General features: G+C 62.4%; 59 protein-coding genes and 2 pseudogenes (2 of these 61 cut by a window edge). 32 read left to right on the top strand and 29 right to left on the bottom strand.

Annotation, left to right across the window (positions count from 1 at the left end; genetic code table 11):
- On the bottom strand, positions 1-1074 hold the 5' portion of the coding sequence (gene fumC / locus ABKF58_RS01110; RefSeq protein WP_482583092.1) for a class II fumarate hydratase. 309 nt of this gene lie to the left of the window's left edge; the window shows 1074 of its 1383 coding nt (coding positions 1-1074); its start codon is at positions 1072-1074; its stop codon lies off the left edge, out of view.
- A 376-nt stretch (positions 1075-1450) separates the two neighbouring features.
- Here fumC and ABKF58_RS01105 point away from each other — a divergent pair, with 376 nt between their 5' ends.
- The 14 genes from ABKF58_RS01105 to ABKF58_RS01040 all read left to right on the top strand — a co-directional run bounded on the left by ABKF58_RS01105 (position 1451) and on the right by ABKF58_RS01040 (position 9627).
- A complete protein-coding gene (locus tag ABKF58_RS01105) occupies positions 1451-2977 on the top strand; it encodes a fumarate hydratase (protein WP_482583091.1) in 1527 nt (508 codons plus the stop codon).
- 291 nt (positions 2978-3268) lie between these two features.
- Positions 3269-3682: a GFA family protein gene (locus ABKF58_RS01100; RefSeq protein ID WP_482583090.1), complete on the top strand. Its 414-nt coding sequence runs from the start codon at positions 3269-3271 to the stop codon at positions 3680-3682.
- Between the two features lie 350 nt (positions 3683-4032).
- Positions 4033-4446, top strand: a complete 414-nt coding sequence (locus ABKF58_RS01095) for an SRPBCC family protein (protein WP_482583089.1) — start codon at positions 4033-4035, stop codon at positions 4444-4446.
- A gap of 102 nt (positions 4447-4548) precedes the next feature.
- Positions 4549-4956, top strand: a complete 408-nt coding sequence (locus ABKF58_RS01090; protein ID WP_482583088.1) for a VOC family protein — start codon at positions 4549-4551, stop codon at positions 4954-4956.
- Between the two features lie 35 nt (positions 4957-4991).
- A complete protein-coding gene (locus ABKF58_RS01085; RefSeq protein WP_482583087.1) occupies positions 4992-5408 on the top strand; it encodes a DUF1801 domain-containing protein in 417 nt (138 codons plus the stop codon).
- A 118-nt stretch (positions 5409-5526) separates the two neighbouring features.
- The gene (locus ABKF58_RS01080) at positions 5527-6138 is read left to right on the top strand and encodes a LysE family translocator (protein WP_482583086.1); all 612 of its coding nucleotides are present in this window, start codon (positions 5527-5529) and stop codon (positions 6136-6138) included.
- A 140-nt stretch (positions 6139-6278) separates the two neighbouring features.
- Positions 6279-6782 carry a VOC family protein gene (locus tag ABKF58_RS01075; protein ID WP_482583085.1) on the top strand — a complete coding sequence of 168 codons (504 nt, stop codon included), beginning with the start codon at positions 6279-6281 and terminating at the stop codon, positions 6780-6782.
- A 205-nt stretch (positions 6783-6987) separates the two neighbouring features.
- Positions 6988-7461: an OsmC family protein gene (locus tag ABKF58_RS01070; protein ID WP_014086194.1), complete on the top strand. Its 474-nt coding sequence runs from the start codon at positions 6988-6990 to the stop codon at positions 7459-7461.
- A 38-nt stretch (positions 7462-7499) separates the two neighbouring features.
- Entirely contained in the window at positions 7500-7913 is a 414-nt protein-coding gene (locus tag ABKF58_RS01065) for a VOC family protein (protein WP_482583084.1), read from the top strand.
- A 101-nt stretch (positions 7914-8014) separates the two neighbouring features.
- Complete coding sequence (locus ABKF58_RS01060) at positions 8015-8125, top strand: GFA family protein (protein WP_482583083.1); 111 nt, start codon at positions 8015-8017, stop codon at positions 8123-8125.
- Positions 8089-8361 carry a GFA family protein gene (locus ABKF58_RS01055; protein ID WP_482583082.1) on the top strand — a complete coding sequence of 91 codons (273 nt, stop codon included), beginning with the start codon at positions 8089-8091 and terminating at the stop codon, positions 8359-8361. The genes ABKF58_RS01060 and ABKF58_RS01055 overlap by 37 nt, the downstream gene beginning before the upstream one ends.
- Before the next feature lie 70 nt (positions 8362-8431).
- Positions 8432-8767 carry a YnfA family protein gene (locus ABKF58_RS01050; protein WP_008953180.1) on the top strand — a complete coding sequence of 112 codons (336 nt, stop codon included), beginning with the start codon at positions 8432-8434 and terminating at the stop codon, positions 8765-8767.
- A gap of 33 nt (positions 8768-8800) precedes the next feature.
- Complete coding sequence (locus ABKF58_RS01045) at positions 8801-9187, top strand: DUF488 domain-containing protein (protein ID WP_482583081.1); 387 nt, start codon at positions 8801-8803, stop codon at positions 9185-9187.
- 101 nt (positions 9188-9288) lie between these two features.
- A complete protein-coding gene (locus tag ABKF58_RS01040; RefSeq protein ID WP_482583080.1) occupies positions 9289-9627 on the top strand; it encodes a GlpM family protein in 339 nt (112 codons plus the stop codon).
- Positions 9628-9651: 24 nt separating this feature from the next.
- Here ABKF58_RS01040 and ABKF58_RS01035 read toward each other — a convergent pair whose 3' ends face one another.
- Positions 9652-10503, bottom strand: a complete 852-nt coding sequence (locus ABKF58_RS01035; RefSeq protein WP_482583079.1) for a LysR substrate-binding domain-containing protein — start codon at positions 10501-10503, stop codon at positions 9652-9654.
- Positions 10504-10642: 139 nt separating this feature from the next.
- Between ABKF58_RS01035 and ABKF58_RS01030 the strand changes: the two genes are divergently transcribed.
- Together ABKF58_RS01030 and ABKF58_RS01025 are read left to right on the top strand one after the other, a co-directional pair.
- Positions 10643-10924 carry a hypothetical protein gene (locus tag ABKF58_RS01030; RefSeq protein WP_482583078.1) on the top strand — a complete coding sequence of 94 codons (282 nt, stop codon included), beginning with the start codon at positions 10643-10645 and terminating at the stop codon, positions 10922-10924.
- A gap of 14 nt (positions 10925-10938) precedes the next feature.
- Positions 10939-11553 carry a glutathione S-transferase gene (locus ABKF58_RS01025; protein WP_482583077.1) on the top strand — a complete coding sequence of 205 codons (615 nt, stop codon included), beginning with the start codon at positions 10939-10941 and terminating at the stop codon, positions 11551-11553.
- Positions 11554-11734: 181 nt separating this feature from the next.
- Here ABKF58_RS01025 and ABKF58_RS01020 read toward each other — a convergent pair whose 3' ends face one another.
- Positions 11735-13840: a TonB-dependent receptor gene (locus ABKF58_RS01020; RefSeq protein ID WP_482583076.1), complete on the bottom strand. Its 2106-nt coding sequence runs from the start codon at positions 13838-13840 to the stop codon at positions 11735-11737.
- A gap of 608 nt (positions 13841-14448) precedes the next feature.
- Here ABKF58_RS01020 and ABKF58_RS01015 point away from each other — a divergent pair.
- Positions 14449-16110 carry a methyl-accepting chemotaxis protein gene (locus ABKF58_RS01015; RefSeq protein ID WP_482583075.1) on the top strand — a complete coding sequence of 554 codons (1662 nt, stop codon included), beginning with the start codon at positions 14449-14451 and terminating at the stop codon, positions 16108-16110.
- Positions 16111-16192: 82 nt separating this feature from the next.
- Here ABKF58_RS01015 and ABKF58_RS01010 read toward each other — a convergent pair whose 3' ends face one another.
- From ABKF58_RS01010 to smpB, 14 genes are all read right to left on the bottom strand, one after another.
- Entirely contained in the window at positions 16193-16603 is a 411-nt protein-coding gene (locus tag ABKF58_RS01010; protein WP_008953172.1) for a DUF2721 domain-containing protein, read from the bottom strand.
- The gene (locus ABKF58_RS01005; protein WP_482583074.1) at positions 16600-17334 is read right to left on the bottom strand and encodes a proteasome-type protease; all 735 of its coding nucleotides are present in this window, start codon (positions 17332-17334) and stop codon (positions 16600-16602) included. The genes ABKF58_RS01010 and ABKF58_RS01005 overlap by 4 nt, the downstream gene beginning before the upstream one ends.
- Before the next feature lie 60 nt (positions 17335-17394).
- Positions 17395-18186: a transglutaminase family protein gene (locus tag ABKF58_RS01000; protein ID WP_482583073.1), complete on the bottom strand. Its 792-nt coding sequence runs from the start codon at positions 18184-18186 to the stop codon at positions 17395-17397.
- Positions 18186-19112, bottom strand: coding sequence for an alpha-E domain-containing protein (locus ABKF58_RS00995; protein ID WP_482583072.1), 927 nt, complete (start codon positions 19110-19112; stop codon positions 18186-18188). The genes ABKF58_RS01000 and ABKF58_RS00995 overlap by 1 nt, the downstream gene beginning before the upstream one ends.
- Positions 19113-19115: 3 nt before the next feature.
- The gene (locus ABKF58_RS00990) at positions 19116-20546 is read right to left on the bottom strand and encodes a circularly permuted type 2 ATP-grasp protein (RefSeq protein WP_482583071.1); all 1431 of its coding nucleotides are present in this window, start codon (positions 20544-20546) and stop codon (positions 19116-19118) included.
- Between the two features lie 240 nt (positions 20547-20786).
- Positions 20787-21446, bottom strand: a complete 660-nt coding sequence (locus ABKF58_RS00985; protein ID WP_482583070.1) for a L,D-transpeptidase family protein — start codon at positions 21444-21446, stop codon at positions 20787-20789.
- Entirely contained in the window at positions 21433-21924 is a 492-nt protein-coding gene (locus tag ABKF58_RS00980) for a L,D-transpeptidase family protein (protein ID WP_482583069.1), read from the bottom strand. The genes ABKF58_RS00985 and ABKF58_RS00980 overlap by 14 nt, the downstream gene beginning before the upstream one ends.
- 8 nt (positions 21925-21932) lie before the next feature.
- Positions 21933-22667 (bottom strand): tRNA adenosine(34) deaminase TadA, encoded by a 735-nt coding sequence (gene tadA, locus ABKF58_RS00975; protein ID WP_482583068.1) that lies wholly within the window; start codon positions 22665-22667, stop codon positions 21933-21935.
- A gap of 31 nt (positions 22668-22698) precedes the next feature.
- The gene (locus tag ABKF58_RS00970; RefSeq protein WP_482583067.1) at positions 22699-22974 is read right to left on the bottom strand and encodes a hypothetical protein; all 276 of its coding nucleotides are present in this window, start codon (positions 22972-22974) and stop codon (positions 22699-22701) included.
- 3 nt (positions 22975-22977) lie between these two features.
- Entirely contained in the window at positions 22978-23361 is a 384-nt protein-coding gene (locus tag ABKF58_RS00965) for a phage holin family protein (protein WP_482583066.1), read from the bottom strand.
- Positions 23362-23377: 16 nt separating this feature from the next.
- Entirely contained in the window at positions 23378-23692 is a 315-nt protein-coding gene (locus ABKF58_RS00960) for an ElaB/YgaM/YqjD family protein (RefSeq protein ID WP_008953162.1), read from the bottom strand.
- A gap of 223 nt (positions 23693-23915) precedes the next feature.
- Positions 23916-25499, bottom strand: a complete 1584-nt coding sequence (gene guaA, locus ABKF58_RS00955) for a glutamine-hydrolyzing GMP synthase (RefSeq protein WP_482584416.1) — start codon at positions 25497-25499, stop codon at positions 23916-23918.
- Between the two features lie 60 nt (positions 25500-25559).
- Complete coding sequence (locus tag ABKF58_RS00950; protein ID WP_008953160.1) at positions 25560-25916, bottom strand: hypothetical protein; 357 nt, start codon at positions 25914-25916, stop codon at positions 25560-25562.
- Between the two features lie 3 nt (positions 25917-25919).
- Entirely contained in the window at positions 25920-26366 is a 447-nt protein-coding gene (smpB, locus tag ABKF58_RS00945; RefSeq protein ID WP_008953159.1) for an SsrA-binding protein SmpB, read from the bottom strand.
- 167 nt (positions 26367-26533) lie between these two features.
- On the opposite strand from smpB, the gene ABKF58_RS00940 reads away from it, so the two are divergent.
- Both ABKF58_RS00940 and ABKF58_RS00935 read left to right on the top strand, forming a co-directional pair.
- Positions 26534-26971 (top strand): type II toxin-antitoxin system RatA family toxin, encoded by a 438-nt coding sequence (locus ABKF58_RS00940; RefSeq protein ID WP_008953158.1) that lies wholly within the window; start codon positions 26534-26536, stop codon positions 26969-26971.
- Positions 26964-27282 (top strand): annotated as a pseudogene (locus tag ABKF58_RS00935) (RnfH family protein). The gene ABKF58_RS00940 and the pseudogene ABKF58_RS00935 overlap by 8 nt, the downstream one beginning before the upstream one ends.
- Positions 27283-27430: 148 nt before the next feature.
- Here ABKF58_RS00935 and ABKF58_RS00930 read toward each other — a convergent pair.
- The 5 genes and pseudogenes from ABKF58_RS00930 to ABKF58_RS00910 all read right to left on the bottom strand — a co-directional run.
- Positions 27431-27964, bottom strand: a pseudogene (locus tag ABKF58_RS00930) (GGDEF domain-containing protein); the annotation flags it as partial.
- Between the two features lie 1232 nt (positions 27965-29196).
- Positions 29197-29493 carry a cell division protein FtsB gene (gene ftsB, locus ABKF58_RS00925; protein WP_482583065.1) on the bottom strand — a complete coding sequence of 99 codons (297 nt, stop codon included), beginning with the start codon at positions 29491-29493 and terminating at the stop codon, positions 29197-29199.
- 4 nt (positions 29494-29497) lie between these two features.
- Positions 29498-30781, bottom strand: coding sequence for a phosphopyruvate hydratase (gene eno, locus ABKF58_RS00920; RefSeq protein ID WP_008953154.1), 1284 nt, complete (start codon positions 30779-30781; stop codon positions 29498-29500).
- Between the two features lie 83 nt (positions 30782-30864).
- Complete coding sequence (gene kdsA, locus ABKF58_RS00915) at positions 30865-31716, bottom strand: 3-deoxy-8-phosphooctulonate synthase (protein WP_294864231.1); 852 nt, start codon at positions 31714-31716, stop codon at positions 30865-30867.
- A gap of 3 nt (positions 31717-31719) precedes the next feature.
- Positions 31720-33351: a CTP synthase gene (locus ABKF58_RS00910; RefSeq protein ID WP_482583064.1), complete on the bottom strand. Its 1632-nt coding sequence runs from the start codon at positions 33349-33351 to the stop codon at positions 31720-31722.
- A 254-nt stretch (positions 33352-33605) separates the two neighbouring features.
- Here ABKF58_RS00910 and rpmB point away from each other — a divergent pair, with 254 nt between their 5' ends.
- Positions 33606-33839 carry a 50S ribosomal protein L28 gene (gene rpmB, locus ABKF58_RS00905; RefSeq protein ID WP_008953151.1) on the top strand — a complete coding sequence of 78 codons (234 nt, stop codon included), beginning with the start codon at positions 33606-33608 and terminating at the stop codon, positions 33837-33839.
- Between the two features lie 34 nt (positions 33840-33873).
- The gene (gene rpmG, locus ABKF58_RS00900; RefSeq protein WP_008953150.1) at positions 33874-34029 is read left to right on the top strand and encodes a 50S ribosomal protein L33; all 156 of its coding nucleotides are present in this window, start codon (positions 33874-33876) and stop codon (positions 34027-34029) included.
- A 114-nt stretch (positions 34030-34143) separates the two neighbouring features.
- Here the strand turns inward: rpmG and ubiG are convergent, their stop codons facing one another.
- A complete protein-coding gene (gene ubiG, locus ABKF58_RS00895; RefSeq protein ID WP_482583063.1) occupies positions 34144-34845 on the bottom strand; it encodes a bifunctional 2-polyprenyl-6-hydroxyphenol methylase/3-demethylubiquinol 3-O-methyltransferase UbiG in 702 nt (233 codons plus the stop codon).
- Positions 34846-34850: 5 nt separating this feature from the next.
- A complete protein-coding gene (locus ABKF58_RS00890; protein WP_482583062.1) occupies positions 34851-36170 on the bottom strand; it encodes a TRZ/ATZ family hydrolase in 1320 nt (439 codons plus the stop codon).
- Between the two features lie 169 nt (positions 36171-36339).
- Here ABKF58_RS00890 and ABKF58_RS00885 point away from each other — a divergent pair, with 169 nt between their 5' ends.
- Entirely contained in the window at positions 36340-39171 is a 2832-nt protein-coding gene (locus ABKF58_RS00885; protein ID WP_482583061.1) for an EAL domain-containing protein, read from the top strand.
- A gap of 210 nt (positions 39172-39381) precedes the next feature.
- On the opposite strand, the gene ABKF58_RS00880 is transcribed toward ABKF58_RS00885, so the two are convergent.
- Entirely contained in the window at positions 39382-39954 is a 573-nt protein-coding gene (locus ABKF58_RS00880) for a hypothetical protein (RefSeq protein ID WP_482583060.1), read from the bottom strand.
- A gap of 244 nt (positions 39955-40198) precedes the next feature.
- Here ABKF58_RS00880 and ABKF58_RS00875 point away from each other — a divergent pair, with 244 nt between their 5' ends.
- Complete coding sequence (locus tag ABKF58_RS00875; RefSeq protein WP_482583059.1) at positions 40199-40987, top strand: hypothetical protein; 789 nt, start codon at positions 40199-40201, stop codon at positions 40985-40987.
- A 214-nt stretch (positions 40988-41201) separates the two neighbouring features.
- Here the strand turns inward: ABKF58_RS00875 and lysS are convergent, their stop codons facing one another.
- The 3 genes from lysS to ABKF58_RS00860 form a co-directional block, all read right to left on the bottom strand.
- Positions 41202-42704 (bottom strand): lysine--tRNA ligase, encoded by a 1503-nt coding sequence (gene lysS / locus ABKF58_RS00870; protein ID WP_482583058.1) that lies wholly within the window; start codon positions 42702-42704, stop codon positions 41202-41204.
- A gap of 67 nt (positions 42705-42771) precedes the next feature.
- Positions 42772-43876, bottom strand: a protein-coding gene (prfB, locus tag ABKF58_RS00865; protein ID WP_482584415.1) for a peptide chain release factor 2 whose coding sequence is annotated in 2 segments (ribosomal slippage) — positions 42772-43794 and positions 43796-43876 — 1104 coding nt in all. Because the reading frame shifts where the segments join, the coding sequence is not laid out codon by codon here.
- A gap of 109 nt (positions 43877-43985) precedes the next feature.
- A complete protein-coding gene (locus ABKF58_RS00860) occupies positions 43986-44963 on the bottom strand; it encodes a malate dehydrogenase (protein WP_014086283.1) in 978 nt (325 codons plus the stop codon).
- 203 nt (positions 44964-45166) lie between these two features.
- Between ABKF58_RS00860 and ABKF58_RS00855 the strand changes: the two genes are divergently transcribed.
- A complete protein-coding gene (locus tag ABKF58_RS00855) occupies positions 45167-45898 on the top strand; it encodes a GntR family transcriptional regulator (protein ID WP_014086284.1) in 732 nt (243 codons plus the stop codon).
- Here ABKF58_RS00855 and ABKF58_RS00850 read toward each other — a convergent pair.
- Complete coding sequence (locus tag ABKF58_RS00850) at positions 45895-46113, bottom strand: hypothetical protein (protein ID WP_482583057.1); 219 nt, start codon at positions 46111-46113, stop codon at positions 45895-45897. The two genes, ABKF58_RS00855 and ABKF58_RS00850, sit on opposite strands and share 4 nt — an antisense overlap.
- 66 nt (positions 46114-46179) lie before the next feature.
- Between ABKF58_RS00850 and sdhC the strand changes: the two genes are divergently transcribed.
- The 8 genes from sdhC to odhB form a co-directional block, all read left to right on the top strand.
- A complete protein-coding gene (gene sdhC, locus ABKF58_RS00845; protein WP_008953142.1) occupies positions 46180-46554 on the top strand; it encodes a succinate dehydrogenase, cytochrome b556 subunit in 375 nt (124 codons plus the stop codon).
- Positions 46548-46892: a succinate dehydrogenase, hydrophobic membrane anchor protein gene (sdhD, locus tag ABKF58_RS00840; protein ID WP_008953141.1), complete on the top strand. Its 345-nt coding sequence runs from the start codon at positions 46548-46550 to the stop codon at positions 46890-46892. The genes sdhC and sdhD overlap by 7 nt, the downstream gene beginning before the upstream one ends.
- Entirely contained in the window at positions 46892-48658 is a 1767-nt protein-coding gene (gene sdhA / locus ABKF58_RS00835; protein ID WP_482583056.1) for a succinate dehydrogenase flavoprotein subunit, read from the top strand. Before sdhD ends, sdhA begins: the two co-directional genes overlap by 1 nt.
- Before the next feature lie 20 nt (positions 48659-48678).
- The gene (locus ABKF58_RS00830; protein ID WP_008953139.1) at positions 48679-49383 is read left to right on the top strand and encodes a succinate dehydrogenase iron-sulfur subunit; all 705 of its coding nucleotides are present in this window, start codon (positions 48679-48681) and stop codon (positions 49381-49383) included.
- Complete coding sequence (locus tag ABKF58_RS00825; protein ID WP_482583055.1) at positions 49380-49628, top strand: FAD assembly factor SdhE; 249 nt, start codon at positions 49380-49382, stop codon at positions 49626-49628. Before ABKF58_RS00830 ends, ABKF58_RS00825 begins: the two co-directional genes overlap by 4 nt.
- A 59-nt stretch (positions 49629-49687) precedes the next feature.
- The gene (gltA, locus tag ABKF58_RS00820; RefSeq protein ID WP_008953137.1) at positions 49688-50977 is read left to right on the top strand and encodes a citrate synthase; all 1290 of its coding nucleotides are present in this window, start codon (positions 49688-49690) and stop codon (positions 50975-50977) included.
- A 217-nt stretch (positions 50978-51194) separates the two neighbouring features.
- A complete protein-coding gene (locus ABKF58_RS00815) occupies positions 51195-54023 on the top strand; it encodes a 2-oxoglutarate dehydrogenase E1 component (RefSeq protein ID WP_482583054.1) in 2829 nt (942 codons plus the stop codon).
- Positions 54024-54078: 55 nt separating this feature from the next.
- On the top strand, positions 54079-54232 hold the beginning of the coding sequence (odhB, locus tag ABKF58_RS00810; protein ID WP_008953135.1) for a 2-oxoglutarate dehydrogenase complex dihydrolipoyllysine-residue succinyltransferase. The gene runs 1100 nt beyond the window's last position; the window shows 154 of its 1254 coding nt (coding positions 1-154); the start codon lies at positions 54079-54081; its stop codon lies beyond the right edge, outside the window.

Below are 54232 nucleotides of genomic sequence, written 5' to 3'. Positions count from 1 at the left end.
GTTCAGCTCGAAGTTGCCGCTGGCGCCGCCGATGTTCACCGCCACGTCGTTGCCCAGCACTTGGGCGCAGGCCATGGTCAGCGCCTCGCTCTGCGTCGGGTTGACCTTGCCGGGCATGATCGAACTGCCCGGCTCGTTTTCCGGGATGCTGATCTCGCCGATGCCGCAGCGCGGTCCGCTGGCCAGCCAGCGCACGTCGTTGGCGATTTTCATCAGCGCCCCGGCCAGCGTCTTCAGCGTGCCATGCGCGTGCACCAGCGCATCGTGCGCGGCCAGCGCCTCGAACTTGTTCGGCGCGGTGACGAAGGGCAGGCCGGTGTCTTCGGCCAGCCTTTGCGCCACGCGCACGGCGAATTCCGGATGCGCGTTGAGCCCGGTGCCGACGGCGGTGCCGCCGAGCGCCAACTCGCACAGGTGCGGCAGCGCGTCTTCGAGATGGCGCCGGCAGTGTGCCAGCTGCGCCACGTAGCCGGAAAACTCCTGCCCCAGCGTCAGCGGCGTGGCATCCTGCAGGTGGGTGCGGCCGATCTTGACGATGTCGGTGAACGCCAGCGACTTCTCCGCTAACGTCCTGGCCAGCGCGTCTAGCGCCGGCAGCAGACGCTGCTCCACCGCCGCCACCGCCGCCACGTGCATCGCGGTGGGGAACACGTCGTTGGACGACTGGCCGCGGTTGACGTGGTCGTTCGGGTGCACCGGGCGCGCCTCGCCGCGCTCGCCGCCCATCAGCTCGCTGGCGCGGTTGGCCAGTACCTCGTTCATGTTCATGTTGGATTGCGTGCCCGAGCCGGTCTGCCACACCGCCAGCGGAAACTCGTCCGGATGCTGCCCGGCGATCACTTCGCCGGCGGCGGCCTCGATCGCCCCCGCCAGCTTGGGAGCCAGGAGGCCGAGCTCGGCGTTGACCCCGGCCGCGGCACGCTTCACCTGGGCCAGCGCCTCGATCAGCTCGGGCGGCATTTTCTCGCTCGAGATACGGAAGTTTTCCAGCGAACGCTGGGTCTGGGCACCCCACAGCCGCTTGGCCGGGACGGCGATCTCGCCGAAGGTATCGCGTTCCATACGGACGGACATGACAGTCTCTCCTGCACGAGAAGCAATTTTCCGAACCTGCTTCACGATATGTCGAGAGCGGATCGTGGATCGAGGTAGAGCGTAGGATGGGGGAGCGTAGCGAAACCCATCGTCGATGAACGCCGGCTGGCGCTCTCCGGTCTGCGGGATCGCGCCCAGAGACGTCCAGCAAGATCGTGAACAGGTGCTTCATGAAGCCTAGCAGCCTGTCATGGGGGCGACAAGGCAGAAGCCGGGGCCGGAACGGTGTTACAATCGGCGGCTGGGCCGCTAAGACCAGCCGTATCGCGCTCCCGTCGGACGGCTGCTCTTGGCGGCTCCCGCGGCCAGCCCGCTGGCCACTCGTCATCACCCCACGTTTTTGCGAGACAGCCTCATGACCATCATCCGTCAGGAAGACTTCATCCAGAGCATCGCGGATGCCTTCCAGTACATCAGCTGCTACCACCCGAAAGACTACATCGACGCGCTGTACAAGGCGTATCAGCACGAAGAAAGCCCGGCGGCCAAGGACGCCATGGCCCAGATCCTGATCAACAGCCGCATGTGCGCCGAAGGCCGCCGCCCGATCTGCCAGGATACCGGTATTGCCGTGGTGTTCCTGAAAGTCGGCATGAAGGTGCAGTGGGACGCCGAGCTGTCGGTACAGGAGATGGTCAACGAAGGCGTGCGCCGCGCCTACAACAACCCGGACAACAAGCTGCGCGCCTCCGTGCTGCTCGACCCGGCCGGCCTGCGCAAGAATTCCAAGGACAACACCCCGGCCGTGGTGCACTTCGAGATCGTCGAAGGCGACGGCGTCGAGGTAATCTGTGCCGCCAAGGGCGGTGGCTCCGAGAACAAATCCAAGTTCTACGCGCTCAACCCATCCGACTCCATCGTCGACTGGGTCATCAAGACCGTGCCGACCATGGGCGCCGGCTGGTGTCCGCCGGGCATCCTCGGCATCGGCATCGGCGGCACCCCGGAAAAGGCAATGCTGCTGGCCAAAGAATCGCTGATGGACCACGTCGACATCCACGAGCTCAAGGCCAAGGCCGACAGCGGCGCGGAACTGACCAAGGTCGAAGCGCTGCGCCTGGAAATCTTCGAGAAGGTCAACGCGCTGGGGATCGGTGCGCAGGGTCTCGGCGGTCTCACCACCGTGCTCGACGTCAAGATTCTGGACTACCCGACCCACGCCGCGTCGCTGCCGGTCGCGATGATCCCGAACTGCGCCGCCACCCGCCACATCCATTTCCACCTGGATGGCAGCGGCCCGGCCCACCTCGAAACGCCGAAGCTGGAAGACTGGCCGGAAATCACCTACGACACCAGCAATGGCAAGCGCGTCGATCTGGACAAGATCACCAAGGAAGAAGTGGCGAGCTGGCAGCCGGGCGACGTGCTGCTGCTCAACGGCAAGATCCTCACCGGCCGCGACGCCGCGCACAAGCGCATGGTTGACATGCTGAACAAGGGCGAGAAGCTGCCGGTGGACTTCACCAACCGCTTCATCTACTACGTCGGCCCGGTCGATCCGGTACGTGACGAAGTGGTCGGCCCGGCCGGCCCCACCACAGCCACCCGCATGGACAAGTTCACCCGCCAGATGCTGGAGCAGACCGGCCTGCTGGGCATGATCGGCAAGGCCGAGCGCGGCCCGGCGGCGATCGAGGCGATCAAGGACAACAAGGCGGTGTACCTGATGGCCGTCGGCGGCTCCGCCTACCTCGTCTCCAAGGCGATCAAGGCCTCCAAGGTGGTCGGCTTCGAAGACCTCGGCATGGAAGCCATCTACGAGTTCGAAGTGAAAGACATGCCGGTCACCGTGGCGGTGGATTCCTGTGGCACCTCGGTGCACAACACCGGCCCGGCCGAATGGCGCGTCAAGATCGGCAAGATTCCGGTCGCCACCGCCTGATGGCGAGTTGTTGAACGCACGCTGAACTCTTCGGCCAACGTTGGCCGAAGGGCAAATCCACACCCCCGCTTGCGCTGCAGGCGGGGGTGTTTTGTTTGGGGTGGGGCTCAGTCTGTTGGCAGATGATGATTCTGCGGTGTGGAGGGGGAAGGGACTGCTTGGGGATGGGCTGCCTACTCTTCCGGCATAGGTGGTGATGTGGCAAGCTGTCCAGATGGTGACGTAAAAAATACGTTTTTATTGGACGTCTACTTCTAGTTATGCGCGTTACCAACCAGCATGGATTTAAGTATGAATTCAAAATACACCGGGCAGTGTCTTTGTGGCGCAATCCACTATTCAATCGATGTCGAGCCATTATTTTCTGGAAACTGTCACTGCAAAGACTGTCAAAGGGCTTCAGGTAGTGCGTTTATTCCTGCAATGCTTTTTCCCGAGAAAGACGTTGTTGTTTCCGGCGAGGCAAGCTATTTCGAGTCAACGGCCGACAGCGGAAATGTGCACAAAAGAGGGTTCTGCCCGAATTGCGGCTCACAATTATTCGCAAAGTTCAGCAGTCTTCCCGGCATGCTGGGTATCAAGGCGGGCACGTTGAACGAAGCATCGCACTACGTACCCAAGTTAGACTTCTATGTGGCAAGTGCCGCAACGTGGGATTTTATGAACCCCCAGCTCCCTAAAAAACAAGGCGCAGCTCAGGGTTAGAGAGCGTGTGCATAACAAGGCGTTCAACACGGACAGCACGGTAGGTTGGGCTTCATGAAATGAAGCCCAACGTTCGCCATATCTGTCTTGGACGATGGGCGATGCGCTATCAAAGAGGTGGATGCGGCTGCGCACTTGATCAAGCAGCTTGCGAAGAGGTGTGGATATGACGTATTTCCCGGTAGTTATTTCGCACTCCTATGCCATAAATAGTTCTGTGGCAATCATGGCCAGCATGATTGTTGCCATGCATTCTGGATGATGACGTAAAAAATACGTCTTCTAGCTTGAGTACACCTGGGCACCACATCGCCAAATCTAATTGCCCCAAACCAAGAAGGACGCTCGTCATGAAAATCACTGTTGAAACCACAGTCGCGGCCCCCATCGAGAAAGTTTGGCACGCATACACAACTCCCGAGGATATCAAGCAGTGGAACGCCGCGTCTGATGATTGGCACACCACCTCGGCCACAGTGGATTTGCGCGTCGGCGGCATCTTCTCGTCACGAATGGAAGCCAAGGATGGCAGCGTGGGGTTCGATTTTGCCGGAACCTATACCGCTGTGGTGGCACACAAACTGATCGAATATTCCTTTGGCGATCGCACCGCGCAGGTTGAATTTGCTGATAGCCCAAAAGGTGTTGTGGTTTGCGTGACTTTCGATAGTGAGCCATCGCATTCCATCGAACAGCAACGTGACGGGTGGCAGGCTATTTTGAATAATTTTACTCGTCATGTTGAAACAGCCAGGAAGCCGTAGGCGTATGTGTTGCCTAACGCCTCTTAATATGGACTCCAAGAGGCTGCGTCCATCGGCTGCCGCTCATGCCAAACGTCGGATATTCACACAAAGGGGCGCTGTATGTTCTCCCATATCTTTATCGGCGTGAGTGACATCGACCGCGCATTGGCTTTTTATGAACCGCTCATGGCGGCCCTCGGCATCAAGCTTCGCTTTTGTGATCGAAGCCGCCCTTGGGCGGGTTGGCAGCGCCCTGACGAGCCTAGGCCGCTCTTCCTGATCGGCTCTCCCTACAACCAACAGCCCCACTCGCCAGGCAACGGTCAAATGGTGGCCTTTCTCGCTGAAAGCCGGCCAATGGTTGCAGAGGCCTATAAAGCCGCGTTGGCTAACGGAGGCTTATGTGAAGGCGCTCCTGGCCTAAGGCCCGAGTACCACGAGCATTACTTTGGCGCCTACTTCCGCGATCCTGACGGCAACAAAATCGGCATTGCCTGCCACTCGCCTGAGCCGGCGTCTGCAGCCTGACAGGCTGGTGGGAGCGACAAGCTAGGGAGGAGAGCATGAAAAAATTGGATTCGACCGAGGGCCATCCCGCATCCGAGCTGATCGACCAACGAATCGCCGAACTCGGGGACTGGCGCGGGGCGGCCTTGAGCCGGATGCGCCAGCTCATCAAAGAGGCCGACCCGGACGTCGTGGAGGAGTGGAAATGGATGGGCACACCCGTATGGTCGCACGACGGGATCATCTGCACCGGCGAGTCTTACCAGTCGATCGTGAAGTTGACCTTCGCCAAGGGGGCGTCGCTGCAGGACCCAGCCAAGCTCTTCAACTCGAGCCTCGACGGAAACACAAGGCGCGCGATTGATATCCATGAGGGAGAGGAGATCGACGCGGATGCGTTCAAGGCGCTCATCCGAGCCGCGGTCGACTTCAATGTCTCCGTCGTGAAGGCAAGGCAAAGACGGGCGAAGTAGGCTAACTGTGCACCGCCATAGTGCCGTATTCGTCGCGTTGAGCCGGTAGATTCAGCCCTTTTTTCAGATGGCTCCTCGTTTCGAGCCGTCATGACCAAATACCGCCCAAGGAGTCTCCATGAAGCTTTATTCGCTTTTCCTGCTGATGGCCACCGCCACGGTGTTCAGCCCCGGCCCAGGTGTCGTGATGACGCTCAGCAATGCCCTGCGCTATGGCATGCGCGGCACCTTTGGCGGCATTCTGGGGATTGCCTGTGGGGCGCTGGCGGTCGCGGCGATTTCGGCCACCAGCCTCGGGGTGCTGCTTGCCGCTTCGGCGCTGGCTTTTACCGTCCTCAAGCTCATCGGTGCCGCTTATCTCATCTATCTCGGTATTCGGCTTTGGCGGGCTCCTCCGTTCCGGTTCGCGGAGCAGTCGGTACACGAGGCGAGTTTCGGCAAGCGCTTTCTTGAGGGGCTATCCCTGCAGCTCACCAATCCGAAGGCGATTTTCTTCTTTCTCTCGGTGTTTCCCCAGTTCATCGATCCGGCGAGGAATTACCCGATTCAGTTTGCCACGCTGGTGCTGACCTACAGCTCCCTGGTTGTCGTCATTCACTGTTCTTACGCGCTGTTTGCCAAGCGTGCCAAAGGCTGGCTGGTGTCCGAACGCGGTGGCCGCATGGTCAACAAGACGGCCGGGGTGACATTCGTGTGCTTCGGCGCCGCACTGGCCACTGCCAAGCGCTGACGTACCACTCTCCAGCCCCCGCCACTAACGAGTGTGAAGGGGAGTGTGGAGGTTTCAATGGCGTCCTACTCGCCGTAGAGGTCTAAGCTGGTAGTCACGACCATTCACCGTCGTGCTGAGACTCGGTTAGGAGACGCACCATGGCAAGCATTCAACGGATCACCCCCTGCCTGTGGTTTGACGACCAGGCCGAACAGGCGGCTGGGTATTACACCGCCATCTTCAAGAACTCACGGATCGTCAGCCTGACCCGCTACGGCGAGGCGGGGCATGAGATTCACGGCCGGCCGGCGGGGTCGGTCCTGACCGTGGAGTTCGAGCTGGATGGCCAGGCCTTCACCGCCCTCAACGGCGGCCCGGTATTCACCTTCAACGAGGCCGTGTCGTTCCAGGTCAGCTGCGAGACGCAGGATGAGGTGGACTACTACTGGGAGAGGCTGTCCGCCGGCGGGGATGAGGCGGCGCAGCAATGCGGCTGGCTCAAGGACCGGTACGGTGTGTCCTGGCAGGTGGTGCCGACGGCGCTGCCCAAGATGCTGAGCGATGCCGATTATGCAAAATCCGAGCGCGTCATGACCGTCCTGCTGCAGATGAAAAAGCTCGACATCGCCGCCTTGCAGCGCGCCTACGCCGGGGTGGCTTGATTGGAAACGCCCCCGCCGGCGGAGAGTGTGCAGCCTCGCATTTCATCCGTTGACTTCCCCGTGAAGTTGGCCGATGACGTCGCATGCGGGCACGTGCCGCTTTGACGGGCCAGAGGGGTGAACCGGCGCTAAACTGGCATGCCCATTGGCTGGTCGCTGTGTCGCTGTTGCCAGCTGCCTAACGTTCATTTCCCAGGAGCAGAGAATGGCCCAGTACACCGCCGAAGTCCTTTGGCAGCGCGGCGAGCAGGATTTCCTCGGCAACCGTTACAGCCGCCGCCATGTTTTGCGCTTCGACAGCGGCGTGGAAGTGCCCGGTTCGTCGTCCCCGCACGTTGTTCCCGTCCCGATGTCCGACGCCTCCGCCGTCGATCCGGAGGAAGCATTTGTGGCCTCGCTGTCGAGCTGCCACATGCTGTGGTTCCTGTCGATCGCCGCCAGGCGCGCGTTCTGTGTCGAGCGCTACTTCGATGCGGCCGTCGGCGTCATGGCCAAGAATGCGGCTGGCAAGATGGCCATGACGATGGTTACGTTGCGGCCGGAGGTGACGTTTTCCGGGGAGCGTCTCCCCACGCGGGAGCAGCTCGACCAGATGCATCACGAGGCGCACGAGGAGTGCTTCATCGCCAACTCGGTCAAGACCGAGGTGCGTTGCGAGCCGGTGTACGGGGAGCTGTAAGCGGGCGCGCCAGCCATCGTCAAGCCAGGGAGAAAACCATGAAACCGCGAATCAGCATGCTGACGCTGGGTGTCGGCGACCTCGACCGTGCCACCCGCTTCTACGAGCAGGGGCTGGGTCTGCCGCGCTACCCGATGGAGGCGGCCGGCGTCGCCTTCTTTGCGCTCCACGGCACCTGGCTGGCCCTGTATCCGTGGACGGCGCTGGCCGAAGACGCCACGGTGCCGGCCGAGGGTAGCGGTTTTCGCGGCTGTGCCCTGGCCCACAATGTGTCGACGCGGGAAGAGGTCGATCAGGTGCTGGAGCAGGCGGTGAATGCCGGCGCGCGATTGGTGAAGCCGGCACAAGATGCCTTCTGGGGAGGCTATAGCGGCTATTTCGCCGATCCGGATGGCCATCTCTGGGAAGTGGCATGGAATCCGTTTATGGCGATCGGTCCGCAGGATGTGTAAATCGTCAGCATCATGGTCTTGGTGCTGATAGAAGCCACGTCTGGCGAGGCCGCGCAGCGCGGCCATGAGCCTGAAGAGTTGGACATTGAAGGAGCTACATCATGATTTACCATGGAAGCTGTCATTGTGGGCGGATCGCCTTCGACGTGGAGGGCGATCTCGGCCAGGTCATGTCTTGCAACTGTTCTATCTGTCGCCGCAAGGGGCGCTGATGTGGTTCGTGCCGCGCCAGCAACTGCGCTTGCTGACGCCGGAGGCGGACATGAGCACCTACACCTTCAACAAGCACGTCATCCAGCACCATTTCTGTCCGACCTGCGGCATGCACCCGTTTGGCGAGGGACGCGACCCGGCCGGGAACGCGATGGCGGCGGTCAACGTGCGCTGCCTCGACGACGTCGATCTGGACACGCTCACGGTCAAGCACTTCGACGGTCGGGCGCTGTGAGCGCTGGCGCAGCTTGCGCCACGGGCGGGCTCGCGCCTATGCTGCCGGGTTGCCATTGATCGGGATTCGCATGGTTGTGATCGCCAAAACCCTCGCCTTGTACATCGCCACGGCGCTGGCCGAAATCATCGGCTGCTATCTGCCGTATCTCTGGCTGAAGAAGTCGGCGCCGGCCTGGTACCTGCTGCCGGCGGCGCTGAGCCTGACGGTGTTCGCCTGGCTCTTGACCCTGCATCCCCAGGCGGCGGGACGGGTTTACGCCGCCTACGGCGGGGTCTACGTCGCGGTGGCGCTGGGCTGGCTGTGGGCGGTGGACGGCATCCGTCCCTCGCTGTGGGACGTGGCGGGCAGCGCGGTGACCCTGGCCGGCATGGCGATCATCCTGTTCGCGCCGCGGCCGGGCTGAGGGCCGGGTACTTGATCGGGGAGGGAGGATACGATGCCGGTGTATATCGTCAGATTGGGTAGCGAGCGGCGGCAGGACGAAGGGTTGCGCATCGGCACGGTGCGGCGCCCGCCGCGGGGTGTGCCGAAGAGCGAGTTCGCCACGCAGAACTGGTACGACGTGTGGTACCCGAACCCGGCGCCCAGCGCGGAAACGGTGAAGTTGGCGCAGCAGGCCAAGACGGACCGCGACTGGGCGGCCTTCATCAAGCAGTACCGTGCCGAGATGGCGACGCCGGAGAACAGCCGCACGCTGGATCTGTTGGCGGCGCTGTCGCACCACAGCAGCTTCTCCGTCGGCTGCTACTGCGCCGAGGAGGCGCATTGCCACCGCTCGGTGCTGCGCCTCTTGCTCGCCGAGCGCGGCGCCGACGTGCACTGACGCGCACAGGTTGGCCGAAGACGGCGCCAAGACCGCGGGCCGGCGCTTGCCGGGCGGCGCGCCCTGGGCCACCATCACGGGTTTTCTCCGTGGAGTGGCCGATGGCCCTGTTTCTCAAAGCCCTGCTGGGCTCGGCGGCGGTGCTGCTGATCGCCGTGCTGTCGAAGAGCAAGCACTACTTCATCGCCGGGCTGGTGCCGCTGTTCCCCACCTTTGCCCTGATCGCGCATTACCTGGTCGGCTCCGAGCGCTCGGTGGGCGAGCTCAAGACCACCATCGTGTTCGGCATGTGGTCGCTTATTCCCTACTTCGTCTATCTGGCGGCGGTATACCTGCTGGCCGACCGCCTGCGCCTGGGCTGGGCATTGTTCGTGGCGGCGCTGTGCTGGGCCGTGGCGGCGTGGGGGCTGGTGCTGGCGTGGGGACGCTGGCACGGCTAGCCGGCGGCGGGACTGCCTCGGGGATCACGCCGTGGGCGGCCGTTCCGCCAGATAGCTGGCAATTTCCTCTTCGATCCAGGTGCTGAAATCCTGCTGCTTGGTCTGCGAGCTCTCGCGTTGCGGCCAGACCAGCCAGTGCGGGTAGGGATAGGGCACGCTGATGTCGGTCAGCTGCACCAAGTCCCCGCGCTGCAGGGCGCCGTGCACCAGGCTGCGCCGCTCCAGCGCTACCCCCATGCCGAGGCGCACCGCCTCCAGCACCAGGTTGGAGTCGTTGATCCACAGCGCGGCGTTGCCCGGTTCGGCCACGCCGGCGGCACTGCACCAGGGGAGCCAGGATTCCACGGTGCGTACGATGGGGCCGGAGACGACCTCCTGCACCGTTTGCGGCAGGCGGCCGTCGTTGAAGGCGGGGGAGGCCACCACCACCAGTTCGTCGTCGAACAGCCGCTTCTGCGCCAGCCCTTCCCAGCCGCCCTGGCCCATGCGCACGCCGATGTCCACCAGCCCCTGGCGCAGGTCCTGGATATCCAGGCTGGCGCGCAGGCTGACGCGGTAACGCGGGTGGCGCGCGTAAAAGCTCGGCAGGCGCGGCAACAGCCAGTGCACCCCGAACGAGGGCAATACCGCCACCACCACCTCATCCACGCGTGGCCGGGCGCGCACCAGTCGTGTGGCCTCGGTGATTTCCCCCAGCCCGATGCGGATCTGCAGGGCGTAGAGCCGACCGTCCTCACTCAGCTTGAGGCCGCGCCCCTCGCGCGTGAACAGCGCCACCCCCAGCAGCTCTTCCAGCTGCTTGATCTGCTGGCTGATGGCGGAGTGGGTGACGTGCAGTTCGTCCGCCGCCAGGGTGATGCTGCCGAGGCGGGACACGGCTTCGAAACTGCGCAGCGCGGGCAGGGGGGAAGTGTGCTCATGTAAGTAAAACTAACATGAAAGACAAATAAATATCGATTTTTTCTGCCTCTTCTGGCGCTTATAGTGAACCCAGAACGTCAACCGGAGAGCGATCATGGAACATCATCTACGTGTCGAATTGGCTAGTCAGGAACTCTTGGCGATCGAATTGCCGTCTGCAGTCGAGGTCCGCGCCGTGTCGGGCTACCATTGGCTGACGGTCGATGGACTGGACGTCTACCTCGCGCCCGGAGAGCGGGAAACGGTTCCGGCCGGGAAAATCCTGGCCGAGGGGCTGGGCCAGCTGGAGTTCTCGCCGTCCTCAGCACTGCCGGCTCGCGGCGCAGAGGACCGTGCCGCGCAGGGGACGATGCTACTGGGCAAAGTCTGCTTCTGACAGGAGAAAACACGATGCAATTGATCGGCATGCTGGATTCGCCCTATGTGCGCCGGGTGGCCGTCTCGCTGCGGCTCATGGGGGTCGGGTTCGAGCACCAGGCGGTCTCGGTGTTCCGCACCTTCGAGCAGTTTCACAGGATCAACCCGGTGGTGAAGGCCCCGACTCTGGTCTGCGACGACGGTACGGTGCTGATGGATTCGACGCTGATTCTGGACTACGTCGAAACCTGCCTGGCCCCGGCCAAGAGCCTGATGCCGGCCGGGCCTGCCGGGCGCCAGTGTGCCTTGCGCCTGATCGGGCTGGCGCTGGCGGCGTGCGAGAAAAGCGTGCAGATCGTCTACGAGCGTCAGCTGCGCCCGGCCGAGAAGCAGCACCAGCCCTGGCTGGAGCGCGTCGAGGGTCAGGTGCTGGCGGCTTACGGCGAACTGGAGCGCGAATTCGCGCGTGCGCCGTTAGCCGCCAGCGCGGAGGGGATCGACCAGGCGGGCGTCAGCGTCGCGGTGGCGTGGCGCTTTACCCAACTGATGCTGCCGGACGTGGTCAAGGCGGCCGATTTCCCGCGACTGCAGGCGTTTGCCCACCAGGCCGAGCAATTGCCCGCCTTCGTCGACACCCCGCCGCTCTAGTCCCGGTTGGGGTGCCGGCCGTGATGGACATTCCACAGTCTGTCCACTAGTCCCGGTCCCTCAGTGAGCGAAGCTCTGCGTGCCAATCGCCGATTGGCGCGAGAGCGTCGCCCGCCGTCCGCCCTGGCCCTGCAAGGGGGCTTCACCGGCTCATGACTCACAATCCACCGCACTGCCTGGATCAGAACTTCCAGCGAGCCGTGACTTCGGCCGTACGCGGGGCGCCCGGCATGTTGTAGTCGTTGGCACCGCTGTGAGCGGAGATGTAGTACTTCTTGTCGAACACGTTCTTCAGTGTGAAGTTCACCTCCAGCGACTTGCCGCTGTAGCCGGTGCCGAGGTCGAAGCGGGTGTAGCCCGGCAGCTTGACCAGGTTGTCCGGCGATGCATAGCGCTCGCCCTCGTAGCGCAGGCCGGCGTTGACGTTGAAGCCACCCGGCAGCTTGCGCTTGACGAACAGGTTGGCCGAATGGCGCGGCGTCAGCGCCGGTTTGTTGCCCTGGAACGGCGTGCCGATCTTGGTCTTCTCGGTCGACTGGGTGATCTCGCCGTCGAGGTAGGCGTAGCCCGCGATCACATCCCACAGCGGGGTGAGGGCGCCGGCCACCGCCAGTTCCAGTCCGCGTACGCGCTGCTCGCCCACCGACAACGCCTTGTTGCTGTCGCTCGGGTCAGCGGCCTGGATGTTGCTGCGCGTCATCTCGAACACCGAGGTGGTCAGGGTGAGGTTGTCGAACAAATCGATCTTGCTGCCGACCTCGTAGTTGATGGTCTCCTCCGGCTTCAGCTGGTCGCTGTTCTGCTTGAAGGTGAACGAATCGGCGATCGGCTGGAACGACTGGCTGGCCGAGGCATACAGCGACACGCGTTCGGTCGGCTGGTACACCACGCCCAGGCGTGGGCTGATCGTGTTGTCGGTGCGTGCCAGGTCCTGGTTCTTGCTGGTTTTGTCGTCGCGTGTCTGCGTCAGGTGGTCGTAGCGCGCCCCGGCGAGTGCTTTCCAGTGCTCGCTCAGGCTCACCAGGTCCTGCAGGTAGAGCGCAGCGATGTCGATGTCGGTGTCGTTGTCGTTGCCGGGCGCGGCACTGGTGTTGATCGCCGGCAGTTCGATCAGCTGGGGATTGAACAGGTCGTAGGTGGCGGCGTTCTTGCGCGTCCACAGTTTCTCGGTCTTGTGCTGCTTGCCCACTTCCAGTCCGTACAACAGCGTGTGCCCGGTCTGGGCGAGGTCGAGATCGTGGCTCAGCTCCAGCTGATTGTAGAAACCATGCTCGTCGCGCAGCCGCTTGGTGCGGTCGATGGTGACCTTGTTGGTGGTCTCGTTGACGCTGGCGATGGTGGTGTAATTGCGGTCCAGCGAGAAGTCATAGGTGCGGAACACGTTGTGCAGTTTCAAGCCGCTATCGAACTGGTGGTCGAAGGTGCCGGTGAAGCTGGTGACGTCGCTCTCGTTGGCGGTCTGGTCGCGACCGTTGGCCGAACCGTAGTAGGTCTCGATCGGCACGTCCACCGGCTTGCCCTTGTAGCCCGGCACGCCCTGGTCGGCCAGGCGCTTGTCCTGCAGATAGTCGGCTTGCAGCAACAGCGTGGTATTGGGCGAGAAATTGAACTGCAGCGACGGCGCCACCGCCTCGCGCTTCAGGAAAGACTGGTTGCGGAAGCCTTCCGAATCCTCCACAGCGCCGGTCAGGCGGAAGCGGGCGAAGTCGTCGTCGCTGTTGGCGCCGACGTCGAACGACAAGCGCTGCTTGCCCTGATCGTCCAGGCTCACCGCCAGCTCGTGTACCGGCTCGGCCAGCGGCTTCTTGCTGATGCGGTTGATCAGGCCGCCCGAGCTGCCGCGCCCGTACAGTACCGAGGACGGTCCCTTCAGTACCTCCACCCGCTCGACGTTGGACAGATCGCGGTAGTACAGCGCGTCGTCGCGCACGCCGTCGACGTACTGGTCGTTGATCGCCGAGAAGCCGCGAATGCTCACCTGGTCGCGTTGTGCATCGCCGACACTGAAGCTGACGCCGGGCACGTTGGCCAGCGCGTCCTGCATCGAGCTGGCGTTCTGGTCCTTCAGCACCGCCGCCGGCACCACGTTGACGGTCTGCGGCACGTCCTTGAGCGGGGCGGCGATCTTGGTGGCACTGGTCGAACTGGCGCGGGTGTAGCTGGTGGCCGGATCGGCGTCCTGGCTGGCTTCCACGCGCACGGCGGGCAATTCGGTATCGGCCAGCGCCGGCAGAGCGCCGAAGGTGCCGATCAGGGAAATGAGGGTGGATAGCGTCTTCTGCTTCATGATTTTGCTTTGGGTTATGGTCCGTAAACAGTGCCGGCGGGGCCGGCCGAACGATCGAACACGAGCATCCCGGAACGTCACGGCCTCCTCGTCGTACCGCGTCAGGCAACAGCAGCCCCTCCTCCCTGCCGGGGCGGGTGGAAACGGGGTGTTGCCTGGGGTTTGGATGCCTCGATTGATGCGGTGCAGGAGCCGAGGTTTTAAGGAGGCGAGACGGTTATGGCGACTCGGGTTGGTGGGTCCGTTACTCAAATATATTAATGCGAATCATTATCATTACATTTTTTTACAAAAGCAATAGGAACTTTTCGTTCGAATGGCCAACGTCGTTTTTTCCGGCATGGCAGCCGCCGTGCCGGGTTGTCGGACGAGGAGGCCTCCATGGCCCTGGTGCTCACGGTGGGTCGGCGGACATCCGGCGCAACGCTCCGGCATGACATGAGCCGTTCGCGCACCCCTTGCTCTTGTTTTTCGTTCAGCCGGGTGTCATGCTCGCCCGATAATGACGCGGGTTCGATTATCGGCTGCTGTTTTCCCTGATGGCGTCGTGCCGAAAAGGGAGGCAAGGTAAGCGAATACGGTGTCCCATACGCCGGGGGAGGAACTCGATGACGATAAGAACACGCCTGATCGTGCTGCTGCTGACCGCCTTGCTGGGCTTGGCGCTGGTAGCGGTTTTCGGCTACCGCGGCATGCTGTCCTCCGGGGCCTCGATGGCCGAAGTGGGCGAACAGCGCATGCCGGCGGTGATTGCGCTCTTGGATGCGCGCTCCAACTTCAACCGCACCCTGTTGCGCAATCTGCAGGTGTCGGTGCGCGCCACCGACAATTCGCTGGAGTCGCGCAAGCTGTTTGCCGACACCTTCAAGGGCAAGCAGCAGGCGCGTCAGTTGTTCGACGACGCGCTCAAACGCTACGCCGCCTTCCCGCGCAGCGAGGAAGAGAACAAGCTGTGGCACCAGTTCGGCCCGCTGCTGCAGGAGTGGCAGCGTACCGACAAATCGCAGGACGAGCTGCTCGACAAGCTCGCCAAGGGCGTGACGCCGGAAGAGCAGTACGCCATCTTCCGCGAATTCTACGCCAACGCCCAAGTGCAGCTGCCGGTGGTGGAGGGCATGGACGAGCTGTTGCGCAAGATGGTGGAGGTCAATGACCGCCTGGCCCAGACCAGCGTGGAGCAGGCCAATGCCGCCTCGCGCCAGAGCCTGCACTGGATGATCGCGGTCAACGTGTTCGCGCTGCTGTTGTTGCTGGTGAACGGTACCTCGGTGCTGGCGGCGGTATTGCGCCCGCTCAACCGGGCACGCCGCACCGTGCTCGCCATCGCCGAGAGCAACGATTTCACCCAGCGTATCGACGTCAAGAACAAGGACGAGGTCGGGCAGATGGTTAGCGCCCTCAATAACCTGATCGGCCGGGTGCAGGAGTCGTTCCGCGAGATTCAGCAGAGCCAGGCCGACATCCGCCTCGCGGTGAGCGGCCTGTCGGCGGCGTCGGAACAGCTCGCGGCCAGCTCGGCGCAGCAGAACAGCTCGACCGGGGCGATCGCCGGATCGGTGCAGGAGATGACCGGCAACATCCACGGCGTGGCCGAGCACGCCGACGCGGCGATGCAGCTGTCGCTGGAGGCCGGCGAGGTGTCGCGCCAGGGCTGCCAGGTGATCGCCCAGACCACCGACGGCATGGCCAGTATCGCCGACAGCGTCACGGCGGCGTCGAAGGTGATCGAGCAGCTGGGGCAGGAGTCACGCCAGATCAGCAGCGTGGTGCAGGTGATCCGCGACATTGCCGACCAGACCAACCTACTGGCGCTCAACGCCGCCATCGAGGCGGCGCGCGCCGGCGAGACCGGGCGCGGCTTCGCCGTGGTGGCGGACGAGGTACGCAAGTTGGCCGAACGCACCGCCAAGTCCACCGCCGACATCGGGGTGATGGTGACGGCGATCCAGAACGCCGCCAACGGCGCGGTCGAGGAGATGCGCCAGGTGGTGGAGCAGGTGGGCGAAGGGCGCGCCCTTGCCAGCGGCGCCGGCCAGCATATTGCCGAGATCGAGGGGCAGGCGCAGCGCGTGGCCGATGCCGTGGCCGATATCACCCGCATCCTCAAGGTGCAGGGCGAGGCGAGCGAGGCCATTGTCCATCACGTGCACACCATCTCGGACATGGCCGAGCAGAACCACGCCACCTCCAACGAGACCGCCGACAACGCGCGCCGGCTCGACCAGTTGGCGGCGCGGGTCGGCGAGACATTGCAGCGCTACAAGGTGTAGCGCATTGGCCCTGTGGTTGGCCGAAGCAAAAAGCCGGAGCGGGTGCTCCGGCTTTTTTTGCGCCAACCATGCGATTTCCGGCTCAGCCTCGGCCGTGCTGCTGTTCCAGGTCCGACAGCAGGATGTTCAGCGCGTCGGACGACTTCCTCAGCTCGACCAGCGATAGCGCCAGCGACGCCATCATCAGCAGCAGGCTGACGCCGAAGGTGTACTGCGCGCTGATCGCCATCTGCACGTAGATTTGCAGCATGGTGACCACGCACAGGAACAGGCTGCCCACGCCGAGAAACTGCATCCACTTGATCAGGTTGATGCGGCTGCGCAGGTTGCCGATCTGCTGGATGATCTTGTCCTCGGGGTTGTCTTGGTAGTCGTTGAACAGGTGGCGGATGATGCTGGCCAGGCCGAGAAAGCGGTTGGTGTACGCCAGCAACAGCAGCGAGATGGCCGGGAACAGCAGGGCCGGGGTGGTCAGGGACAACGGGGTGTTCATGCCAGCTCCTGGTTCCACGGCGTGGCCGGCAGCGCGGCGAAGGTTTCCTTGATGCCGCGTCCCCAGGCGGCGCGCAGCTCGCGGAAATAGCCGTCGTCCTCGCCGATGCGCAGCGGCGAGCGCGGCGAGAAATCGTCGTTGCGGTGCCACATCAGGTGGATCGGCAACGCTACCGACAGGTTGGAGCGCATGGTCGAGTCGAGCGAGATCAGCGCGCAGCGGATGGCTTCCTCCAGCGAGGAGCGGTAGTTCAGCACGCGATCGAGGATCGGCTTGCCGTATTTGGTCTCGCCGATCTGGAAGCAGGGCGTGTCCGCCGTCGCCTCGATGAAATTCCCCTGCGGGTAGATGTTGAACAGGCGTGGCCTCTCGCCGGCCAGCTGGCCGCCGAGCAGGAAGCTGGAACCCAGGTCGACCTGGCCGTCGCCACCGCCGTCGCGGGCGATGACCTCGCGCAGCGTCTGGCCCACCAGCACCGCCGCATCGTACAGCGAGCCGATGCTGCGCAACGAGTCCGGCCCGTCCCGGCGGCTTCTCAGATCGAGCAGGCTGGCCACGCTCTGCGAGGTGGCGAGGTTGCCGGAGGTCAGCATCACCAACCGCAGCCGGTCGGCCAGCTCGAAGGGATACATTTTCTGGAACGTGGCGATATTGTCCACGCCCGCGTTGGTGCGGGAATCGGAGGCGAAGATCAGGCCGCTCTCCAGGCGCATGGCCACACAGTACGTCATGGTCGGGAAATCCGTGAAGGCCGGGAAGTGACCCTCGGTCGGACTTCCCGGTTGCAAGCGTTAATGGTCGTGTTGTTCTACCGCCGCGTGGGCGTGCATGGTTTCGCCGGCGCCACCGCGGCGCATGCCGCGCACCGGGCAGGCGTCGAGGTAGTCGAGACCGACCGCCAGTTTAAGGTGATGATCGCCCGGCGTACACCGGTTGCTGATGTCGAACCCCAGCCAGCCGCCGTCGGCGTAGACCTCGGCCCAGGCATGGCTGGCGGCATGCTCGACCGTCCCGCTCAGCAGATAGCCGCTGACGTAGCGCGCCGGGTAGCCCAGGCGACGGCAGGCGGCGATGAACACCTGAGTGTGGTCCTGACACACCCCGGCCCCCAGGGCCAGCGCGGCGGCGGCCGTGGTGGTGGCGTCGGTCACCCCGGCGGTGTAGGGCATCCGTGCCAGCACCGTCTCCGCCAGCGCCGCGAGGCGCTTGGCGGCCTTGCCCTCGGGTCTGGCGGCCTGGCGCGCCAGTTCCTCGATCGCGGCGTCGGCGCCGGTGAGCAGGGTTGGCCGAAGAAACACGCGCGGATCGAGGCGGCAGGCATCGTCGTCCCAGCCGTCGGGGCCGGTTTCGACCACCCCTTCCGCCACCAGCTCGATGCTGTCGTGCGGCGCTTCCAGCGTCATCAGGTGGGTGATGTTGCCGAAGGCGTCGACGCTCTGGCTGGCCGGCCCCGGCAGCGTCAGGCGCCAGCTCAGCACCTGCTGATGGCGGCTGGAGCGCGGGGTGAGGCGCAGGTACTGGGTGCTGCGCGAGGCCGGCTCGGCGTACTGGTACCGCGTGCAGTGGCGGATGGAGAGCTTCATCACGCCGCCTCCAGGTAGGCCCGCTGGATCGACTCGCCCAGCCGGTTGATCTCGCCCAGCATGCGGCGCAGGAACGGGTGCATCCCCTCGTCGAACACCTCGTCCATCGCCGTGAACTCCAGCGCGGCGTTGAGTTCGGTGGCGAGGCGCCGCGCCGGCCGGCCGTTGTCGCCCTGGATCTGCGCCAGTGCCTGGCGAATTTCGTCGAAGCAGGCGCGCAGGCTTCTCGGCATGTCCTCGCGCAGCAGCAGCAGGTCGAACACGCGCTTGCCGTTGAGTGTGTCGCGGTAGGTCTCGTGGTAGGCCTCGAACGCCCCCAGCCCGCGCAGCAGCGTGCTCCAGGTGTAGTAGTCGGTGCTGTCGGCGCTCTGCTGGTCGGGCAGCAGGTGGCTCTTCACGTCGAGCAGGCGCGCGGTGTTGTCGGCGCGCTCCAGAAAGATCCCCAGGCGCAGGAAATAGAAGGCATCGCTGCGGCGCATGGTGCTGTAGGTGGCGCCGCGGAACAGGTGGGCGCGCTCCTTGACCCAGTCGAAGAACAATTGGAAATCCTCGCCCTGTTCGGCCAACTTGCGGCCCTCCAGCCAGCTGGCGTTGAGCGACATCCACATGTCCGAGCTGATCTTGCCGCGCACCGCGTGGGCGTTTTCACGCGCGCTGCGCAGCGCCGACAGGATCGAGGCCGGATTGGAGAGGTCGTAGGCCATGTAGTGCAGCACCCGGCTGGGTTCGGCCGTGCTGTGGCGGCTCTGGAAATCGTCCAGCCTCCCGGTCAGCGCCAGCGGCGCGCTGATCTCGGCGCCGCCGTTGTGCGAGCGCGGCATCAGCGAGATGGCATGGCTGACTTCGAGCAGGCGGGCGAGGTTTTCCGCCCGTTCCATGTAACGGCCCATCCAGAACAGGTGGTCGGCAGTACGCGATAGCATCATGATTCAGTCCTCCAAAACCCAGGTGTCCTTGGTGCCGCCGCCCTGCGACGAGTTGACCACCAGCGAGCCGGCCTTCAGCGCCACCCGCGTCAGGCCGCCGGGCACCATGGTGATGTCCTTGCCACTCGACAGCACGAATGGCCGCAGGTCGAGATGGCGCGGCGCGATGCCGGCCTCGACGAAGGTGGGGCACGACGACAGGCACAGCGTCGGCTGGGCGATGTAGCCGGCCGGGTCGGCCGAGAGCTTGTCGCGGAACAGCTGCTTTTCCGCTTCGCTCGCCACCGGGCCGATCAGCATGCCGTAGCCGCCGGCGCCGTGGACTTCCTTCACCACCAGCTCGTCCAGATGCTCCAGCACGTACTGCAGGTCTTCCGGCTTGCGGCACTGCCAGGTCGGCACGTTGTTGAGCAGCGGTTCTTCGCCCAGGTAGAAGCGGATCATCTCCGGCACGTAGGGATAGATCGACTTGTCGTCCGCCACGCCGGTGCCGATGGCGTTGGCCAGGATCACGTTGCCCTGGCGGTAGGCCGAGAGCAGACCGGGTACGCCGAGCATGGAGTCGGGGCGGAACGCCAGCGGGTCGAGGAAGGCGTCGTCGATGCGTCGGTAGATCACGTCCACCTGCTTGTGGCCGGCGGTGGTGCGCATGTAGACGTGGTCGTCGCGCACGAACAGGTCGCGCCCCTCCACCAGCTCCACCCCCATCTGCTGCGCAAGGAAGGCGTGCTCGAAGTAGGCGCTGTTGTAGTGGCCGGGGGTGAGTACCACCACGGTGGGGTTGTCGATCCGGCTGGCCTGGCGCAGCGTCGACAACAGCAGCGCCGGGTACTGGTCGACCACGCCCACGGCGTGGCGGGCGAACAGCTCGGGGAACAGCCGCATCATCATCTTGCGGTTTTCCAGCATGTAGGACACGCCGGACGGCACGCGCAGGTTGTCTTCCAGTACGTAGTACTGGCCGTCGGCGTGGCGGATGATGTCGACCCCGGTGATGTGGGCGTAGATCTGGTCGGGCAGATCAATGCCCTGCATTGCCGGCTGGTACTGGGCGTTGGTGAACACCTGCTCGGCCGGGATGATGCCGGCCTTGACGATGGCGTGGTCGTGGTAGATGTCGTGCAGGAAAGCGTTGAGCGCCTTCACCCGCTGACGCATGCCGGCCTCCAGCGCGCGCCATTCGGCCGCGGGCACGATGCGCGGGATGGTATCGAACGGGATCAGGCGCTCGGCGCCGGACTCGTCGCCGTACACCGAGAAGGTGATGCCGACCCGGTGAAAGCGCTGGTTGGCCTCCTCGCGCTTGCGCGACAACGCTTCCGGGGTCTGGGCCTGCAGCCATTCGGCAAAGCCCTGGTAGTGGGGGCGGACCGCGCCGCTGGAGAGCAGCATTTCATCGTAGTGGGACGAATGGGGCAGCGTTAGGGCGTGCATGGGAATCTCCCTTGTCTTGATGTTTTTCGGGCGGGCCAGCTGGAGAGATGGCATGGCCCTGAACAGGACTTAGCAAGCCACGTGCCATGACGGAGGGGAATCCGGCGGGAGCCGGCGGAGCACATGCACCAGAACAGCGTCATGCGGCACCGCGAATGGGATTCGGGTCGTTCAGCGAGCCACCGTGGTGCGGTGCGGGGAAAAGGGCTTCGGCCAACCTGGGCCGGTGGGAGCAGGGGGTCAGCCGTTTTCGTCGATCAGCACGTCGGTGCCGAGTTCGGCCTGCTGGAACAGTTCGATGACGTCGGGGTTGCGCATGCGTACGCAGCCGAGCGAAGTCGGGGTGCCGAACGCGACGTGCTCGCCGGCGCCGTGGATGTAGATGGCGCGGTCGTAACTGTCGACGTCGCCACCCTGATTCTTGCCCGGCTCCATGCCGCACAGCCACAGGATGCGCGTCAGGATCCAGTCCTTCTCGGGGTATTGCGCGTGCAGCGCCGGGGTGTACTTCCACGGCGTGACCTGGCGCCGGAAGATGATGGTGTTTTCCTCGGCGCCGTCGCCGATCTTCTCGCACACCCGGTGCCAGCCGCGCGGCGTCATGAAACTGTTGGCCAGCTCGCCGACGCCATTGCGGGCGGTGGACACGCTATAGCGGTGTTGCATCAACCCCCAGCCGTCGTAGAAGGTTAGCGACTGCGATTTCACCCCGACCACGATCCACGGCTTGCCGTACTGTTGCGGGTTGGGGTGTGTGGGCAGCAGGGGGCCGGCGCTTTGCTGCGCCAGGATGAAGCCGGCCTCGGCGGGCGGCGGCGGGGTGTTCTCACCCTCGGCCGCCTGCAGCAGGGCAGACGCCAGTGCCAGCCCGGTGGCCAGCACCAGCTTAAGCCGGTTCATGCTCGACGATCTCCACTTCGGTACCGCACGGCACCAGCTCGAACAGCTCGATGATGTCGCTGTTGCGCATGCGCACGCAGCCGTGCGAGCCGGGGTGGTCCAATTCGACCTGGTCCGGCGTGCCGTGCAGGTAGATGTAGCGGCGCATGGTGTCGACCGGGCCCAGGCGGTTGCGTCCCGGTTCGAGCCCGGACAGCCACAGGATGCGGCTCAGGATCCAGTCGCGTTCGGGCTGGGCGGCGTACGCCTCTGCACTGCAGATTTCGCCGGTCCAGCGACGCGCCTTGAACACCGCGCCGACGGGCATGCCGGCGCCGATCTTGGCGCGCACGATGTGACGCCCGCGCGGCGTCTGGTAGCTGCCGCTGCGCTCGCCCGCCCCCAACGCGGCGGTGGATACCGGGTAACGGCGCAGCACGCGGCCGTCGTCGTCCCGCAGCGTCAGCGCCTGTTCGGCGATTGAAACACGAATCTTCATCGTTCCCTTCATGCTCGGCCGGCAGCACGGCGCTGCCGGAAAAACTCGCTCAGCAGCCGGCCGCAGGCCTCTGCTTCTATCCCGCTAAACAGCGCCGTCTGGTGATTCAGGGCACGCTCTCCAAACAGGTTCAGCACGCTGCCGGCGGCACCGATCTTGGGGTCACGTGCGCCATAAATCACCCGGTCGAGCCGGCTATGCAGGATCGCCCCGCCGCACATCGGGCAGGGCTCCAGCGTCACGTACAGATCACAGCCGCTCAGGCGGTAATTCCCGAGCGTCGCGGCGGCCTCGCGCAAGGCCACCATCTCGGCGTGGGCGGACGGGTCGTGGCTCGTCACCGGGCGGTTGAAGCCACGGCCGATGACGCGGCCTTCCTTCACCACCACCGCCCCCACCGGCACTTCGCCTGCGGCCGCGGCGGCTTCGGCCAACCTCATTGCCTCGGCCATGAAATGCTGTGCTTCTTCGGCCGGCGGCGGCAGGCGCACCGGGGCGTGATGGTGCAGCGCCCATGTCAATTGGGCACGATCATTGTCGTCGAGTTCCTGCCAATGCACACCGCGCGCCGCCGCTTCCAGCGCGAACAGCAGGCGCTGCGTCACGGTATGGCCGGCCGCCTTCAACAACAGAAAGGTATGCACCACTCCCTGGGCGCGCAAGGCCTCGCGGCTGGCGATGCCCAGCGCGGCCAGGTGGTGGAGGGTATTGGGGGGAAGAGGGGGCGAGCTCAGTAGCGTCATGGCGCCGATTATAGCGTCAGCGCCGGTTTGCTCACAGGCGGGCCCAGAGCTTGCGCGCCGCTCGCCATAGCAGAAACAGCTGGGCTCCGCCCAGCAGCATCCGGCGCAGGCGCTTGCTGGGAATGACGCCGCCCAGTGGGCCCAGCACCGGGCCGAGTCGCCGCAGGTTGCCCCAGGTGCGCCAGCCTTCTCCTGCCAGGCTCATCGGCCGCTTGATGGCTTTCAGCTCCATGCGCAGCTTCAGGCGCAGCGCCTCGCCCTTCATCAGCAGCAGCTCTTTCTTGATGGCGCGTTGTTGTGGAGTCATCGCTCACTCGCGTCCGTTGAGGGCGTCCCAGTCCTTGCGCACCTCGGCCAGCGTCGTGGCGAACGGTGCGGATTGCCGGCTCAGACGCCGCTGCAACTGCAGCAAGGCGGCGGCCCCGAGAACGGCAAACAGGATGGTGAGCAGGCCGAGTAGCGTCACGCGCCACTCGGGGGTGAGCAGCACGACGAACAGCAGCGCGGCCATGAGGCCGATGAGCAGGCAGATCAGTGCCGCAACCCCGATCAGGGTATTGCGCAGCAGCTGTTCTTTCTGTTCCTCGGCCTCCAGGCCGAACAGCTCGGCCCGGGTCAGCGCCAAGGCCACGAATCCGCCCAATAGCGAGCGCAGCGAGCCCGGGCGGGGCGGTGTCGGAGTATGTTCCGGCATATCGGGACGGACCGGCTCAGCGGCGGGAAACCAGCAGGCCCAGCAGGAAGCCGAGCACGGCGGCGATGCCGATCGACTTCCACGGGTTCTCGTGCACGTACTGGTCAGTCGCCTTGGCCGCCACCTTGGCCTTCCCGACCACCACCTGCTCGGCCTCGGTCAGCTTGGCCTTGGCTTCCTTCAGCTTGTCGGCCAGGCGCTGGCGCAACTGCTGGGCCTTCTCGCCGCCTTCGTCGCCAGCGGCGGTGAGCAGATCCTCAGTGCTGGACAGAACGTGGCGGACATCCTGCAGCAATTGTTCCTTCTCGGCGGCAAATGTTTGCTCGTTCATGGTGATCCTCCTGGTGCGTGGTGAAACGGGAAGAGGAAGGACGTGGCGGTTCCGCCACTCCCTTCAGCATCGAAACATGCGATTACCCTAACAGTCTATGACATCAGGCGTCGAGTCCAAGTGGTTCGGGGGCGATAACATCACCGATGTTGTCGGCCAACGGGCAAGAAAAAGCCCTGCGCAAAGGCAGGGCCATGGTGTTCATGCTGTAAAGGGAGAGGGCTTATTCCCACTCGATGGTCGCCGGCGGCTTGCCGCTCACATCGTAGACCACGCGGTTGAGGCCGCGCACTTCGTTGATGATGCGGTTGGACACCTTGCCCAGCAGGCTGTACGGCAGTTCGGCCCAGTGCGCGGTCATGAAGTCGCTGGTGATCACCGCGCGCAGCGCCACCACGTAATCGTAGGTGCGGCCGTCGCCCATCACGCCCACCGACTTCACCGGCAGGAACACGGCGAAGGCCTGGCTGGTGAGGTCGTACCAGTTCTTGCCGGTCTTCTCGTCGATGGTGTTGCGCAGCTCTTCGATGAAGATGGCGTCGGCGCGGCGCAGCAGGTCGGCGTATTCCATTTTCACTTCACCCAGGATGCGCACGCCGAGGCCCGGGCCCGGGAACGGGTGGCGATACACCATGTCATGTGGCAGACCGAGCGCTACGCCCAACTGGCGCACTTCGTCCTTGAACAGGTCGCGTAGCGGCTCCAGCAGCTTCAGGTTCATGTCGTCCGGCAGGCCGCCCACGTTGTGGTGGCTCTTGATCGCGTGCGCCTTCTTGGTCTTGGCGCCGGCGGATTCGATCACGTCCGGGTAGATGGTGCCCTGGGCCAGCCACTTGGCGTTGGTGAGCTTGCCCGACTCGCGCTGGAACACCTCGACGAATTCGGCGCCGATGATCTTGCGCTTCTTCTCCGGGTCGGTCTCGCCGGCCAGCTTGCCCATGAACTGTTCGGTGGCGTCGACATGGATCACCTTCACGCCGAGGTTCTGCGCGAACATTTCCATCACCATCTTGCCTTCGTTCAGGCGCAGCAGGCCGTGGTCGACGAAGACGCAGGTAAGTTGTTCGCCGATGGCGCGGTGGATCAGCGCGGCTGCCACCGAGGAGTCCACGCCGCCGGACAGGCCGAGGATGACTTCTTCGTCACCCACCTGCTCGCGGATCTTCTGGATCGCCTCCTCGATGTAGTTCGGCATGGTCCAGGACGGCTTGGCGCCGGCCACGTGCAGCACGAAGCGATGCAGCATCTCGGTGCCGCGCTTGGTGTGGGTCACTTCCGGGTGGAACTGTACGGCGTAGAAGCCGCGGTCCTCGTCGGCCATGGCGGCGACCGGGCAGGACGGGGTTTCGGCGATGACCTTGAAGCCGGCAGGCAACTCCACCACCTTGTCGCCGTGGCTCATCCAGACGTCGAGGTAGCCGTTACCGGCGTCGTCGATGCGGTCTTGCAGGCCTTCGAAGACCTTGGAGTGGTGGCGTGCCTTGATCTCGGCGTAGCCGAATTCGCGCTTGTCGCCGGCTTCCACCTTGCCGCCCAGGGTCTGGGCCATGAACTGCATGCCGTAGCAGATGCCCAGCACCGGCACGCCCAGTTCGAAGACTTTCGGGTCGGCCTGGTAGTCGGACTCGTACACCGAGTTCGGACCGCCGGACAAGATAATGGCCTTCGGATTGAACGCGCGGATCTCGTCGATCGGCATGTCGAACGGATGCAGTTCGCAATACACGTGGGCCTCGCGAACGCGGCGGGCGATGAGCTGACTCACCTGGGAGCCGAAGTCGAGAATGAGGATCTTGTCCATGCCTATCCTTGATAATGGAGAACGGGCCTTGCGGCCCTCAATCGTCTAATAGATGTCAGTATCGGCTCAACGCCCGTCGCCGTTGAGCTGTCGTTCCGGTGCACGCTGGCTGCGCTCCGGGATGCGGTCGCTGCGCGCCAACAGCAGCAGGATTCCCATCAGCACCATGCCCAGCGACAGCACGTGGCTCAGACGCAGGCCGGCCGAGTCGTACAGGTAGACGGCGGCACCGCCGTACATCAGCATCGGGCTGGTGACCATCGACGACTTGTTGAAGCCGTCGATGACGAAGAGGATAACCCCGGCCGTCACCAGCAACAGGGCGAGCAGGGTCGAGGTTTCCGGCAGCAGGTAGGTGCTCTTCAGAAACCACAGCGAGCCCAGCGTGATCAGTACGATCGGTAGCGAAACACTGGTTTTCATGGCTTACCCCCGGTCCCGCAGGAAACGCTGTTTCTCGCGGTCGAGTTCGCGTTCCTTGGCGCTGTCGCGCTTGTCATGCAGTTTCTTGCCCTTGGCCAGCCCGATTTCAGCCTTGATCATGCCCTTGGTGTAGTGCAGGTCGAGGGCGACCATGGTGTAGCCGGCTCGCTCGACCTTGCCGATGAACTTATTGATCTGGGCCTGGTTCAGCAGCAACTTGCGGTTGCGTGTCGGGTCGGGCTTGACGTGGGTCGAGGCGGACTGCAGCGGCGAGATATGGCAGCCAAACAGCCAGAAGGCGCCATTCTTCCAGATGACGTAGCTCTCCTTGAGCTGCACCCGGCCGGCCCGGATCGCCTTGACTTCCCAGCCTTCCAGCACGAGGCCGGCCTCGAGCTTTTCCTCGATGAAATAATCGTGGTAGGCCTTGCGGTTGTCGATGATGCTCATGGGCATGTGAGGGTAAGAGAATCCGGTATTCTATCAGATACCGGTGCTATCGCTAAAGTCGAGTCATTTCAGCGGTTTGGCTCCGTTGGGCCTGGCAGCGTCCAACTCGGACATGGCGGGGGAGGCGCGCTTGGTGTACCTTTACTCTTTTTGCGTTTTCCCTTGCCATGCTGGTTGTCGAAAAGAATGTCCTGGTGCCCCATACGGTAGAACAGATGTTCGCCTTGGTGGACGATGTCGAGCACTATCCCCGCTTCCTGCCCTGGTGCGGAAGGGCCGAGGTTCATGAACGTGTGGGCAACCAGCTGGTGGCCAGTCTGCATATCGACTATCTGAGAATTCGGCAGCATTTCACCACCCGCAATGTCAATGTCGATGGCGAGACGATCAGCATGGAACTGGTCGAGGGGCCTTTCGAGCATCTGCAGGGACGATGGCATTTCCACCCGCTGGGCGAGATCGGCTGCAAGATCGAGTTTCGCCTCACCTACCGCTTTTCCAGTCATCTGCTGGAAAAACTGATCGGACCGGTATTTGGCCATATCTCCGGTTCGTTGGTGGATGCCTTCATCAAGGAAGCAGACCGGATTTACGGCGATGACTAATACCATCGAGATTGAAGTCACGTACGCGCGGCGCGAGCGCCAGCAGATCATCACGCAGACCGTTGCGGCAGGCACCACGGCGCGTCAAGCGGTGGAGCTCTCGGGTATTGCCGGGCAGTTCCCCGAGATCGACCTCGGCTCATCTCCAATTGGGGGTGTTCGGCAAGGCGGTGAAGGAGGATTTCGTCCTGCGTGCGCATGATCGGGTGGAGATCTACCGTCCCCTGATTGCCGACCCCAAGGAGGTGCGGCGGCGTCGCGCCGAGGCCGGCAAGGCCACGAAGAAGGGTGGCGGCCCGGTGGCAGAGTGAGCCCCCAAAGTAAAAACGGCCCGTTTGGGCCGTTTTTTGTTGGATGAACGCCGTCAGGCAGCAGGGGGGCTTCTTCCGCTTCCGCGGAGCAGACCCGGTTCTTGCCGCTGATCTTGGCCTGATACATGGCCTGGTCCGCCCGTTCGATCACGTCGGTATCACGCTCGCCCAGATGCCATTTCGCTACCCCGGCGCTGAAGGTAATCAGCAGGCGGTCGTTATTGGCGAGAAAGAAGGTCTTGGTCAGCTCGCGCTGCAAGCGCTGGATGGCCTGGATGGCCTCGGGGGGCGGCGTGTCCGGCAGCAGAATGACGAATTCTTCGCCGCCGAAGCGCGCCACGATGTCAGAAGGCCGCATGGTATGGCGGGTCACGTTGACCAGGTGCTTCAGCGCATCGTCGCCGGTCAGGTGGCCATAGTGGTCGTTGAGCTGCTTGAAGTTGTCGACATCGATCAGCGCTACCGACAACGGGCTGTTGGTGCGTTCGGCGCGGCTGATCTCGCGCTGGAAGTGCTCGGCCAGTCCGCGCCGGTTGTAGGCGCCGGTCAGCTGGTCTTCCTTCACCTTGGCGCTGGCCGCCTCCAGGGCGATTTCCAGTTCCTTGATGCGTTGCTCGGCCGACTCCACCTGTTCGCGCGAGGACAGTAGCTCGTCACGCGACCTGACCAGGTTGAGCTGCATCGTCGAGGTGTCCTCCATCAGCGAACTGATGATGGGGGTGAGTTCCTCGACGTTCTGGATCTGTCTCAGCCGCGTGCTGTGCGTGCTGATCTTGCTGTGGAACTCGTCGGTGCTGTCGGTCATGCTGGCCAGCCGCGACACGAAGCGATCCAGCAGATTGCGCAGCGAGCTGGCCGCCTCGTCGAGCGAGTTTTTCAGCGCACCCTGCTTGCGGATGACTTCCTTCAGGCTGGTTTCCAGCTGGTAGATCTGCTGCATCGACAAGGGTTCTTGCGAGAGCACTTCCTGCAGCGTGGCGATCTGACCGACCATGAAGCTGTCCGAGCGGTTGACCTCGGCGATATTGTCGAGCAGCAGTTTGAGCAGGTTCGACAGCCCGGTGACCAAGCGCCCTTCCTGCTGGGTGTAGAGCTCGACCTTGATCATGAAGGCGCGCAGCCGCGGCAGCAGGCTGTTGAGCGTGGCCTCGTCGCCGAGTTGCTCCACTTCGCCGATCATGGCTTCGAGATTCAGCACCAGCTCGGGGTAGGGCTGCAGGCGCGGCTCCAGGCCGTGCTTCAAGGCAAAGCACAGGATGCGCTGCCAAACCGTCCAGCTCGGGGGGAGGTCGGCGTCCGCCGTCGTCTCGTCTGAAGGCAGTATTTCCTCCGAGACCGGCTCGCGATCTCGCAACGGGGTATTCCAGGTCTGGATCAGCGAATGCAGTTTCTTGTTGAGCTCCTGCGGCTGTTTGCCGTAGGTGATCAGCAGCCGTTCCAGTCCGGCTTGCTTGAAGTGCTGCGGGAAATCGGTCTGGCGCAAATCCCAGCTCTTGATCAGGTTCTCGATCAGGCTGCCCCATTCCTGGGCAAGCTGCTGGGTGGTCTGGCTCTGTCGGGCAAAATCGATCACCAGTTGCGGAACCTGCTCCCAGTGGGACGCTTTGATGAGCAGTTGCAGGCGTTGCAACATCGCCTTGGCGGCAGCGTTGTCGTTGGGCAGGCTCTCCAGCGCGCGAAACAGCTGGGTAGCAAGCTTGTTTTCCCGCTCTGCCGGAGCCTTGGCGAGCTCCTGGTAGACGCGCTCGTAATTTTCCGGGGTGGGCAGTAGTTTGCGGGTGCTGAGTTGTTTCAGCGTTTCGCGGGCGACTTCGATGGGGTTGTTTGTTGTCATTGCCCAGATCCTGGAGCTTTTATCGCCAGCCATCATCGGTGTTGGTCATGAATGCGTGAGGTTGAGCCCAGCGGCCACCGTCATTGTCGGGGTGGCGATTTACCGTTCGGGTCCAATAACTGGAAAAATACCTCACCTTGGCGGATCATGCCAAGCTCATTGCGCGCGCGCTCCTCGATGGCGTCGGTGCCCCGCTTGAGGTCACCCACTTCGGCATCGAGGGCGGCATTGCGTGCGATCAGGGTCTGGTTGATCGCACGCTGTTCCTGAAGTTGTTTGTCCAGCTGCCAGACCCTGAGCCAGCTACCCTTGCCGAACCATAACGGCCATTGCAGGGTAGTGATCAGGACGACCAGGACCAGGGTCAGCCAGCGCATGCAATCACTTCAGGTGGTAGAAGGCCGAACGGCCCGGGTAGTAGGCGGCATCACCCAGCTCTTCTTCGATACGCAGCAGCTGGTTGTACTTGGCCATGCGGTCGGAGCGCGACAGCGAACCGGTCTTGATCTGCATGCAGTTGGTGGCCACGGACAGATCGGCGATGGTGCTGTCTTCAGTTTCGCCGGAGCGGTGGCTCAGCACGCTAGTGTAGCCCGAACGCTTGGCGAGATCGACGGCCTTCAGGGTTTCGCTCAGGGTGCCGATCTGGTTGACCTTGACCAGCAGCGAGTTGGCCAGCCCCTGCTGGATGCCTTCGGCCAGGATGGTCGGGTTGGTCACGAACAGGTCGTCGCCGACCAGCTGTACGCGCTTGCCCAGACGTTCGGTCAGGATCTTCCAGCCGTCCCAGTCGTGCTCGCTCATGCCGTCTTCGATCGAGATGATCGGGTAGTTGTTGGCCAGCGTTTCCAGGTAGTCGACAAACTGCTCGGAGCTGAGCGACAGGCCTTCGGCGGACAGGTGGTACTGGCCGTCCTTATAGAACTCGGACGAGGCGCAGTCGAGCGCCAGCATCACGTCCTGGCCGGCCACGTAGCCGGCGGCGTCGATGGCGTCGAGGATCAGCTTGATGGCGTCTTCGTGGGTGGCCAGGTTCGGGGCGAAGCCGCCTTCGTCGCCGACGGTGGTGGAGTAGCCCTTCTGGTCACACAGCTTCTTCAGCGAGTGGAAGATCTCGGCGCCACAGCGCAGGGCTTCGCGGAAGGTCGCGGCCCCCACCGGCATGATCATGAATTCTTGGATGTCCAGGGTATTGTTGGCGTGCGCGCCGCCGTTGATGACGTTCATCATCGGCACCGGCAGGGCCATTGGGCCGGCACCGCCGAGGTAGCGGTAGAGCGGCAGGCCGGCGTCTTCGGCGGCGGCGCGGGCCACGGCCATCGATACCGCCAGCATGGCGTTGGCGCCCAGGCGGCCCTTGTTTTCGGTGCCGTCGAGTTCGATCAGGGTCTTGTCGATGAAAGCTTGGTCGGAGGCATCGAGGCCGATGATGGCTTCGCAGATCTCGGTGTTGATGTTTTCCACGGCCTTGAGCACGCCCTTGCCCAGGTAACGGCTCTTGTCGCCGTCGCGCAGTTCCAGCGCTTCCTTGGCACCGGTGGAGGCGCCGGACGGCACGGCGGCACGGCCCATCACGCCCGATTCCAGCAGCACGTCGGCTTCAACCGTCGGATTGCCGCGCGAATCGAGAATCTCGCGGGCGATCACATCGATGATCGAACTCATGTCTGTTCCCTTTGTTCTAGGTGTGTTTAGTCAAGCAAATGCTTCGGCCAACCGTAATGGTTGGCCGAAATGTAGTCAAATGGTTACAGTGATTGTTCTGGCAGCGGGCCTGCTTTGACCAGCGCGTCGATGCCCTTGAGCGTGGCCAGCAGCTCCTGCATGCGGCCCAGCGGCCAGGCGTTGGGGCCGTCGGACAGTGCCTTGCTCGGGTCGGGGTGGGTTTCCATGAACATGCCGGCGATGCCGGCCGCGACGGCGGCTCGCGCCAGCACCGGCACGAACTCGCGCTGCCCTCCCGAGGCGGTGCCCTGACCGCCCGGCAGCTGCACCGAGTGGGTCGCGTCGTACACCACCGGGCAGCCGGTCTCGCGCATGATGGCAAGCGAGCGCATGTCGGACACCAGGTTGTTGTAGCCGAACGAGGCGCCGCGTTCGCAGGTCATGAAGCGGTCTTCGGACAGGCCCGCCTCGCGCGCGGCGTCGCGTGCCTTGTCGATGACGTTCTTCATGTCGGAAGGGGCCATGAACTGGCCCTTCTTGATGTTGACCGGCTTGCCGCTTTGCGCCACGGCACGGATGAAGTCAGTCTGGCGCGCCAGGAAGGCCGGTGTTTGCAGCACGTCGACCACGGCCGCTACGTGCGGTACCTCGGCTTCGGTGTGCACGTCGGTCAGCACCGGCACGCCGATCTGGCGCCGTACCTCCGCCAAGATGCGCAGGCCCTCGTCCATGCCGAGGCCACGGAACGACTTGCCGGACGACCGGTTGGCCTTGTCGTAGCTCGACTTGTAGATGAACGGGATACCCAGCGCGCTGGTGATTTCCTTCAACTGGCCGGCGGTATCGAGCGCCATCTGCTCGCTCTCGATCACGCAGGTGCCGGCAATCAGGAAAAACGGCTGGTCGAGGCCGACTTCAAATCCGCACAGTTGCATCGTTTACTTCCCTTGCTGGTGAGCCAGCGCCGCCTTCACGTAAGCGATGAACAGCGGGTGGCCGTCACGCGGGGTGGAGGTGAATTCCGGGTGGAACTGGCAGGCGAAGAACCACGGATGGTCCTTGATCTCAATGGTTTCCACCAGCTTTTCATGACCGGCAGAGCGGCCGCTGATGGTGAGGCCAGCTTCTTCGAGTCGCGGCACGTAGTAATTGTTCACTTCGTAGCGATGACGATGACGCTCGACGATGCTTTTGGCACCGTAGATGTGCGCCGCCAGCGAGCCCTGCTTCAGGTCGCAGGCCTGCCCGCCCAGGCGCATGGTGCCGCCCAGGTTGGAGTTCTCGTCGCGCTTCTCGATCTTGCCGTCGTGGTTGACCCATTCATCGATCAGCGCTACTACCGGGTATTCGGTTTCGAGGTCGAATTCGGTGGAGTTGGCGCCCTTCAGTCCGGCTACGTCGCGGGCGTACTCGATCAGCGCGATTTGCATGCCGAGGCAGATGCCCAGATACGGGATCTTGTTTTCACGGGCGAACTTGACCGCCTTGATCTTGCCCTCGACGCCGCGCTTGCCGAAGCCGCCCGGCACCAGGATCGCGTCCATGCCCTTCAGCGTGGCGCAGCCGTCGCGCTCGACTTCTTCCGAGTCGACGTAATGGATGTTGACCTGGCTCTTGGTGTGGATGCCGGCGTGCTTGAGCGCTTCGGACAGCGATTTGTACGATTCGGTCAGGTCGACGTACTTGCCGACCATGGCGATATTGATCTCGTGTTCCGGGTGCTCGATGGCGTCGACGATGCGGTCCCACACCGACAGGTCGGCCTTGGGCAGTTCCAGCTGCAGCTGTTCGCAGATGATGTCGTCGATGCCCTGGGCGTGCAGCATGCTCGGCACCTTGTAGATGCTGTCCGAGTCGTAGCAGCCGATCACGGCATTTTCTTCGACGTTGCAGAACAGCGCGATCTTGCGCTTCTCGTCTTCCGGCAGCTCGCGGTCCATGCGGCACAGCAGGATGTCCGGCTGGATGCCGATCTCGCGCAGCTCGCGCACCGAGTGCTGGGTCGGCTTGGTCTTGATCTCGCCGGCCGCCGCGATGAACGGCACGTAGGACAGGTGCACGTACAGCGTGTTCTTGCGCCCGAGGTTGGAGCGCAGCTGGCGGATCGCTTCAAGGAACGGCAGCGACTCGATGTCGCCCACGGTGCCCCCGATCTCGACGATGGCGACGTCGGCATCGCCAGCGCCTTCGTGGACCTTGTGCTTGATCTCGTCGGTGATGTGCGGGATCACCTGCACGGTACCACCGAGGTAGTCGCCGCGGCGTTCCTTGGTGATGACGGACTCGTATACCTGGCCGGTGGTGAAGTTGTTGCTCTTCTTCATCTTGGCGTGGATGAAGCGCTCGTAGTGGCCAAGGTCGAGGTCGGTTTCGGCGCCGTCTTCGGTCACGAACACTTCGCCGTGCTGGAACGGGCTCATGGTGCCCGGGTCCACGTTGATGTAGGGATCGAGCTTCAACATGGTGACCTTCAGGCCACGGGACTCGAGGATGGCAGCGATAGACGCCGCGGCAATGCCTTTGCCGAGGGAGGACACCACGCCGCCGGTGACGAAGATGTACTTGGTCATGGGAACACGCTTGTAACGGAATCCCGGATTTTAACCTGAAACGGACGAGAGTTGAACCGTCATGTGGCGCAAGCGGTGTTGTGCCGCCAAGGCGGCGCCGGACGATTTTTGCTGCCTGCCGCCGTGGAATGCGGGTATAATTCCAGGCAATCATTCTGGGTATGAGAGCAAGGTGCCGCGCCAACGGTTCTTCTTGCGTATCTTCCTGTTTCTATGTTATAAAGCCAGCTTTTACCGGTTTTGGGAGTTTAACCATGGCGCGAGTTTGCAAAGTCACCGGCAAGCGTCCGATGACCGGGAACAATGTTTCCCACGCCAACAACAAGACGAAACGTCGTTTCCTGCCGAACCTGCAATATCGCAAGTTCTGGGTAGAAAGCGAAAACCGCTGGGTGCGTCTGCGCGTATCCAACGCTGCACTGCGTACCATCGACAAGTTGGGCATCGAAGTTGTCCTGGCCGATCTGCGCGCACGCGGCGAGATCTGATAGCAGCTCATCAAGATAGCGACTGAGGTATACCATGCGCGATAAGATTAAACTGGAATCCACCGCCGGCACTGGCCACTTCTACACCACTACGAAGAACAAGCGCACGATGCCGGAAAAGATGGAGATCAAGAAATTTGATCCCGTTGCACGTAAACACGTGACCTACAAAGAAACCAAGCTGAAGTAATCTGCTGGTCTTCTTGATAAAGAACCCTTCGCTGGTGCACGGCGAAGGGTTTTTTGTTATCGGCTGTTTACCAAGGCCGCCGCTACCCGTGTGGGGGAGGGCGGCCTTGTCGCGTCAGGCGAGCGGACGGCGGGTGGCGATCAGGTAGTTGACGCCGGTGTCGTTGCCCAGCACGTAGGTGCGGGTCAGCGGGTTATAGCTCATGCCGGAGATGTCCTCGAGCTCGAGTCCTGCATGGCGGGCGATGCGGCCGAGCTCCGACGGCTTGATGAAGCGGCCGTATTCATGGGTGCCGCGCGGCAGCATGCCGAGCAGGTACTCGGCTGCCAGTACGGCCAGCAGGTAGGACTTGGCATTGCGGTTGAGGGTGGAGAAGAACACCCAGCCGCCCGGCTTGACCAGCTGTGCGCAGCTGCGGACCACGCTCTCCGGGTCCGGCACGTGTTCCAGCATTTCCATGCAGGTCACCACGTCGAAGTGCGACGGCAGCTCCTCGGCCAGCGTTTCCACCGCCACACAGCGGTAATCGACGCTGACGCCGGATTCGAGGCTGTGCAGTTGCGCGACCTTCAACGATTTCTTGGCCAGATCGATGCCGGTCACGCTGGCCCCTTTCTGCGCCATGCTTTCGGCCAGGATGCCGCCACCGCAGCCGACGTCGAGCACGGTCTTGCCGGCCAGTTCGGCACGGCTGTCGATGTAGTCGAGCCGCAGCGGGTTGATTTCGTGCAGCGGCTTGAATTCGCTTTCCTTGTCCCACCACTTGTGGGCCAGCTGGCTGAATTTATCCAGTTCCAGTTCGTCGACATTACTCATCTGCTTTACCTTGCTAGGATACGGTTGCGCCAGTCGGCGGCCTTGGTCATCAGCGCTGCTTCGTCCAGCGTGGTCAGAACGCGGTTGTTCAGCAGCGTCTCGCCCTTGACCCAGGTGTGTGTCACCTGTTCGCGGCCGGCGGCATAGACCACGTGCGAGATGGGGTCGAATGCCGGGGCGGTCTCGATGGCGGACAGGTCGAGGGCGATCAGATCGGCCTGCTTGCCGATCGCGATGCTGCCGACCTTGTCGTCGATGCCGAGCGCCTTGGCGCCGTTGAGGGTGGCCATGCGGATGGCGGTGGCGGCGGGGACGGCAGTCGGGTCGAGCGTGCCCACCTTGGCCAGCAGCGCGGTCAGGCGGGTGTCGGCCAGCATGTCGAGCTTGTTGTTGGAGGCTGCGCCATCGGTGCCGATGCCGACGGTCACTCCAGCATCCAGCATCTTCTTCACCGGGGCGATGCCGGAGGCGAGCTTCATGTTGGAGGCCGGGTTGTGGGCGACCGCGACGCCATGGCGCGCCACCAGCTCGATTTCCTCGTCGTTGAGGTGCACCATGTGCGCGGCGATCAAGCGCGGTGACAACAGGCCCAGTTCCTTCAGGCGCGCCAGAGGGCGTTGCTGGCGTTCCTTGACGCTGCCCTCGACTTCGTCGGCCGTTTCATGGATATGGCAGTGGATCAGCATGTCTTCCTGCTCGGCCAGCATTGCGACCTTGCGGAAGGTGTCGTCGGAAACGGTATAGGGGGCGTGCGGCGCGAGGGTGAAGGTGACCAGCTCCTCGCCCAGGAATTCGCGGCGCTCGGCCAGGCTTTTACTGATGTAATCGTCGGCGTTGGCGCCGTAATTGGTCGGGAACTCCAGGATGGAGCAACCGACGAAGGTGCGCATGCCGGACGCTAGCCCGGCGCGGGCCATGGCGGCATGATAGAAATACATGTCGTTGATGGTGGTGGTGCCGCCCCGGATCATTTCCGCCATCGCGATCAGTGCGCCGTCGAACACGAAGTCGTCGCGCACATGCTTGCCTTCGGCCGGCCAGATATGGTTGTTCAGCCAGTCCATCAGGGCTTTGTCGTCTGCCAGGCCGCGCAACAGCGTCATGGCCGAGTGGCCGTGCAGATTGATCAGGCCCGGCATCAGCACATGGTGGGGCAGATCGACGTGTTGTGTCGCAGAAATCGCCGCCAATTGGTTGGCTGGTATTATTGCCTCGATTCTGCCATTCTTGATGGCTATGACATGATTTTCAAGCACTTCGCCGTCGCGTTCGACGGTGATCATCCAGCGCGCGCTGACCGTCATGTCATACTGTGGTCGTGTCATCTTTGCTCGAACTGCCTATCCTTGGTATAAGTTCTGCGGATTGTAGGCGCGTGAAACAGGCAAGGCAATCGACGGGTAGGGGTATACTCCCTCTCGAATTAGGTAAACGTGTCGATAACTATTAAATACCGGGATCTGACCCCGCTTGAGCTTGATGGACCAGAAAAACATGACATCGTCGCGCCAGTCAGCCGTTAACCAGACCGTGGCTTCGCGCTTTTCGCTGCGGGTGGTGGTGCTTGTTGCCGTTATTCTTGGTCTGCTGATTCCTGCGTCCATCATCACCGTGCTGGGGTTCGGGCTGCAGCGCGACAACATGGTGGCGCAGCTGGAAACCGATCAGCGCCGTTTGCTCGACATCGTGGCGCTGGGCATGCAGGAGCCGCTGTGGAACCTCAGCCGGCAGGCCGGTAGTCCGCTGATCGCCTCGGTGATGGAGGACAGCCGCGTCATTTCGGTGCGGGTGACCGATACTCAGTCCAACACCGTTTTCCTCTACGCGCTGCGTAGCGAGCGCCGTATCGGCGGCGTCTCCTTCGTTCAGAAGCCGGTCATTTACCGTGGCGAGGAAATCGGCCAGGTCACCATCGAGTTCGATACCGAGCACCTGACCATCGCCCAGAGCAATCAGCTCAAGAACCTGCTGATGATCCTGTTCGCCCAGCTGGGGCTGTCCATTCTGCTGATTGTCGGCATTCTGCATTCCCGCTTCCTCAAGCCGATGCGCACCCTGACCGAGCAGGCGACGCATCTGGCCGAATTGCACCTCGACACCCCCTTTCTCTGGGAGCGCAAGGATGAGATCGGCCGGCTGGGGCGCCACCTCGAGTGGACGCGAGCCGAACTTAAGCGCCTGATCGACGAATTGCGCGCCAAGACCCTGGCGCTGGAGTCGGACATCGCCCGGCGGCGCGAGGTGGAGGATGCCTTGCGCCGTTCCGAGAACAAGTACCGCGAGCTGTTTTGGTCCAATCTAGACGGCATCGTGATCAGCTCGCTCGACGGCCAGGTGATCGATGCCAACCCGGCTTTCCTCAACCTGATGTGCTACAGCCTCGACCAACTCAAGTTGCAGAACTTCTGGTCGCTGATCGCGCCGGAGAGCGAGGGGATGGAGCGCTTCAACCTCGACAACAAGGTGCTGCGCTTCGGCTATTGCGATGAATTCGAGGCCAGCTACATCAACCGCTTCGGCAACGTGGTGCCGGTCAGCGTCAAGACCGTGGCGATGCGGGATTCCTTCGGTCGCATCAACGCGGTATGGCGCATGGTGCGCGACATCTCCGAAAAGCGCGTGGCTGAAGAGCGCATGCAGCTAGCGGCCAAGGTGTTCGAGAATACCGTCGAGGGCATCATGATCACCGACGCGGACAAGCGCATCCGCAGCGTCAACAGGGCGTTCAGCCAGATCACCGGCTTCGGCCAGCAGGAAGTGCTGGGGCAGAAGCCGGACATGCTGTCTTCCGGCCGTCACGACGAGACCTTCTACGAAGCGATGTGGAGTGCCATCAACGAGCATGGTTCCTGGCAGGGCGAGTTGTGGAATCGCCGCAAGAACGGTGAGGTCTACCCGGAGTGGCTGGCAATCAGCGCCGTGCGCAATGCGGTGGGCGAAATCACCCATTACGTGGCGATTTTCAGCGACCTGTCCGAACGCAAGGCCGCCGACGAGCGCATCCAGTTCCTGGCGCATTTCGACGTGCTGACCGGCTTGCCCAACCGCGCGCATATCCAGGATAGGGTCGAGCTGGCGATCCAGAACGCCACGCGCGACAACGAGCGGCTGGCCCTGCTGCTGCTCGACCTCGACCGTTTCAAGACCATCAACGAGTCGCTCGGCCATTCGGCGGGCGACGCCTTGCTGCAGGTGCTGGCAGAGCGTATCCGCTCGACCTTGCTGACGGGTGAAGTGGTGGCACGCCAAGGCGGCGACGAGTTCATCGTGCTGTTGCCGCTGATCGCCGATCCCGGCAGTGCGGCACTGGCCGCCGAGCGCATCCGCGAGGTGCTTGAGCCGCCGGTCGAACTGTTCAACCACTCGATCTCGATCACGCCGTCGATCGGCATCAGCGTGTTCCCGGACGATGGCCGTGACTTCGAGACCCTGGTGCGCAACGCCGATGCCGCGATGTACCACGCCAAATCGGCCGGCCGCAACAGCTACAAGTTCTACACGGCCGACCTCAATGCACGGGCTCGGGAAATCCTTGAGATCGAGAGCCAGCTGCGCTACGCGCTGGATCGAGACGAGTTCGTGCTGCACTACCAGCCGCAGGTCGACCTGAAGACCGGGGAAATCATCGGTGCCGAGGCGCTCATCCGCTGGCAGCATCCCGAGCTGGGCCTGCTGGGGCCGGTACGCTTCATCGAGGTCGCCGAGGAGCGGGGCTTCATCGTCCAGATCGGCAACTGGGTGATCCAGGAGGCCTGCCGCCAGCTGGCGCAGTGGCGCCGCCAGGGACTGCCGCGCATCTCGCTGGCGGTCAACCTGTCCACGCTGCAGTTCAGGCAGCAAGACCTGGCCGTACACCTGCAGCGGGCACTATCGGCGCACGGGCTGGTGGGCAGTGATCTGGACGTCGAGGTGACCGAGAGCGTGATCATGGACGATGTCGAAACCACCATCCATACCATCGACCGCATCAAGAGCATGGGGCTGCAGCTTTCCATCGACGACTTTGGTACAGGCTACTCCAGTCTGTCCTACCTTAAGCGTTTCAAGGCGGACAAGCTGAAGATCGACCGTTCCTTCGTGCGTGACATTCCGATGGATGCGGACGATTCGGCTATTGCCCGCGCCATCATCAACATGGCCAAGAACCTCAACATGACGGTGATTGCGGAAGGGGTGGAGACCATCGAGCAGTGGAAGTTCCTCGACCGCGAGGGCTGCCATGCCGCCCAGGGTTACCTGCTGGCGAAACCGGTCCCGGCCAAGGAGTTCGAGAAGCTGCTGGAGAAGGGCGTCCTGCTGCCGGAGCGACTCACCTCCAGCGCCTGATAGGGCAGCATCCTCCGCCTGTCGCCACGGTTGAAGCCGTGAGGGTGCCGGAAACTAGCTGTTCTTCGGGGTGAGTTGCTTGCATTGCCGAGAAGTCATTTGCTGCTCGCCCTGCGTATCTGGACTTTGCCGAGACGCTGGCTCCAACTCCTCCTGCTTGAGTCGCCTGGCTCCTGCGTCCAGGGGAACGATTGACAGGCCAGTGCTTTGTCAGCTCACCGGCAGAGCATAGACGCAGACCTTCCACCACTCACCGAAATGTTGAAGTTCCAGTTCCTGTTTGCATTCGGGATCATCGTTGAGAATGTGCTGGAAACGGTTATCTATCGCCTGTTCTGCTTCCCGTGAGAATGTCACAACCAAAACGCACGACCCATTCGAGGCGAATTCGGGCGACCTTTCATACTTCAGCTTGTCGACGTCAACCTGTACCTCGGCATATTGAGTGTGGTCCATCGTCGAGCGGCCTAGTTCGGCGGAATGGAATAACGATTCGCACTTCAGTTCCACTAGGTCACCAAACCACTGTCCCACGTCATTTTTACACTCAAGAGCAAAGTCGACCTTTTTGTTCGGATTTTGATATATGTGCTTCTCTCGGTGAACGTTGACGACGCCTGGGATCGATTCGAAAAAAATTGCCATCTCGACCTGAACCCAGCCTTCGGCCCCACCCTTCTGCAAAAGTGCCTGTAGATACTTGTTGTATGCCTGGCCTTGCTGAGTTTGCATATTCTGGTTCTTGATAAGGCCATACATCCAAGCACCGACCTGCTTTTCCATTCCCATGTGCTGGTTCTCCAGATGATGTGTGGACTACTTCACTAGAAATTCCGAGCCAAACGTGAGCAAAGATTTCGGGATCAGTGTTAAGCATTAGCATGCTAGGGCATTGATTGCTGCCAAAAATTTTGCTCATTCATACTAGTGCAATGGCAAAAAATATACTAATAACATATTTCTTGTGCGCTACTGGGCTACCTGCCTTAACAAGCAGGGAGCCTTAACCAAAGTTTTAGGAGGATTCATGGGTATCGTTCGTGACTTCGTAAACAGCCTCGACAACTCAAAAGAAATTGAGCAGGCCCTCTCTGAAACGCTGACTGTCCTTTCTCGACTTGCCGAAGCGCGTCTCGCCACATTCCGCGATGAAATGAACAAATCCTGGACCAATGGTGATGAGAACATGGCACCGGGTACATTGAAGGACTTTATCGACGAACAGACGCACGTCATCATCAGCGATGACACTGCGGGCTTGAGGAAAAGTGTCACCGACCTCGTCACCAAAGCTACAAAACTTGGTACCAAGGACGACGAACAAGGAGCCCGTATTGCCAACTTTATCGGCGATGTCATCTCCGACGGCCTAGACGTTATCCTGGGTAGCGGAACCGCCGGTGAAGATACCCTCAAACGGTATGTTATCTACCCAGATAACGGATTCCTCATGCGTATGGATGTGCGCTACTGGCGCTGGCACCTCTCGGCGAACAGCTTGAAGTCGCGCACGAGAAGTGTCGTGGCCTATCGGGTCCAGTACGGTGTACTCGACTATGCAAAGCTCGACTCTATCTTCATTGCGCACTGGTTCGGCAAGCTCCGTGGTGACAGTCAAGAAATCCTAAAGCTGCTTGAAGAAGCACAGAAGATTCTCGCCACCTATAAGGCCAATCAACCTCAGCCAAGAGTTGCTGGCTTGATGGCATCCAATCATGCCCCCTCAAGTCAACTCGAACCCCATGGCATGGGTGAGATTCTGGCCGCGCATCGCACCCTCTTGGCCGAGCGTGGAGTCACGCCGCCGTCGCAATAACGGCTAGGTCTACTCGCGTAAGAAAATGGTGCGCGAAATCAGCGTGCCATTGTTGCTCAATTTTCCCGCTTCATCCCCAATTCCAACACTGTACTGTATGTAAAAAAGCCCCGACTTAAAGTCGGGGCTTTTTCTGAGAAAGCACTCGATTGTTCACCTAAATGCAGTAATTTGCACGAACTCTGCAAACCTACAAAAGGTCGTATCGGCGTGCTTATTCCGCGCGCATCTGCGGGAACAGGATGACGTCGCGGATCGACGGGGCATCGGTCAGCAGCATCACCAGGCGGTCGATGCCGATGCCGCAGCCGCCGGTCGGCGGCAGGCCGAATTCCAGCGCGCGGATGTAGTCGGCGTCGTAGTGCATCGCCTCGTCGTCGCCGGCATCCTTCTGCTGCACCTGGGCCAGGAAGCGGGCAGCCTGGTCTTCCGGATCATTCAACTCCGAGTAGCCGTTGGCGAGCTCGCGGCCGACCACGAACAGCTCGAAGCGCTCGGTGATGCCGGGGTGCTTGTCCGAGCCGCGCGCCAGCGGCGACACTTCCACCGGGTAGTCGACGATGAAGGTCGGATTCCATAGCTGGCTCTCGGCGCATTCTTCGAACAGCGACAGCTGCAGGCCGCCGATGCCGTCGGTTAGTACCGGCTTGCCGCCGAGGCGGGCGATCTCTTCCTTCAGCCAGGCGCGGTCGTGGAGTTGCTCGTCGCTGTAGTGCGGGTTGTACTTCTTGATGGCGCCGACGATGGTCAGGCGTTCGAATTTCGACAGGTCGACCGTCTTGCCCTGGTACTGGATGTGCAGCGTGCCGAGAATGTCCTTCGCTAGCTTCTGGATCACGCCCTCGGTCATTTCCATCATGCGCTGGTAGTCCGAGTAGGCCTCGTAGAACTCCATCATGGTGAACTCGGGGTTGTGACGCGTGCTCATCCCCTCGTTGCGGAAGTTGCGGTTGATTTCGAACACGCGCTCCAGGCCGCCCACTACCAGGCGTTTCAGGTACAGCTCGGGGGCGATGCGTAGGTAGAGCGGCATGTCGAGCGCGTTGTGGTGCGTGACGAACGGCTTGGCCGTAGCACCGCCCGGAATCGGGTGCATCATCGGCGTTTCGACTTCCAGGTAGCCTTCGTCCACCATGTAGGAGCGGATGCCCTGGACGATCTGCGAGCGCTTGGTGAACACGTCACGCGATTGCTCGTTCATGATCAGGTCGAGGTAACGCTGGCGGTATTTCTGTTCCTGGTCGGTGAGACCGTGGAATTTCTCCGGCAGCGGGCGAATGTTTTTCGACAGCAGACGCACTTCACTTGCCTGGACAGTCAGCTCGCCGGTCTTGGTCTTGAACAGCGTGCCGCGGGCCGCCACGATGTCGCCCATGTCCCAGTGCTTGAACTGGTCATGCTGCTCGAGGCCGGTCTTGTCGTTCGATACGAAGATCTGGATGCGGCCGCTGCCGTCCTGCAGCGTGGCGAAGCTGGCCTTGCCCATGACGCGCTTGAGCATCATGCGGCCGACCACCGCCACCTCGATCTGTTCGCCTTCCAGCTGTTCGCGCTCCTTATCGTCGTGCGCATCGTGTAGTTGGCGCGCCATGTGGCTACGGCGGAAGTCGTTGGGGAAGGCGACGCCCTGTTCGCGGATGGCCTTCAGCTTCTGGCGGCGTTCCGCCATGATCTGGTTCTCATCGAGGGCGGGGGCAGTTTGTTCGTGTTCTGACATAGTGACTCCAATGGCAATCTTTTATCTGGGGCGGAGGGTGCGGTTCCGCCCCGTCAGCAAGGCGGGCTTAGACGCCCTGCTTGAGGCTTTCTTCGATGAAGCCGTCGAGGTCGCCGTCCATCACGGACTTGATATTGCCGACCTCGTAGCTGGTGCGCAGATCCTTGATGCGCGACTGGTCGAAGACGTAGGAGCGGATCTGGTGGCCCCAGCCCACGTCGGTCTTGGTGTCTTCCAGCGCCTGCTTGGCTTCGTTGCGTTTTTTCAGCTCCAGTTCGTAGAGCTTGGCGCGCAGCATCTGCATCGCTTCGTCGCGGTTGCGGTGTTGCGAGCGGTCGTTCTGACACTGCACCACGATGCCGGTCGGGTTGTGCGTGATGCGCACCGCCGAGTCGGTCTTGTTGATGTGCTGGCCGCCGGCGCCGGAGGCGCGGTAGGTGTCCACGCGCAGGTCGGCCGGGTTGATCTCGATCACGAACGAGTCGTCCACTTCCGGGTAGACGAATACCGAGGAGAACGAGGTATGGCGGCGGGCGTTGGAGTCGAACGGCGAGACGCGCACCAGGCGATGCACGCCGACTTCGGTGCGCAGCAGGCCGTAGGCGTATTCGCCACTGATCTTCAGCGTGGCGCTGGTGATGCCGGCCACTTCGCCCTCGGATTCTTCCAGGATTTCGACCTTGAAGCCCTTGCGCTCGGCGTAGCGGGTGTACATGCGCAGCAGCATGCCGGCCCAGTCTTGTGCCTCGGTGCCGCCGGCGCCGGCCTGGATGTCCAGGAAGCAGTTGTTCGGGTCCATCGGGTCGTGGAACATGCGGCGGAATTCGAGCTGGGCCAGCTTGGCCTCTGCCTCGGCCAGGTCGTCCTGCACCGCGAGAATGGTGTCGGCGTCGTTTTCTTCGCGCGCCATGTCGAACAGGTCGCGGCTGTCGTTGACGGTGCCGCTGATGTTGTTGATGACCAGCACCACGTCTTCCAGCTGCTTGCGTTCGCGGCCCAGGTCCTGGGCGCGCTTGGGGTCGTTCCAGACGTCGGGGTCTTCGGTCAGACGGACGACTTCTTCCAGACGGTCACATTTGCCGTCGTAGTCAAAGATACCCCCGAATGGCGGTGGCACGGCTCGCCAGATCTGCAATCTTGGCGTCGATCTGGTTCAGAACTTCGACTTCGATCATCTCAACAACTCCCAATTCGCTATACGTAAAAACAGAAAATGCCGGCCCGATCAAAGACAAAAAGCGCACCTCGCGGTGCGCTTTTGCATGAACCGGGCTAATGCTATCAGAGCAGATGGGCAACGCCCGCGCGCTCTTCTTCCAGTTCGGCCAGGGTCAGGTTCATGCGTTCGCGGCTGAACTCGTCGATCTCAAGGCCTTGAACAATCGTGTATTTGCCATTTTCGCACACAACCGGGAAGCCGTACATGACGCCTTCCGGAATGCCGTAGGAGCCGTCGGACGGGATGCCCATAGTCACCCACTTGCCGTTGGTGCCCAGCACCCAGTCATGGATGTGGTCGATGGCGGCGTTGGCTGCCGAGGCGGCCGACGACAGGCCGCGTGCTTCGATGATGGCGGCGCCGCGCTTGCCCACGGTCGGCAGGAACACGTCGCGGTTCCAGGCTTCGTCGTTGATCTTGGCCTTGAGCGATTCGCCGTTCACGGTGGCGAAGCGGTAGTCGGCGTACATGGTCGGGGAGTGGTTGCCCCAGACCAGCATGTGCTCGATGTCGGATACGGCGGTACCGGTCTTGGCCGCGAGCTGCGACAGGGCGCGGTTGTGGTCAAGGCGCAACATGGCGGTGAAGTTTTTCGGATCCAGATCCGGAGCGCTGTTCATGGCGATGTAGGCGTTGGTGTTGGCCGGGTTGCCGACGACCAGCACTTTCACGTTGCGGTCGGCGTGGTCGTTCAGCGCCTTGCCCTGAACGGTGAAGATGGCGCCGTTGGCTTCCAGCAGGTCCTTGCGTTCCATGCCTTTGCTGCGCGGACGGGCGCCGACCAGCAGGGCGACCTGAGCATCCTTGAAAGCCACGTTCGGGTCGTCGGTGGCGATCATGCCGGCCAGCAGCGGGAAGGCGCAGTCTTCCAGTTCCATCATCACGCCTTTGACGGCGGTCTGGGCCTGCGGCAGGTCCAGAAGTTGCAGGATGACGGGCTGGTCTTTACCGAGCATTTCACCGCTGGCAATGCGGAACAGCAGGCTATAACCAATCTGGCCGGCTGCACCGGTCACGGCAACGCGTACAGGGGCTTTCATCAGGAGGCACTCCTTTATTCGACGTGAGATGTGAGGGAATGTTGCTGCGCAATAAATGGCTGCGACCAAGAAGTCTACCACGAGGTCCGGCGCTTGTGGCCGTGGATTCCCCATCACTTTTTCTGATATCATCGATAATGACTTATGTCTTATATAAGACTTCTATTTACGCTTGATTTGTTTGGTGATAAAAAGTACACAACATGAATCGCAACCAGCTCCGCCGCCGGCCGTTGTATGAACAAATCAAGTCGCTCCTGCTGCTGCGAATCAATGACGGCGAGTGGCAGGTGGACGAGGCGCTGCCCAGCGAATGGGACTTGGCCGAAGAGCTGTCGGTTAGCCAGGGCACCATCCGTCGGGCCTTGACCGAACTGGTCCAGGATGAAGTTCTGTACCGCCAGCAAGGCAGGGGGACATTCGTCGCTGAGTCCGTCAGTGATTGGGGTGATGCCTTGCTCAGTGCTCCGGGCGCGATGGGGGCGGGCGGTGCCGCTCCGCTGGTCGAACTGCTGAGTTGCTCCCGTGCCAATGCTTCGGTGGAGATGGCCGAGGCCCTCGGGTTGCGTCGAAGCGAACCGCTATGGCGATTGAGGCAGTTGTGGCGCTATCAGGGGCAGCCGATCGCGCTCGACGATGCCTACCTGTCGTGCGAAAAGTTCGAAGGGCTCGACGCCCGATGGCTGCGGCAGTTCGGTGGCGGGGTGTACGCCACGCTGCAGCGTCGCTACGGGGTCAGGGTGATGGTGAAGTCGGTGCAGTTTCGGGCCGAGCTCCTGCCCCGGGAAGAGGCCTCGCTGCTGGGGCAGGTGACCAGCATCGAAGTGCCGGCCTTGTCGCTGCTGCGACTGTCGGTGTCGATGACCGGAGAGCCGGTCGAATGGCGCCAGCGTTACTGCCTGACGCAACAATTCGCCTATGTCGTCACGCCCTAGATCAACGGCAAAGCAGGGATTTCTTGCGGTGGGCCGCGGATCCCATAATTGGGTAAAAACGACAGGATTTTGTAAAAACCGGCCAAGCCGGTGAGGGTTTTTGATAAAATTCCGGGTTCATGTTGCACCTGCAGCAAGCGAGTCGACGCAGTGGGGTGCAGCGTGAGAGTCGAATCGACGGTCGTGCGCTTTACAAAACAAAATGCGATCGTCACTGGGCGGCTTCAGTCATGAAGCCACGGTATAACCACTTGGTTAAAAAAAGCATCCAAGGAAGCCATATGCAGAAGCAACGACCAAAGCACTTGGATCTGGCCAAGATCAGGCTACCCATCCCGGGTATCGTCTCGATCTTGCACCGGATCAGCGGTGTCGCGCTGTTCTTTTCTCTCCCTCTCTTGATTTACCTCCTCCACGGAACCCTCAGTTCGGCTGAAGCATTCGATGCCTACCGTGCCGTGGTCTCCCACCCCCTGATGAAGCTGGTTCTGATTGGTCTGCTGTGGGCCTTCATGCACCATTTCTGCGCTGGCATTCGCTTCCTGTTCCTGGATGTGCATAAAGGCCTCGAGCTGCAAACCGCTCGTGCTACCGCCAAGTCCGTGATCGTTATCAGTCTTGCCCTGACTGTCATTCTGGGGGTCGTTCTATGGTAAACCGCATCGTCGTCGGCGCTCATTACGGTCTGCGCGACTGGGTTCTGCAGCGCGTCACTGCCGTGATCATGGCGATCTACACCTTCGCGCTGGTGTTGTTCCTGTTGGCCATGCCGTCCAGCTATGAAGGCTGGAAAGCATTCTTCGGCCAGACCTGGGTGCAGGTGCTGACCCAGACCACCCTGCTGGCCGTGTTCATGCACGCCTGGGTTGGTATCCGTGACCTGTGGATGGACTACATCAAGCCGGTTGGCGTGCGTCTGACGCTGCACGTGCTCACGCTGGTATGGCTGGTGTCCTGTGTTATTTACTCGATTAAAGTGGTATGGGGGCTGTAATGGGCGTACCTGTTCGTCGGTTTGATGCTGTCATCGTTGGCGGCGGTGGCGCAGGTCTGCGTGCGGCCCTGCAATTGTCCGAGTCCGGCCTGAAAACGGCTGTGCTGTCCAAAGTATTCCCGACCCGTTCGCACACGGTTGCGGCGCAGGGTGGCATTTCCGCCTCGCTCGGCAACGTGCAGGAAGACCATTGGGAATGGCATATGTACGACACCGTGAAGGGGTCGGACTGGCTGGGTGACCAGGATGCCATCGAATTCATGTGCCGCAAGGCGCCCGAAGCCGTGATCGAGCTCGAGCACTTCGGCATGCCGTTCGACCGTCTGGAAAACGGCAAGATCTACCAGCGCCCGTTTGGCGGCCATACCCAAAACAATGGCCAGACCCCGGTGCAGCGCGCCTGTGCCGCGGCCGACCGTACCGGCCATGCCATGCTGCACACGCTGTATCAGCGTAACGTGCGCGCCAATACCCAGTTCTTCGTCGAATGGATGGCGTTGGACCTGATCCGCGACGCCGACGGCGATGTGGTCGGTGTGACCGCGCTGGAAATGGAAACCGGCGAAGTGTTCATCCTGCACGCCAAGGCGGTGCTGTTCGCCACCGGCGGTGCCGGCCGTATCTACGCCGCGTCGACCAATGCCTTCATCAATACCGGCGACGGCCTGGGTATGTGCGTGCGTGCCGGCATTCCGCTGGAAGACATGGAGTTCTGGCAGTTCCACCCGACTGGTGTGGCCGGCGCCGGTGTCCTGATCACCGAAGGTGTGCGCGGCGAAGGCGGTATCTTGCTGAACGCCAACGGCGAACGCTTCATGGAGCGCTACGCGCCGAACCTGAAAGACCCGGCTCCGCGTGACTTCGTTGCCCGCTCGATGGAGCAGGAAGTGCTGGAAGGCCGTGGCTGCGGTCCGAACAAGGACTACGTGCTGCTCAAGCTGGATCATCTCGGCCCGGACATCATCAAGCAACGTCTGCCGGGTATCCGCGAGATCGCCATCAAGTTCGCCGGCGTCGACCCGATCAAGGAGCCGATCCCGGTCATCCCGACCTGCCACTACATGATGGGCGGTATTCCGACCAACTACCGTGGCGAAGTGGTGATCCCGCAGGGCGACAACCCCGAATCCCGCGTCAACGGCTTCTTCGCTGCGGGCGAATGCGCCTGCGCCTCGGTGCACGGCGCCAACCGCCTTGGCACCAACTCGCTGCTCGATCTGGTGGTATTCGGCAAATCGGCTGGCGACAGCATGGTCGAGTACATCAAGAACGAGATGCCGACCTGGAAGGATCTGCCGGCCGACGCTGCCGATCGCTCGCTGGCTCGTATCGCCCGTCTCGACGGTCAGACCAACGGCGAAGAAGTGGCCGACGTGCGCACCGCGATGCAGCGCACCGTCCAGGCCCGTGCTGCCGTGTTCCGCAACGCGGACAACCTGTCCAAGGGCGTGACGGAAATCCAGCAGGTGGCCGAGCGCGTGAAGCGCACCCAGATCAAGGACAAGTCCAAGGTCTTCAACACCGCCCGCGTCGAAGCACTGGAACTGGAAAACCTGATCGAAGTCGCCGTGGCGACCCTGATTGCCGCCGACGCGCGCAAGGAGTCCCGTGGCGCCCACGCTCACGCCGACTTCCCGAACCGCGACGACGAGGTCTGGATGAAGCATTCCCTGTACTACGGTGACGAACGTCGCCTGAGCTACAAGCCGGTGCACACCAAGCCGTTGTCGGTGGACTACATCCCGCCGAAAGAGCGTACTTTCTAAGCGGCAAACGGAGATTCAACATGAAGAAAATGCGTTTTTCCATTTACCGCTACGATCCGGACAAGGACGCCAAGCCGTACATGCAGGATTACGAGGTCGAAATCGGCCCGAACGACGTGAAACTGCTGGACGTCATCGTGAAGCTGAAGACCATGGACGACACCCTGTCGTTCCGCCGCTCCTGCCGCGAAGGCATTTGCGGTTCCGACGCCATGAACATCAACGGCAAGAACGGCCTGGCCTGCATCACCGATATCGCCGACCTGGCGGAACCGATCACGCTGCGTCCGTTGCCTGGCCTGCCGGTGATCCGCGACCTGATCGTGGACATGACCCAGTTCTTCAAGCAGTACCACTCGATCAAGCCGTACGTGGTCAACGACAGCCCGCGTCCTGAGCGCGAGCGCCTGCAGTCGCCGGAAGACCGCAAGGAGCTGGACGGCCTGTATGAATGTATCCTGTGCGCGTGCTGCTCGACGTCGTGTCCGTCGTTCTGGTGGAACCCGGACAAGTTCGTCGGTCCGGCCGGCCTGCTGGCCGCCTACCGTTTCATTGCGGATACCCGCGACGAAGCGACCAGCGAGCGTCTGGATAACCTGGAAGATCCGTACCGCCTGTTCCGTTGCCACTCCATCATGAACTGTGTCGACGTCTGCCCGAAGGGTCTCAACCCGACCAAGGCGATCGGCAAGATCAAGGATCTGATGGTAAGGCGTGCGGTATGACCGACTTTGATCCGGTCGAACTGAAACGGATCCGTTGGCATTCCCGTCGGGGGCTCTTGGAGCTGGATCTGGTGCTGGAGCGGTTCCTCGCCCAGCGCTTCGATTCGCTCTCCCCGGCGGAGATGTCCGCCTACAAGGCGCTCCTCGAACTGCCTGATAATGATTTTCTGGATGTCGTCAACGGCAAGACGGACCTCAACGACCCCGCCATCATGCAGATCGTGGAGATCCTGAGGGCGATCTGACGGCCGGCCTGCAAGGCGCACCGATTACAACGACCATAAACCAGACTGGGAGAATTGCTGTGGAAAGCAACCGTAAAGTGACGCTCACTTACAACGAAGGAAAAGACGCTCTGGAACTGCCGGTGCTGGAAGGCACGCTGGGTCCGGACGTGGTGGACATCCGTTCTTTTGGCAAGACCGGGATGTTTACCTTTGACCCGGGTTTCCTGGCGACCGCCAGCTGCGAATCCAAGATCACGTTCATTGACGGTGACCTGGGCCAGCTGTACTACCGCGGTTACCCGATCGAGCAACTGGCCGAGAAGAGCGACTACCTGGAAGTCTGCTACCTGCTGCTGAACGGCGAACTGCCGACCGCCGAGCAGAAGGCCGATTTCGACCGCAAGGTGTTGCGTCACAACATGCTGCACGATCAGATCCTGACCGTGTTCAAGGGCTTCCGCCGCGATGCTCACCCGATGGCGGTAATGGTTGGTGTGGTCGGTGCCTTGTCGGCGTTCTACCACGATTCGCTGGACATCAACGACGCGCACCACCGCGAAGTGTCGGCGCATCGCCTGATCGCCAAGATCCCGAACATCGCTGCTCAGGCCTTCCGCTACAACAAGGGTCTGCCGTTCTCCTATCCGAAGAACGGCCTGTCCTACGCCGAGAACTTCCTGCACATGATGTTCTCGACCCCGTGCGAAGAGTACAAGGTGAACCCGATTACCGCCCGCGCGCTGGACCGCATCTTCACCCTGCACGCCGACCACGAGCAGAACGCGTCGACCTCGACCGTGCGTCTGGCCGGTTCGTCTGGTGCCAACCCGTTCGCGTGTATTGCCGCCGGTATCGCCTGCCTGTGGGGTCCGTCCCACGGTGGTGCCAACGAAGCCGTGCTGAAGATGCTGGACGAGATCGGCAGCGTGGACAACGTGGCCGACTTCATGCAGGGCGTGAAGGACAAGCGCTACAAGCTGATGGGCTTCGGCCACCGCGTGTACAAGAACATGGACCCGCGCGCCAAGATCATGAAGCAGACCTGCGACGAAGTGCTGAACGAACTGGGTCTGCACAACGACCCGAAGTTCAAGCTGGCCATGGAGCTGGAGAAGATCGCTCTGTCCGATCCGTACTTCATTGAGCGCAAGCTGTACCCGAACGTGGACTTCTACTCGGGTATCGTGCTGTCGGCCATCGGCATTCCGGTGTCGATGTTCACCCCGATCTTCGCGCTGGCACGTACCGTGGGCTGGATCAGCCACTGGAACGAGATGATCTCCGATCCGCAGCAGAAGATCGGCCGTCCGCGCCAGCTGTACACCGGCGCAGAACGTCGCGATTACATCGCGGTCGAACAGCGCTGAGTCATCGCTAGGTGAGAAGTTGGCCGAAGCTTCCTTCGGCCAACTTTTCTTCCGCGGGGTGAAAATTCCGTAGCAACGTGGCGACACGAGCCTTGCGGCAATGGAGATCGGTGCACCGATGCGCCATTTCCCCAGTGCTTTTGTAACGTCAGCGGCACCGGGCGTTGCAGGTCTAACCGAGCAACACAGCAACACAGACAAAATAAAGGGTCGAACAATGATGCAATCCATGTACAGTCATTCCTACCTGTTCGGTGGGAATGCACCGTTCATCGAGGAGCTGTACGAACAGTACCTCGCGGATCCGAACGGGGTGTCGAGCGAGTGGCGCAGCTACTTCGACAAGCTGGCACAGGCCCCGGGCGCCGCCGAGCGTGACGTGCCGCACCAGCCTATCCAGGAATCCTTCATCCAGCTGGCCAAGAAGCCGGCACTGGGCCAGCGCAGCAGCGCGGCCACGGATTGGGAGTCGATGCAGAAGCAGGTCGCCGTGCTCAAGCTGATCTCGGCCTACCGCGTGCTCGGCTCGCGCCAGGCCAACCTCGATCCGCTCAAGCGCATGGATCAGGCCACCATCCGCGAGCTCGATCCGGCCACGCACGGCCTGACCGACGCCGACATGGCGGTGCTGTTCAACGCCGGCTCGCTGGTCGGCCCGAAGAAACTGCCGCTGTCCGAAATTCTGGCCCGTCTGAAGCAGACCTACTGCGGCAACATCGGCCTCGAGTACATGCACATCACCACCTCGACCGAAAAGCACTGGGTGCAGACGCGCTTCGAGGGGGACCTGTCGACGCCGCGTTACGACAGCGACAAGAAAAAGCGCATCTTCAAGCAGATCACGGCTGCCGAGACGCTGGAGCGTTACCTGCACACCCGTTACGTGGGCCAGAAGCGCTTCTCGCTGGAAGGCGGCGAATCCACCATCGCCGCGCTGGATCACCTGATCCAGAGCGGCACCAGCCAGGGCGTGCAGGAACTGATCATCGGCATGGCCCACCGTGGTCGTCTGAATGTGCTGGTGAACACGCTGGGCAAGCTGCCGCGCGACCTGTTCGCCGAGTTCGAAGGCAAGGCCATGACGCAACTGGCCTCCGGCGACGTGAAGTACCACATGGGCTTCTCCAGCGACATCCCGACCGCCGATGGTCCGATGCACGTCTCGCTGGCGTTCAACCCGTCGCACCTGGAAATCGTCAACCCGGTGGTGGAAGGTTCGGTTCGTGCCCGTCAGGATCGCCGCAAGGACAGCGCCCGCAAGCAGGTGGTTCCGGTGCTGATCCACGGTGACTCGGCCTTCGCCGGCCTAGGCGTCAACCAGGGGACCTTCAACCTGTCGCAGACGCGCGGCTACGGTACCGGCGGCACCATCCACATCATCATCAACAACCAAGTCGGCTTCACTACCTCCGACACCCGCGACATGCGCTCCACGCTGTACTGTACCGACGTGGCGAAGATGGTCGAAGCACCGATCTTCCACGTCAACGGCGACGACCCGGAAGCAGTGTGCTACGTGATGCAGGCGGCGCTCGACTACCGCATGACCTTCCAGAAGGACGTGGTGATCGATCTGGTGTGCTACCGCAAGCTGGGCCACAACGAGGGCGATGACCCGTTCCTGACCCAGCCGATGATGTACAAAAAGATCGCCAAGCATGCCGGCGTGCGTGCCATGTACGCCGAACGCCTGGTGGCCGAAGGCGTGTTGAGCGCGGAAGAGGCGGACGGTTTCATCCGCGCCTACCGTGACGCGCTGGACAAGGGCGAGCACGTCGAGCAGACCGTGCTGACCAACTATCGCCGCGAACACGCGCTGGACTGGACCCCGTACCTGGGCACCCACTGGGCTCACCCGACCGACACCTCGCTGCCGCTGGCCGATATCCAGCGCCTGACCGAGAAGTTCACCACGGTACCGGAAGGCTTCAAGCCGCATCCGACGGTGCAGAAGGTGCTGAATGCCCGCGTCGCCATGGCCGCTGGCGAGCAGCCGGTCGACTGGGGCATGGCGGAAACGGTGGCGTATGCTTCGCTCGTGACCAACGGCTTCGGCGTGCGTCTGTCCGGTGAAGACTCCGGTCGCGGCACCTTCTCGCATCGTCATGCCGTACTGCACGATCAGAACCGCGAGCGTTGGGACCAAGGCTCTTACGTGCCGCTGCGTAACATGTCCGACAACCAGGGCGAGTTCCTGGTGATCGACTCGATCCTGAACGAAGAAGCGGTAATGGCCTACGAATACGGCTATTCCTGCACCGCTCCGGATCAGCTGGTGATCTGGGAAGCCCAGTTCGGCGACTTCGCCAACGGCGCCCAGGTGGCCATCGACCAGTTCATCACCTCCGGCGAAACCAAGTGGGGTCGTCTGTCTGGCCTGACCACCATCCTGCCGCACGGCTACGACGGTCAGGGCCCGGAGCACTCTTCCGCCCGTCTGGAGCGCTGGCTGCAACTGTGTGCCGAGCACAACATCCAGATCGTGATGCCGTCCGAAGCTGCACAGATGTTCCACGTGCTGCGCCGCCAGGTGCTGCGCCCGTATCGCAAGCCGCTGGTGATCTTCCTGTCCAAGCGCCTGCTGCGCTACAAGGACGCGATGAGCCCGGTCGAGACCCTGACCCAGGGTTCGTTCCGCCCGGTGATCGGCGACGCCGGCATCCAGGATCCGAAGAAGGTGAAGCGCGTGCTGCTGTGCGCCGGCCAGGTGTATTACGACCTGGTCAACGCCCGCAAGGAGCGTGAGCTGGAGCAGGACATCGCCATCGTGCGCATCGAGCAGCTCTATCCGTTCCCGACCGAGCAGGTCGCCGCCGAACTGGCCAAGTTCCCGGCGCTGAAAGAAGTCATGTGGGTGCAGGAAGAGCCGCGCAACCAGGGCGCCTGGTACCAGATCCGCCATCGTCTCGAGGGCCTTCTGGGCGCCAAGCAGACGCTGTCATTCGCCGGCCGCCCGTCGTCCGCCTCGCCCGCCGTTGGCTACATGAGCAAACACGTTGCCCAGCTCAAGGACTTCCTTGACGAAGCAATGACGCTGAACAAATAACACACCCTGACAGTGCACACGGGGGAGGGCTCCCCCGTCAACGGAGAAGACAATAATGTTGATCGAAGTGAAAGTTCCTCAGCTGCCGGAATCGGTTTCCGAAGCCACCCTGATGACGTGGCACAAAAAGGTCGGCGAGTTCGTCAACCGCGACGAAAACCTGATCGATCTGGAAACCGACAAGGTCGTGCTGGAACTGCCGGCTCCGC

Source organism: Pseudogulbenkiania sp. AW2-16, from assembly GCF_056824575.1.
This window is presented reverse-complemented; position numbering and strand designations above follow the sequence as displayed.

What these genes read in the sequence shown, in the direction of transcription:
- ABKF58_RS01105 (WP_482583091.1), top strand. Translation starts at nt 1,451, where the DNA reads ATGACCATCATCCGTCAGGAAGACTTCATCCAGAGCATCGCGGATGCC.
- ABKF58_RS01100 (WP_482583090.1), top strand. Translation starts at nt 3,269, where the DNA reads ATGAATTCAAAATACACCGGGCAGTGTCTTTGTGGCGCAATCCACTAT.
- ABKF58_RS01095 (WP_482583089.1), top strand. Translation starts at nt 4,033, where the DNA reads ATGAAAATCACTGTTGAAACCACAGTCGCGGCCCCCATCGAGAAAGTT.
- ABKF58_RS01090 (WP_482583088.1), top strand. Translation starts at nt 4,549, where the DNA reads ATGTTCTCCCATATCTTTATCGGCGTGAGTGACATCGACCGCGCATTG.
- ABKF58_RS01085 (WP_482583087.1), top strand. Translation starts at nt 4,992, where the DNA reads ATGAAAAAATTGGATTCGACCGAGGGCCATCCCGCATCCGAGCTGATC.
- ABKF58_RS01080 (WP_482583086.1), top strand. Translation starts at nt 5,527, where the DNA reads ATGAAGCTTTATTCGCTTTTCCTGCTGATGGCCACCGCCACGGTGTTC.
- ABKF58_RS01075 (WP_482583085.1), top strand. Translation starts at nt 6,279, where the DNA reads ATGGCAAGCATTCAACGGATCACCCCCTGCCTGTGGTTTGACGACCAG.
- ABKF58_RS01070 (WP_014086194.1), top strand. Translation starts at nt 6,988, where the DNA reads ATGGCCCAGTACACCGCCGAAGTCCTTTGGCAGCGCGGCGAGCAGGAT.
- ABKF58_RS01065 (WP_482583084.1), top strand. Translation starts at nt 7,500, where the DNA reads ATGAAACCGCGAATCAGCATGCTGACGCTGGGTGTCGGCGACCTCGAC.
- ABKF58_RS01060 (WP_482583083.1), top strand. Translation starts at nt 8,015, where the DNA reads ATGATTTACCATGGAAGCTGTCATTGTGGGCGGATCGCCTTCGACGTG.
- ABKF58_RS01050 (WP_008953180.1), top strand. Translation starts at nt 8,432, where the DNA reads ATGGTTGTGATCGCCAAAACCCTCGCCTTGTACATCGCCACGGCGCTG.
- ABKF58_RS01045 (WP_482583081.1), top strand. Translation starts at nt 8,801, where the DNA reads ATGCCGGTGTATATCGTCAGATTGGGTAGCGAGCGGCGGCAGGACGAA.
- ABKF58_RS01040 (WP_482583080.1), top strand. Translation starts at nt 9,289, where the DNA reads ATGGCCCTGTTTCTCAAAGCCCTGCTGGGCTCGGCGGCGGTGCTGCTG.
- ABKF58_RS01030 (WP_482583078.1), top strand. Translation starts at nt 10,643, where the DNA reads ATGGAACATCATCTACGTGTCGAATTGGCTAGTCAGGAACTCTTGGCG.
- ABKF58_RS01025 (WP_482583077.1), top strand. Translation starts at nt 10,939, where the DNA reads ATGCAATTGATCGGCATGCTGGATTCGCCCTATGTGCGCCGGGTGGCC.
- ABKF58_RS01020 (WP_482583076.1), bottom strand. Translation starts at nt 13,840, where the DNA reads ATGAAGCAGAAGACGCTATCCACCCTCATTTCCCTGATCGGCACCTTC.
- ABKF58_RS01015 (WP_482583075.1), top strand. Translation starts at nt 14,449, where the DNA reads ATGACGATAAGAACACGCCTGATCGTGCTGCTGCTGACCGCCTTGCTG.
- ABKF58_RS01010 (WP_008953172.1), bottom strand. Translation starts at nt 16,603, where the DNA reads ATGAACACCCCGTTGTCCCTGACCACCCCGGCCCTGCTGTTCCCGGCC.
- ABKF58_RS01005 (WP_482583074.1), bottom strand. Translation starts at nt 17,334, where the DNA reads ATGACGTACTGTGTGGCCATGCGCCTGGAGAGCGGCCTGATCTTCGCC.
- ABKF58_RS01000 (WP_482583073.1), bottom strand. Translation starts at nt 18,186, where the DNA reads ATGAAGCTCTCCATCCGCCACTGCACGCGGTACCAGTACGCCGAGCCG.
- ABKF58_RS00995 (WP_482583072.1), bottom strand. Translation starts at nt 19,112, where the DNA reads ATGATGCTATCGCGTACTGCCGACCACCTGTTCTGGATGGGCCGTTAC.
- ABKF58_RS00990 (WP_482583071.1), bottom strand. Translation starts at nt 20,546, where the DNA reads ATGCACGCCCTAACGCTGCCCCATTCGTCCCACTACGATGAAATGCTG.
- ABKF58_RS00985 (WP_482583070.1), bottom strand. Translation starts at nt 21,446, where the DNA reads ATGAACCGGCTTAAGCTGGTGCTGGCCACCGGGCTGGCACTGGCGTCT.
- ABKF58_RS00980 (WP_482583069.1), bottom strand. Translation starts at nt 21,924, where the DNA reads ATGAAGATTCGTGTTTCAATCGCCGAACAGGCGCTGACGCTGCGGGAC.
- tadA (WP_482583068.1), bottom strand. Translation starts at nt 22,667, where the DNA reads ATGACGCTACTGAGCTCGCCCCCTCTTCCCCCCAATACCCTCCACCAC.
- ABKF58_RS00970 (WP_482583067.1), bottom strand. Translation starts at nt 22,974, where the DNA reads ATGACTCCACAACAACGCGCCATCAAGAAAGAGCTGCTGCTGATGAAG.
- ABKF58_RS00965 (WP_482583066.1), bottom strand. Translation starts at nt 23,361, where the DNA reads ATGCCGGAACATACTCCGACACCGCCCCGCCCGGGCTCGCTGCGCTCG.
- ABKF58_RS00960 (WP_008953162.1), bottom strand. Translation starts at nt 23,692, where the DNA reads ATGAACGAGCAAACATTTGCCGCCGAGAAGGAACAATTGCTGCAGGAT.
- ABKF58_RS00950 (WP_008953160.1), bottom strand. Translation starts at nt 25,916, where the DNA reads ATGAAAACCAGTGTTTCGCTACCGATCGTACTGATCACGCTGGGCTCG.
- smpB (WP_008953159.1), bottom strand. Translation starts at nt 26,366, where the DNA reads ATGAGCATCATCGACAACCGCAAGGCCTACCACGATTATTTCATCGAG.
- ABKF58_RS00940 (WP_008953158.1), top strand. Translation starts at nt 26,534, where the DNA reads ATGCTGGTTGTCGAAAAGAATGTCCTGGTGCCCCATACGGTAGAACAG.
- ftsB (WP_482583065.1), bottom strand. Translation starts at nt 29,493, where the DNA reads ATGCGCTGGCTGACCCTGGTCCTGGTCGTCCTGATCACTACCCTGCAA.
- eno (WP_008953154.1), bottom strand. Translation starts at nt 30,781, where the DNA reads ATGAGTTCGATCATCGATGTGATCGCCCGCGAGATTCTCGATTCGCGC.
- kdsA (WP_294864231.1), bottom strand. Translation starts at nt 31,716, where the DNA reads ATGCAACTGTGCGGATTTGAAGTCGGCCTCGACCAGCCGTTTTTCCTG.
- ABKF58_RS00910 (WP_482583064.1), bottom strand. Translation starts at nt 33,351, where the DNA reads ATGACCAAGTACATCTTCGTCACCGGCGGCGTGGTGTCCTCCCTCGGC.
- rpmB (WP_008953151.1), top strand. Translation starts at nt 33,606, where the DNA reads ATGGCGCGAGTTTGCAAAGTCACCGGCAAGCGTCCGATGACCGGGAAC.
- rpmG (WP_008953150.1), top strand. Translation starts at nt 33,874, where the DNA reads ATGCGCGATAAGATTAAACTGGAATCCACCGCCGGCACTGGCCACTTC.
- ubiG (WP_482583063.1), bottom strand. Translation starts at nt 34,845, where the DNA reads ATGAGTAATGTCGACGAACTGGAACTGGATAAATTCAGCCAGCTGGCC.
- ABKF58_RS00890 (WP_482583062.1), bottom strand. Translation starts at nt 36,170, where the DNA reads ATGACACGACCACAGTATGACATGACGGTCAGCGCGCGCTGGATGATC.
- ABKF58_RS00885 (WP_482583061.1), top strand. Translation starts at nt 36,340, where the DNA reads ATGACATCGTCGCGCCAGTCAGCCGTTAACCAGACCGTGGCTTCGCGC.
- ABKF58_RS00880 (WP_482583060.1), bottom strand. Translation starts at nt 39,954, where the DNA reads ATGGAAAAGCAGGTCGGTGCTTGGATGTATGGCCTTATCAAGAACCAG.
- ABKF58_RS00875 (WP_482583059.1), top strand. Translation starts at nt 40,199, where the DNA reads ATGGGTATCGTTCGTGACTTCGTAAACAGCCTCGACAACTCAAAAGAA.
- lysS (WP_482583058.1), bottom strand. Translation starts at nt 42,704, where the DNA reads ATGTCAGAACACGAACAAACTGCCCCCGCCCTCGATGAGAACCAGATC.
- ABKF58_RS00860 (WP_014086283.1), bottom strand. Translation starts at nt 44,963, where the DNA reads ATGAAAGCCCCTGTACGCGTTGCCGTGACCGGTGCAGCCGGCCAGATT.
- ABKF58_RS00855 (WP_014086284.1), top strand. Translation starts at nt 45,167, where the DNA reads ATGAATCGCAACCAGCTCCGCCGCCGGCCGTTGTATGAACAAATCAAG.
- sdhC (WP_008953142.1), top strand. Translation starts at nt 46,180, where the DNA reads ATGCAGAAGCAACGACCAAAGCACTTGGATCTGGCCAAGATCAGGCTA.
- sdhD (WP_008953141.1), top strand. Translation starts at nt 46,548, where the DNA reads ATGGTAAACCGCATCGTCGTCGGCGCTCATTACGGTCTGCGCGACTGG.
- sdhA (WP_482583056.1), top strand. Translation starts at nt 46,892, where the DNA reads ATGGGCGTACCTGTTCGTCGGTTTGATGCTGTCATCGTTGGCGGCGGT.
- ABKF58_RS00830 (WP_008953139.1), top strand. Translation starts at nt 48,679, where the DNA reads ATGAAGAAAATGCGTTTTTCCATTTACCGCTACGATCCGGACAAGGAC.
- ABKF58_RS00825 (WP_482583055.1), top strand. Translation starts at nt 49,380, where the DNA reads ATGACCGACTTTGATCCGGTCGAACTGAAACGGATCCGTTGGCATTCC.
- ABKF58_RS00815 (WP_482583054.1), top strand. Translation starts at nt 51,195, where the DNA reads ATGATGCAATCCATGTACAGTCATTCCTACCTGTTCGGTGGGAATGCA.